At 59.1% G+C, this 57,671-nt stretch carries 46 protein-coding genes and 4 pseudogenes (1 of these 50 running past the window's edge); 28 read left to right on the top strand and 22 right to left on the bottom strand.

The window, feature by feature from the left end; translation table 11 throughout:
• Both OQZ28_RS04475 and OQZ28_RS04470 read right to left on the bottom strand, forming a co-directional pair.
• Positions 1-1,600, bottom strand: the 5' portion of a protein-coding gene (locus tag OQZ28_RS04475) for a TonB-dependent receptor (RefSeq protein ID WP_458135285.1). The gene continues 599 nt to the left of window position 1, outside the view; the window shows 1,600 of its 2,199 coding nt (coding positions 1-1,600); the start codon lies at positions 1,598-1,600; its stop codon lies beyond the left edge, outside the window.
• 609 nt (positions 1,601-2,209) lie between these two features.
• Positions 2,210-3,100: an ROK family protein gene (locus OQZ28_RS04470; protein ID WP_458135284.1), complete on the bottom strand. Its 891-nt coding sequence runs from the start codon at positions 3,098-3,100 to the stop codon at positions 2,210-2,212.
• Positions 3,101-3,194: 94 nt separating this feature from the next.
• Between OQZ28_RS04470 and OQZ28_RS04465 the strand changes: the two genes are divergently transcribed.
• On the top strand, positions 3,195-4,424 hold the full coding sequence (locus OQZ28_RS04465) for an ROK family protein (RefSeq protein ID WP_458135283.1): 1,230 nt from the start codon (positions 3,195-3,197) through the stop codon (positions 4,422-4,424).
• 237 nt (positions 4,425-4,661) lie between these two features.
• Here the strand turns inward: OQZ28_RS04465 and OQZ28_RS04460 are convergent, their stop codons facing one another.
• Positions 4,662-6,872, bottom strand: a complete 2,211-nt coding sequence (locus tag OQZ28_RS04460; protein ID WP_458135282.1) for a family 20 glycosylhydrolase — start codon at positions 6,870-6,872, stop codon at positions 4,662-4,664.
• A gap of 221 nt (positions 6,873-7,093) precedes the next feature.
• A complete protein-coding gene (locus tag OQZ28_RS04455; RefSeq protein WP_458135281.1) occupies positions 7,094-8,557 on the bottom strand; it encodes a sodium:solute symporter in 1,464 nt (487 codons plus the stop codon).
• Between the two features lie 284 nt (positions 8,558-8,841).
• On the opposite strand from OQZ28_RS04455, the gene OQZ28_RS04450 reads away from it, so the two are divergent.
• From OQZ28_RS04450 to OQZ28_RS04435, 4 genes are read left to right on the top strand one after another with little or no spacing between them, the layout of a single operon-like run.
• Positions 8,842-10,026 carry a serine hydrolase domain-containing protein gene (locus OQZ28_RS04450; RefSeq protein WP_458135280.1) on the top strand — a complete coding sequence of 395 codons (1,185 nt, stop codon included), beginning with the start codon at positions 8,842-8,844 and terminating at the stop codon, positions 10,024-10,026.
• A gap of 39 nt (positions 10,027-10,065) precedes the next feature.
• Entirely contained in the window at positions 10,066-10,995 is a 930-nt protein-coding gene (locus tag OQZ28_RS04445; RefSeq protein WP_458135279.1) for an N-acetylmuramic acid 6-phosphate etherase, read from the top strand.
• A 1-nt stretch (position 10,996) separates the two neighbouring features.
• Positions 10,997-11,752 (top strand): GntR family transcriptional regulator, encoded by a 756-nt coding sequence (locus OQZ28_RS04440; protein ID WP_458135278.1) that lies wholly within the window; start codon positions 10,997-10,999, stop codon positions 11,750-11,752.
• On the top strand, positions 11,749-12,873 hold the full coding sequence (locus OQZ28_RS04435) for an anhydro-N-acetylmuramic acid kinase (protein ID WP_458135277.1): 1,125 nt from the start codon (positions 11,749-11,751) through the stop codon (positions 12,871-12,873). Before OQZ28_RS04440 ends, OQZ28_RS04435 begins: the two co-directional genes overlap by 4 nt.
• A 39-nt stretch (positions 12,874-12,912) precedes the next feature.
• Here OQZ28_RS04435 and OQZ28_RS04430 read toward each other — a convergent pair whose 3' ends face one another.
• Genes OQZ28_RS04430 through OQZ28_RS04410 form a run of 5 tightly spaced genes read right to left on the bottom strand, consistent with a single transcriptional unit; the run spans position 12,913 to position 18,227 of the window.
• Positions 12,913-13,638 (bottom strand): copper homeostasis protein CutC, encoded by a 726-nt coding sequence (locus OQZ28_RS04430; RefSeq protein ID WP_458135276.1) that lies wholly within the window; start codon positions 13,636-13,638, stop codon positions 12,913-12,915.
• Positions 13,625-14,614 (bottom strand): ABC transporter ATP-binding protein, encoded by a 990-nt coding sequence (locus OQZ28_RS04425; RefSeq protein ID WP_458135275.1) that lies wholly within the window; start codon positions 14,612-14,614, stop codon positions 13,625-13,627. Before OQZ28_RS04425 ends, OQZ28_RS04430 begins: the two co-directional genes overlap by 14 nt.
• Positions 14,611-15,645 (bottom strand): ABC transporter ATP-binding protein, encoded by a 1,035-nt coding sequence (locus OQZ28_RS04420; RefSeq protein WP_458135274.1) that lies wholly within the window; start codon positions 15,643-15,645, stop codon positions 14,611-14,613. Before OQZ28_RS04420 ends, OQZ28_RS04425 begins: the two co-directional genes overlap by 4 nt.
• A 3-nt stretch (positions 15,646-15,648) precedes the next feature.
• Entirely contained in the window at positions 15,649-17,088 is a 1,440-nt protein-coding gene (locus OQZ28_RS04415) for a M81 family metallopeptidase (RefSeq protein WP_458135273.1), read from the bottom strand.
• 17 nt (positions 17,089-17,105) lie between these two features.
• A complete protein-coding gene (locus OQZ28_RS04410) occupies positions 17,106-18,227 on the bottom strand; it encodes an ROK family transcriptional regulator (RefSeq protein ID WP_130731492.1) in 1,122 nt (373 codons plus the stop codon).
• Between the two features lie 144 nt (positions 18,228-18,371).
• On the opposite strand from OQZ28_RS04410, the gene OQZ28_RS04405 reads away from it, so the two are divergent.
• From OQZ28_RS04405 to OQZ28_RS04395, 3 genes are read left to right on the top strand one after another with little or no spacing between them, the layout of a single operon-like run.
• A complete protein-coding gene (locus OQZ28_RS04405; RefSeq protein WP_458135272.1) occupies positions 18,372-19,904 on the top strand; it encodes an ABC transporter substrate-binding protein in 1,533 nt (510 codons plus the stop codon).
• Positions 19,901-20,821, top strand: coding sequence for an ABC transporter permease (locus tag OQZ28_RS04400; RefSeq protein WP_130731490.1), 921 nt, complete (start codon positions 19,901-19,903; stop codon positions 20,819-20,821). The genes OQZ28_RS04405 and OQZ28_RS04400 overlap by 4 nt, the downstream gene beginning before the upstream one ends.
• A 13-nt stretch (positions 20,822-20,834) precedes the next feature.
• Positions 20,835-21,659 (top strand): ABC transporter permease, encoded by an 825-nt coding sequence (locus OQZ28_RS04395; protein WP_458135271.1) that lies wholly within the window; start codon positions 20,835-20,837, stop codon positions 21,657-21,659.
• Between the two features lie 438 nt (positions 21,660-22,097).
• Here the strand turns inward: OQZ28_RS04395 and OQZ28_RS04390 are convergent.
• Positions 22,098-22,860, bottom strand: a pseudogene (locus tag OQZ28_RS04390) (IS5 family transposase).
• Between the two features lie 127 nt (positions 22,861-22,987).
• Here OQZ28_RS04390 and OQZ28_RS04385 point away from each other — a divergent pair.
• The 9 genes from OQZ28_RS04385 (at position 22,988) to OQZ28_RS04345 (ending at position 37,126) form a co-directional block, all read left to right on the top strand.
• Positions 22,988-23,503, top strand: a complete 516-nt coding sequence (locus tag OQZ28_RS04385; protein ID WP_458135270.1) for an O-methyltransferase — start codon at positions 22,988-22,990, stop codon at positions 23,501-23,503.
• A 659-nt stretch (positions 23,504-24,162) separates the two neighbouring features.
• Positions 24,163-24,861 carry a response regulator transcription factor gene (locus tag OQZ28_RS04380; RefSeq protein WP_458135269.1) on the top strand — a complete coding sequence of 233 codons (699 nt, stop codon included), beginning with the start codon at positions 24,163-24,165 and terminating at the stop codon, positions 24,859-24,861.
• Complete coding sequence (locus tag OQZ28_RS04375; RefSeq protein ID WP_458135268.1) at positions 24,861-25,751, top strand: HAMP domain-containing protein; 891 nt, start codon at positions 24,861-24,863, stop codon at positions 25,749-25,751. Before OQZ28_RS04380 ends, OQZ28_RS04375 begins: the two co-directional genes overlap by 1 nt.
• On the top strand, positions 25,702-26,238 hold the full coding sequence (locus OQZ28_RS04370) for a sensor histidine kinase (protein ID WP_458135267.1): 537 nt from the start codon (positions 25,702-25,704) through the stop codon (positions 26,236-26,238). Before OQZ28_RS04375 ends, OQZ28_RS04370 begins: the two co-directional genes overlap by 50 nt.
• Positions 26,239-26,270: 32 nt before the next feature.
• A complete protein-coding gene (locus tag OQZ28_RS04365; protein ID WP_458135266.1) occupies positions 26,271-27,500 on the top strand; it encodes an MdtA/MuxA family multidrug efflux RND transporter periplasmic adaptor subunit in 1,230 nt (409 codons plus the stop codon).
• Positions 27,500-30,670 (top strand): efflux RND transporter permease subunit, encoded by a 3,171-nt coding sequence (locus tag OQZ28_RS04360; protein ID WP_458135265.1) that lies wholly within the window; start codon positions 27,500-27,502, stop codon positions 30,668-30,670. The genes OQZ28_RS04365 and OQZ28_RS04360 overlap by 1 nt, the downstream gene beginning before the upstream one ends.
• 1 nt (position 30,671) lies before the next feature.
• Positions 30,672-33,974: an efflux RND transporter permease subunit gene (locus tag OQZ28_RS04355; RefSeq protein WP_458135264.1), complete on the top strand. Its 3,303-nt coding sequence runs from the start codon at positions 30,672-30,674 to the stop codon at positions 33,972-33,974.
• Positions 33,975-34,000: 26 nt separating this feature from the next.
• Complete coding sequence (locus OQZ28_RS04350) at positions 34,001-35,542, top strand: efflux transporter outer membrane subunit (protein ID WP_458135263.1); 1,542 nt, start codon at positions 34,001-34,003, stop codon at positions 35,540-35,542.
• A 96-nt stretch (positions 35,543-35,638) separates the two neighbouring features.
• Entirely contained in the window at positions 35,639-37,126 is a 1,488-nt protein-coding gene (locus OQZ28_RS04345) for a prolyl oligopeptidase family serine peptidase (RefSeq protein WP_458135262.1), read from the top strand.
• Between the two features lie 194 nt (positions 37,127-37,320).
• Here the strand turns inward: OQZ28_RS04345 and istB are convergent.
• A pseudogene (gene istB / locus OQZ28_RS04340) lies at positions 37,321-38,101 on the bottom strand (IS21-like element helper ATPase IstB).
• Positions 38,091-38,291 (bottom strand): annotated as a pseudogene (locus OQZ28_RS04335) (IS21 family transposase); the annotation flags it as partial. The pseudogenes istB and OQZ28_RS04335, both read right to left, overlap by 11 nt.
• Positions 38,292-38,440: 149 nt before the next feature.
• Here OQZ28_RS04335 and OQZ28_RS04330 point away from each other — a divergent pair.
• Both OQZ28_RS04330 and OQZ28_RS04325 read left to right on the top strand, forming a co-directional pair.
• A complete protein-coding gene (locus OQZ28_RS04330) occupies positions 38,441-39,319 on the top strand; it encodes an NmrA/HSCARG family protein (RefSeq protein WP_458135261.1) in 879 nt (292 codons plus the stop codon).
• Positions 39,320-39,354: 35 nt separating this feature from the next.
• Positions 39,355-39,513, top strand: a complete 159-nt coding sequence (locus tag OQZ28_RS04325; protein WP_458135260.1) for a hypothetical protein — start codon at positions 39,355-39,357, stop codon at positions 39,511-39,513.
• A 219-nt stretch (positions 39,514-39,732) separates the two neighbouring features.
• On the opposite strand, the gene OQZ28_RS04320 is transcribed toward OQZ28_RS04325, so the two are convergent.
• Positions 39,733-40,182, bottom strand: a complete 450-nt coding sequence (locus OQZ28_RS04320) for an SDR family oxidoreductase (protein WP_458135259.1) — start codon at positions 40,180-40,182, stop codon at positions 39,733-39,735.
• Between the two features lie 35 nt (positions 40,183-40,217).
• A complete protein-coding gene (locus OQZ28_RS04315; protein ID WP_458135258.1) occupies positions 40,218-40,619 on the bottom strand; it encodes a nuclear transport factor 2 family protein in 402 nt (133 codons plus the stop codon).
• A gap of 71 nt (positions 40,620-40,690) precedes the next feature.
• Here OQZ28_RS04315 and OQZ28_RS04310 point away from each other — a divergent pair, with 71 nt between their 5' ends.
• Positions 40,691-41,272: a TetR/AcrR family transcriptional regulator gene (locus OQZ28_RS04310; RefSeq protein ID WP_458135257.1), complete on the top strand. Its 582-nt coding sequence runs from the start codon at positions 40,691-40,693 to the stop codon at positions 41,270-41,272.
• Between the two features lie 368 nt (positions 41,273-41,640).
• Positions 41,641-42,057, top strand: coding sequence for a DUF6640 family protein (locus OQZ28_RS04305; protein WP_182356957.1), 417 nt, complete (start codon positions 41,641-41,643; stop codon positions 42,055-42,057).
• 338 nt (positions 42,058-42,395) lie between these two features.
• On the opposite strand, the gene OQZ28_RS04300 is transcribed toward OQZ28_RS04305, so the two are convergent.
• The gene (locus OQZ28_RS04300; protein ID WP_458135256.1) at positions 42,396-42,995 is read right to left on the bottom strand and encodes a TetR/AcrR family transcriptional regulator; all 600 of its coding nucleotides are present in this window, start codon (positions 42,993-42,995) and stop codon (positions 42,396-42,398) included.
• Between the two features lie 90 nt (positions 42,996-43,085).
• Between OQZ28_RS04300 and OQZ28_RS04295 the strand changes: the two genes are divergently transcribed.
• On the top strand, positions 43,086-44,312 hold the full coding sequence (locus OQZ28_RS04295) for an FAD-dependent monooxygenase (protein ID WP_458135255.1): 1,227 nt from the start codon (positions 43,086-43,088) through the stop codon (positions 44,310-44,312).
• Positions 44,313-44,536: 224 nt separating this feature from the next.
• Here OQZ28_RS04295 and OQZ28_RS04290 read toward each other — a convergent pair whose 3' ends face one another.
• The 3 genes from OQZ28_RS04290 to OQZ28_RS04280 are packed head-to-tail and all read right to left on the bottom strand — an operon-like array spanning position 44,537 to position 46,434.
• A complete protein-coding gene (locus OQZ28_RS04290) occupies positions 44,537-45,445 on the bottom strand; it encodes an NAD-dependent epimerase/dehydratase family protein (protein ID WP_458135254.1) in 909 nt (302 codons plus the stop codon).
• Positions 45,446-45,466: 21 nt separating this feature from the next.
• The gene (locus OQZ28_RS04285) at positions 45,467-45,856 is read right to left on the bottom strand and encodes a cupin domain-containing protein (RefSeq protein ID WP_458135253.1); all 390 of its coding nucleotides are present in this window, start codon (positions 45,854-45,856) and stop codon (positions 45,467-45,469) included.
• 35 nt (positions 45,857-45,891) lie between these two features.
• Positions 45,892-46,434 carry an RrF2 family transcriptional regulator gene (locus OQZ28_RS04280; RefSeq protein WP_458135252.1) on the bottom strand — a complete coding sequence of 181 codons (543 nt, stop codon included), beginning with the start codon at positions 46,432-46,434 and terminating at the stop codon, positions 45,892-45,894.
• A gap of 232 nt (positions 46,435-46,666) precedes the next feature.
• Between OQZ28_RS04280 and OQZ28_RS04275 the strand changes: the two genes are divergently transcribed.
• Positions 46,667-47,044, top strand: a complete 378-nt coding sequence (locus OQZ28_RS04275; protein ID WP_458135251.1) for a LysR substrate-binding domain-containing protein — start codon at positions 46,667-46,669, stop codon at positions 47,042-47,044.
• A gap of 340 nt (positions 47,045-47,384) precedes the next feature.
• Here OQZ28_RS04275 and OQZ28_RS04270 read toward each other — a convergent pair whose 3' ends face one another.
• On the bottom strand, positions 47,385-47,510 hold the full coding sequence (locus OQZ28_RS04270; protein WP_458135250.1) for a hypothetical protein: 126 nt from the start codon (positions 47,508-47,510) through the stop codon (positions 47,385-47,387).
• 107 nt (positions 47,511-47,617) lie between these two features.
• Between OQZ28_RS04270 and OQZ28_RS04265 the strand changes: the two genes are divergently transcribed.
• Both OQZ28_RS04265 and OQZ28_RS04260 read left to right on the top strand, forming a co-directional pair.
• Positions 47,618-48,838, top strand: a complete 1,221-nt coding sequence (locus OQZ28_RS04265) for an SIR2 family protein (RefSeq protein WP_458135249.1) — start codon at positions 47,618-47,620, stop codon at positions 48,836-48,838.
• A gap of 9 nt (positions 48,839-48,847) precedes the next feature.
• Complete coding sequence (locus OQZ28_RS04260; protein ID WP_458135248.1) at positions 48,848-51,376, top strand: hypothetical protein; 2,529 nt, start codon at positions 48,848-48,850, stop codon at positions 51,374-51,376.
• A gap of 309 nt (positions 51,377-51,685) precedes the next feature.
• Here OQZ28_RS04260 and OQZ28_RS04255 read toward each other — a convergent pair whose 3' ends face one another.
• Together OQZ28_RS04255 and OQZ28_RS04250 are read right to left on the bottom strand one after the other, a co-directional pair.
• Positions 51,686-52,018 carry a type II toxin-antitoxin system PemK/MazF family toxin gene (locus tag OQZ28_RS04255; protein ID WP_458135247.1) on the bottom strand — a complete coding sequence of 111 codons (333 nt, stop codon included), beginning with the start codon at positions 52,016-52,018 and terminating at the stop codon, positions 51,686-51,688.
• The gene (locus OQZ28_RS04250; protein ID WP_458135246.1) at positions 52,018-52,275 is read right to left on the bottom strand and encodes an AbrB/MazE/SpoVT family DNA-binding domain-containing protein; all 258 of its coding nucleotides are present in this window, start codon (positions 52,273-52,275) and stop codon (positions 52,018-52,020) included. The genes OQZ28_RS04255 and OQZ28_RS04250 overlap by 1 nt, the downstream gene beginning before the upstream one ends.
• 422 nt (positions 52,276-52,697) lie before the next feature.
• Here OQZ28_RS04250 and OQZ28_RS04245 point away from each other — a divergent pair, with 422 nt between their 5' ends.
• The 3 genes from OQZ28_RS04245 (at position 52,698) to OQZ28_RS04235 (ending at position 57,067) form a co-directional block, all read left to right on the top strand.
• The gene (locus OQZ28_RS04245; RefSeq protein WP_458135245.1) at positions 52,698-53,216 is read left to right on the top strand and encodes a sigma-70 family RNA polymerase sigma factor; all 519 of its coding nucleotides are present in this window, start codon (positions 52,698-52,700) and stop codon (positions 53,214-53,216) included.
• 99 nt (positions 53,217-53,315) lie between these two features.
• A complete protein-coding gene (locus tag OQZ28_RS04240) occupies positions 53,316-54,332 on the top strand; it encodes a FecR family protein (RefSeq protein WP_458135244.1) in 1,017 nt (338 codons plus the stop codon).
• Between the two features lie 143 nt (positions 54,333-54,475).
• Complete coding sequence (locus tag OQZ28_RS04235; RefSeq protein ID WP_458135243.1) at positions 54,476-57,067, top strand: TonB-dependent siderophore receptor; 2,592 nt, start codon at positions 54,476-54,478, stop codon at positions 57,065-57,067.
• A 361-nt stretch (positions 57,068-57,428) separates the two neighbouring features.
• Here OQZ28_RS04235 and OQZ28_RS04230 read toward each other — a convergent pair.
• A pseudogene (locus OQZ28_RS04230) lies at positions 57,429-57,554 on the bottom strand (efflux RND transporter permease subunit); the annotation flags it as partial.
• Between the last annotated feature and the right edge of the window lie 117 nt (positions 57,555-57,671).

Raw genomic sequence — 57,671 nt, 5'->3', positions numbered from 1 at the left:
TGGATGTTACCTGGTGGTTGGTCATGTTCAGGTTGAACAGGGACACCGCCACGTTGACAAAGCCGGAATGACGAAAGCCGATTTCCTCGCCAATGGAATATTCAGGCTTGAGCGACCCGGGCTGTTCGACTGCGTGTGAATTATTAGGGTCAAAGATCTGGCTGTACGCCTCCACCGAAGCCGGGGCACGGAAGGCGGTCGTGCCGTTGACAAAGATCTGGTCATGCGGCGTGATCTTGAAACTGGCGGCAAACTGCGGCAGGGGCTCAAAGTAATTGCCTGCCTTGTAGTAGGGGTCGGCCCCCGGCACGTTGTTCGTGCCCGTGCGGCTGACCATTGCAGCCCGGAAGCCCGCGCTCAGGGTCAACCTGTCGTGCAGCAGGTTCAGGGTATCGGCAATGAAAAGCGTATTGACCTGCTGCTTGAAATTCAGGTCATAGCCCGTCAGGATCCGCCCGTTCGTGGCATCGATAATGGGGCTGTTGGAATACGAGCCATTGGCGTAAACCTGCCGGAATGTGGAAAGTTCCTGATGGGACGTATAATTGTACCAATACCCGACCGACAGTTTGTTATGGCCTCTTGTCCAGTCGAGGGACATGTTAAGCGAGCCGCTTTTCTGGTCCCACGGATCCACGCCCTCGGTCAGGACCGATCCGTTGCCTGTCGGTATGCCGACCAGGCTGCCATAGCGCTGGGTGCCCATATAGCCGCCGGCTGTGGGAATGCTCTCCCCTGCGTTGGACGGGCCAAACTGATGTTCAAAGTAAGGGGTGACATGTAGCTTCAGATTTTTGGTCAATGTAAAATGGGACGGCAGGATAACCGTCTCGGCATTCATGTTCGTAATCTGCAGCCCGTAATATGTCGGGTCGCCCTGGGTGAATGATCCCGCATAATTGAAGCTGTCACCATATTTGTTCCATTGGCTGAGGGTCGGTGATCTCCAGGAGGTCTGCTGCTGCCGGTTAAAGGAGAATACGGCGGAAATGCTGTTGCCATCCCCCCATTCCTTTACAAATTTTGAATCGACATGGTAACGGAACAGTCCACCCGGTCCGCGCCAGTTGTTATAGCTGGTGTGGGAAAAGGAAACAAAGCCCCGGATACCTGTATTACCGATATCCCCGGTTTCATAACGGATGAATTCCTTGTTGCCACTATGCGTGCCGCCTGCCAGGTCCACAAATCCGCGCTGTTTATGCGATGGGTTGATCTCGGTCGCTGTGATCTGGCCACCCACCGCATTGTACAGCGGGGCGTCAAGGTCAGGTGATCCCTGTGAAACGGTAACCGATCCCAGGTTTTCCGAATCAACCATCATGCTGCTGTAGGGCTGGTAATTGATGGGGTCAGCCATTGGCGCCCCTTCGAACAGATACCCGATCTGGGCCTGTGTCATGCCGCGCATGGTCATGTTGTTTCCCGTCAGGCCAAACGGGTCCTGGCTGGAAAAATTCACACCCGGCAGGTCCGCCACGAGGGCGGCGATATTGGCCGTAGGCGCCTGTTTTGCAATAAAGTCACGCGTCAGACCACTTTGTGAGCGTGGCGCGGTCTGGGGCGGCATCAGGCCGCCACCCGGTGTCAGATTGGTCACGCCATTGGCCGTGGGCGGAAGATGCCGGCTTACGGTGATATGTTCAACTTTGGGTGTGGGCAGAGGCGCTGTTTTTGTCTGTGCAGCATTCGCCGGGGGTTTTGCACGGGCTTTTGCCGATGAAGTATTGACGGACCCGTTACGCGTCGCGGCTGAAACCTGTCCATACGCGGGAACGATCACCAGACTCGCCCAGATAGTACAACAGAGGGATAGATTACGGTACGAAACCTTCATGAGCATGATCCCTGCATTTGGAGTAAAAGCCGCGAAACAAATGTTTTGCTTCCTTAACGTATAATGCAGATCAGGCAGTATCCGTGCAATAGTTCGGAATCTGTCCTATGATAGTTTTATTATAAAAACAAAGTATACAATCACGCCTCCTTCCCTGATCCACGCCTCATCTCTTGTCATCAGGCAGATTTTATCAATGAAAAGCATAGGGTTTCATGAACGGGCCTTATTCATTCCCCCTTATGGCAGCATTCAGGCAGCGTGTTAATTCGGCAACATATATAAAGTGCCATACCGGGTGCAGGAGATGAGAATACCGGCATGGCGATTTATTATTTAAACGCAATGATGGCTCGGATCGTGCCACGGCCCTTACGATTTCAACCACGAAGCCCCTGCAAGCCCGGACTCTGCCGGCAGGGCCCCCGGCACGACCAGCGCTGCGGTATCCTGTCGCAGGATCCGGCTGCGCACTTTCTCATCCAGTGCGTGCAGCAGCCTGGCCTGATGGGCCAGCCCGCCCCCCACGGGCATGATGGAAGCCCCGGTTACATTGACCACCATGGCCAGCCCGGCGGACATCCGGTCAAGCCATATGTTTACGGTCTCGATGGCCCGGGGCTCCCCGTTTTCCCAATGCGTCAGGATCGGGCGGATGGCCAGTTCCTCCCCATGCAGGAAGGTATGCAGCCGTTCAATGCCACGCGCGCCGCCTATCGTATCAAGGCAGCCCTGCTGCCCACACTGGCATGGCAGCATGGGGGCGCGACCGGGCAGGGCGCTGTCGGTAATGAAGGGGCCGTGCCCCCACTCTCCCGCAAGGCCGCCCGGCCCGATAACCGGCCGGCCATGAACGATCAGGCCACCCCCCACCCCTGTGCCAAGGATAACCCCGAAGACGATGTCGTGCCCCTGCCCCACGCCCTGCATGGCTTCATTGAGGGCAAAACAGTGGGCATCGTTGGCGACCAGCACATCACGCTGCAGGCGCTGCATGAGGACCTGCCGCAACGGCACATCATAAATACAGGGAATATTGGCCGCGCGCGTCCGCCCGGTTACGGGGGCGCACACGCCTGCAATGGCGATATGCAGCGCAATGGCGCGGTCATACCCATCCGCCAGGCTGGCCAGTGCGGCAACAAAAAGATCCAGATCCTGCGTTGGTGTCGGCACGCGCTGCCGGTGTGTCAGCCTGTGACCGGCATCGGATTGCGCAAACTCGATGTAGGAGCCCCCTACATCCGCACATAATATTACCATACGCCATCCTCATGCCCAAGCGCGACGAATATGATCCAGCTGATGCCCTATATGGCTTCATGCCTGGCCTGGAAAGCCAGGCAGGATCATTAAAATGTTGAATAAGTTCCGGAATCATAATAACTTTACTTATATTGTTCACCAAATAAAATTAACAGTCCCCACCGGATTGAAGAGGCTGCGTATGTTCACATCAGGACAATACCGGGTACTCCGCACAATCAGTACGTTAGGCCCCGTCAGCAGAACCCAGCTTGTGGAAATCACGGGATTGAGCAAGGCGACCATGTCCGCCTTAACCCGCGAACTGCTGGATCGTAATATCCTGTGCGAGCGTGAACTGGTTTTCGGGCAGGGGCGCCCTTCCATCCTGCTGGGGCTGAATGCAGTTTCGGTCTGTTTTGCCGGCGTATCGATGCAATCCGACCCCAGCATCATCCTGCTGACGGATCTGCTGGGTGAAATCATTGCACACAAAGAGTTTGTGCGGGCATCTGATCCTGAAACGTGCATTGAAAATATTGAACGCGGCATCCGCGAACTGGTGGCGCAGGCAGGAGACCGGGCGGGCCCGCTAGGTGGCGTGGGGATTGCCATCCCCGGCTTTGTCGCGCGTGACCGGCGCCTGTGCTATCGATCCGTCGTGCTGGAATGGCGCAATGTTGATATTGTCACGCCACTGGAAAAACGTCTCGGCGTGCCGGTATTTGCTGAAAATGATGCCAATGCCCTCATACAGGGGGAGCACCTGTTCGGCATCATGCGCGACTGCCCCGATTTCAGCATGATTATTGTCGGTGATGGCGGCATAGGCTGCGCGCATATCGTTGATGGAAAACTGCATCGTGGCTTTCAGGGCGGGGCAGGAGAAATTTCCCATACGACAGTCGTCTGGCCAGATGGGCGCGAGACCAACCACCCGTGCAGTTGCGGCAAGCGCGGGTGCCTGGACACGGTCTCCTCCCTCAGGGCCATACGGTCCATGGCCCAGCAGAAGGGGCTGCCAACCACGCCACTGGAACTGGAACGCCAGGCACGGGAGGGCAATGCGGATGCCCTCCACATCCTTCATACGGCAGGCGGCGCGATGGGGATGGCGGTTGCACAGCTTGTGCAGCTGTTTGACCCCAGCCAGGTTGTCGTGCTGCTGGACCAGCCGTTCCGCGAAGGGGTATTCGGGGCGGTCCTGCGCCAGACCATGGAAACCCACATCATGCCCCGCCCTGACTGGGAAATGACACTGGACCTGCGTGAAACCCTTGGCACCGGCTGGGCAACTGGTGCAGCGGGCATTGCCACAAGGCAATTCCTGTTCAGTGAATGAACGCCCCTGCCCCTTCTGCGGGCAGGCAGGCTGCCAGAGCGCATGCCCGTCACGGTTCCTGCTGGTTTATAAAATTACGCCAGCACCACCCTGCCATGGCGGCAGGCGTGCAGGCCATCGGCTTCATGTTCAGGCACATACGTCGCCAGGCCCCGCCGGTAGCGGGGCCCGGCTTCCTGCGGTTCAGGCGTGCGCGCCTGTCACCCGGCGCATAGGGTGCCTGCTATCCCGATGAGGTTAATGGGCATGATCGACCAGCATGTGCAGGCCGGGCAGGATGTCAATCAGCAGACCTGACGCTGGCAAGGGCATGGTATGGGCCGCCACTGCATCTGCGCATGCTGCAAAAGCCGCATCCTGGCTGGCCAGAATGGCATTGACCCGTTTATGCCAGTGATGGCCATGACTTCTCTTTTTCATGGCTTCAAGCCCGACTTGCGCCAGTTGTGCCAGTTGTTGCGATGTTGGTCCTGCCTCCTGCAGCGCGGGTGTGGTCGCAATCTGCGCATAGGCGGCATCATTGGCCCTGTATGTTCTCAGCATCGCCAGCAGATCGGATGCGCGTGCGCGGTCACCCTTTATGTAGCGTTCTGCCAGCGCGTTGAATTTCATGGCATCAAAGCTGTCGGGGCTGGCGATCGCGGCCGGGGCGGTCAGCATGGCGTCCCCGCCATGCGCGGCAAGGCGGTTCATCGCATAGTTCCTGACCGGGCTGGTGACGGATGTCAGGACTTTCAGGGGCGTGGTGTTCTGCGGCGCCAGGCGGGCGATCATGTCGTTCTGATGGTTTTCCGACTGTAATCCCATCATGTTCAGTTCATGCAGCACCACCGGCAGGCGGCGTTCCATATCCGCTACGTCACGCACGGATGCATCCGACCAGAACCGCTCGGCAATAGCGGCGGAACGTGGCCACAGCCGCGCATCGACCATCTCATCCGAGACGATCTCGCTCCACAATGGCGCTTCCCCGCCAAGAACCAGCCGGCTCTGCGCTGCGTCAAGGGCTGGCGCGTTGGGGTCCAGAGCAAAGGCATCGATCATTGACCCCTGCTTTGCACGGGCCTTTTCAACCTCGGCGGGGGACAGGCCGACCGCCTTGGGATCAAGGGGATCAACCTGATAATGCGTTGCGGATGGATTGAGGAGGTCCAGATAATACCCTGATGAAACCACAACCGGATGACCCGCCCTGGTGGCGGAGCCAATCCATTTTGATCCACGCCATGCCTCAACCACCACATCGCGCGGGATAGGGGCCTCGCTGACTTCATCCCACCCCATCATGATCTTTCCCTGCCGGGCCAGCGCCTGCTCAACCTGCGCCGTAAAGGCGGCCTGGAGCGCTGGCGCATCACGATAGCCATGCACCTTCATATACCGGGTAATGGCGGGATTGTTCATCCACTGCTGTGGCGCGACTTCATCGCCGCCCGAATGGAAATAACGGTCGGGGAAAAGACGCCCCATTTCGGCATAGAGCGCGGTTGCAAAACGCAGTGTCTGCGGCTGGGTCGGGTCAAGGGCGGGGTTGTTCTGGTTATAGACCCTGTTACAGCTTGTCTGGGTCTTTTGCGTATCTACCGTAATCGAGCAGACGGGGTGAATTTCCTGTTCCGTGGGCACGGGCTGTGCCGCAAGGTCCGGATAGGCCTGCAGGATGGAAAGCGTATGACCCGGCACATCGAATTCCGGCACGATACGGATCCCGCGGTCAGCAGCGTAAGCCACGATGCCGCGCACCTGTGCCTGCGTATAATACTGGTTGTGGCCACCCACTTCCTGCAGGCGCGGGAAACGCCTGCTTTCCACCCTGAACCCCGTACCGTCACTCAGGTGCCAGTGCAGCACGTTCAGCTTGGTCAGTTCCATCGCATCAAGCTGCCGCTCGATGGTATCAACCGACATGAAATGCCGCGACACATCAATCATGAGCCCCCGCCAGGCAAAGCGGGGGGAATCGTGTATGTCGACATGCGGGATCACCGGGCCCTGCGGCGTAAGCGCGACAAGCTGCAGCAGCGTTGCCAGACCGTGCAGAACCCCTGCTGGCCCCAAAGCCGTGAGGTGAATCCCGTCCGCTGCGGATGTTGAAAGGGTATATCCCTCCTTCTCGTCAACACTCAGGTAAGCGGGATCATACCCGGTCGTGATATGCAGTATCAGCGGGGCGCCTCCGGTCTCCTGCCCCGCCATGCTGCGCAGGCGCGCCACAAAGCGCTGCCCGGCGCGGCGAAGCAATGGAGAAGGCGCGTGCACCCAGTCAATGCGGATGCCGCCTGCAATACTCCGGGTTGCGGGGTCCATGACTGTCACCGACTGCGGCTGCGGCATCAGCGGAAGGGCGGACGTACCGGCAATGGCAGGCGTGGCACATGCCAGCAGAACACCAAGCACGGGGCATGATTTCCTAACAAGACGGGAAGCACGATGCGCAATCGAAACCATGGGGCTCAATTCTTTCAGGGTTGGCATCCATCCACCAGGGAATACCGGATTGTAAAAACTGATATTCCTTTCTCTGGCATGCCCTGTTTTGTTCGGAAATAAAAATAAACGGCCAATGTTCTTTCAATAACCTGAAAAAACAGGGAGACCCGGCTGCATGTTCCGGGCAGCCATTTGAAACAGAACAGAAAACAAAGAGACGGAATAGGCGGAAAGCGCCATTATTGCCGGAGTTTTCCAATGGCCCTCAAACCCAGGCCACAGATGAACATCACGATGACACCCAGCGGAACCAGCCATGTAAAGGCGATGGGCGCACCATAAGGGTGCCAGAACATCATGATGCCACAGACCGCAACGACCGTCATGACGAAAGCAGGCAGGACCTCCCGCGTGCGCGCGTGCCTGCTGAACATGGCAAACACAAAGGCCCCCAGCATCGCCCCGTATGAACACGACGCCACCGACAGCCCGAATACAACCGCAGGGCCATGCCCATGGGCGAATGCCAGCGCGGCAAGAACAAGCACCACAGCCCACAGCAGGGTCACCAGGCGGGCAAATGCCAGCGCCGACAGGCCGATTTGGCGTGCCAGTGCCCGGCAGGGCGTGACAAAATCCAGTAATGCCGCGCTGGTCATGGAATTGAGCGTGGCGGACAGGGAACCCATGGTCGCACTCAGCAGGCCAGCAATCAGCAACCCGGCAAGCCCCTGCGGCAGATCATGCACGATAAAGGCGGGGAACAGCGCATCCGATGTCTGCAAGCCCATTGCAGCCAGCGGTTTTTCATCGTTGCGCGCCCAGAGCAGCATCCCCACGAGCGACAGCATGGCAAACAGGCACCCGACCATGAATCCACTGCCGATCAACGCCTTTCTGGCATCCGTCAGATTGCGGGCGGCCAGAACGCGCTGGACCATCAGCTGGTCCGTGCCATGCGATGCCATGGCCATGATCGCCCCCCCGATCATGGCCGCGCAGGGCGTATAGGGATCAAGGAAAAAGTGGGGGGATTTGTGGAACAGGTGAAACCTGTTGGAGTGCCGCAGCGCATGGATCTGCATGCCTGTCGCATGATGGTACAGCAGCCCCATGCAGGCCGCCGTTCCCGCTACATAGACAGCAAGCTGTATGGCATCGGACCACACCACGGCCCGCAGGCCGCCAAACATCGTGTAAAACAGCGTGAGCCCCACGATGGCCAGCATGATCACCCATTGCGGCAGGGGAAAGTGCATGGATGCCAGGATGGCCGCGACCGGCAGCATGCCCGCAAACAGCCTGATCCCTTCCGCCAGCACGCGCATGACCAGAAACGTGGCGGATACGCTACGCTCCATCACCGGCCCGAACCGGTGGCCCAGATACTGGTAGACACTGCTGACCTGCCCGGAAAAATAACGGGGCAGGAACAGCCATGCAACAAGCGCGCGGCCAATGACATACCCCACCGCCAGCCCCACGAACACCATGCCGCTGCCATAGGCGATGCCGGGTATGCTGATGATGGTAAGGGTCGAGGTTTCCGTTGCGACAAGTGACAGGCAGATAACCCACCATGGCAGGTTGTGGCCGCCGCCTACATAGGTGGAAACCGAATCCTGCCGCCCCGACAGGGCGAATGCGATGAACGGCAGGGTCAGGCAATAGATGCAGATAATCGCGATATCAATTGCGGACATACCGGTTCCATCATGTCAGAAAGGCAGATCATATGACCGAATCAATACCATATGAAAGCCAGAAAACTATCCGATATCGAAACATAATTCCATGTTAACGCAACCAGAAGCTGCGATATGAAATTGTTTTTCATTGAATTAAAAAGATATTTTCCATTTACCCTCCCCCGCACGCACCGCCATGCTGGCCTGGATCAAACGGATCGTTGTCATTGCAAGGGGAGAATGGTATTATTCCTGTATCAGGCATCTGGCATGCCGTCTTTTAACGGACTCTTTAGCACATGCATGTTTTCCCGGCCGCCCCCCGGCTGAAGCGCCGCCATGTCCTGATGCTGGCCGGTGCCGCAACCCTTGCGGCCTGCGCGCCCCATGCGCGCGGCGCCCGCAATGCCCGCCCCGACATGCGCGACGTGGACCGCAGGCTGCGGCAGGCCGTGACACAGGGCGAAGCGCCGGGGGTTGTCTGCGCCATCGGCCATAACCAGCAGGTCGTGCACAGGGCCGTATATGGCAGGCGCAGCGTCACCCCCAGGCCCGAAGCCATGACATGGGATACGGCATTCGACATGGCATCCCTGACCAAGCCGGTCATAACCGCGCCCTGCGTCATGCAGTTGTGGGAACAGGGGCTGTTCGGGCTTGATGATCCTGTCTCGCGTTATCTGCCGCAATTCGCGGCGGCCGGTAAATCCGCCATTACCATCCGGCATCTGCTGACCCATTATTCCGGCCTGCCGCCCGACCTGGATCTCGCGCAGCCATGGCAGGGGCGCGAGGCCGCATTTCACCTGGCCATGGGGGTCGCGCCATCACAGCCGCCCGGCAGTGGCTTTATCTATAGCGACATCAATTTCATCACGCTGGGTTTCCTGGTTGAAAAACTCTCGGGCATGACGCTTGATGCCTACGCCACGCGTTTCATCCTGACCCCGCTGGGCATGCGCCAGTCATGTTTCCTGCCGCCGGAAGCATGGCGGCCACGCATTGCCCCCACCCAGCCGGATGAAAACGGTCATATGCTGCGCGGGCAGGTGCATGATCCCTCCGCCCGGCGCATGGGGGGCGTGGCCGGGCATGCGGGCCTGTTTTCCAATGCGGATGACATGTGCCTCTATGCGCAGGCGCTGCTCGACCGGCGTGCAGGCAGGCCGTCGGCCTACCCGCTGCAACCCCGGACCCTCATGCTCATGTCAACCGCGCAGCAGCCGGGGGGCAAATCCGACCTGCGCGGACTGGGATGGGATATTGCCACGCATTATTCCTCCGTCCGGGGAGACAGGTTTCCCGTAGGCTCCTTCGGGCATACCGGCTTTACCGGCACGTCGCTGTGGCTTGACCCCGACAGTGACAGCTATGTCCTGATCCTGACAAGCCGCCTGCACCCCGCGGGCCATGGCAATGTCGTGCGCCTGCGCCACGATGTGGCCACCGCCGCGGCCCTTGCCCTCATCGGGCCGCAGGGCTGACCCCCTTCATTCCCCCTTCTCTCCCGGAGTTTATGGTACATGACCCCACACAGCAGTGCGCCCGTGTTGCCCATCGCGACGGAAGGGCAGGACCCACGTTATGCGGATGTAGATGTCTGGCCCGTTGCGTCCGTGCTGGATGCGCTGGTGGAATCACAGATGAGCGCCATTGCCGCCGTGCGGGCCGCGACACCGGAGCTCGAGCGCGCCGTCAACGCCGCCCTGCCGCGCCTGCTGGCGGGGGGGCGGCTGTTCTATGTCGGCGCGGGCACATCGGGGCGGATCGGCATGCAGGACGGGGTGGAACTGCTCCCCACCTTCGGCTGGGCGCCAGAACGGCTCGTGCTGTTGCTGGCAGGTGGGCATGATGCCGTCTATCAGGCGGCGGAAGGGGCTGAAGACCGCGAAGACGTGGCGCGGACAGACATCCTTGCCCACCATCCCGGCCCTGATGACGTGGTGCTGGGCATCGCCGCAAGCGGTTCTACCCCCTATACCTGCGCTGCGCTTGCGGCCGCGCGCGGCGCAGGCAGCCTGAGCATTGGCATCGCGTGCAATCGGAGCGGCAGGCTCATGGATGTTGCGGAGCTGGGCATTGCCGTGGTGACCGGGCCGGAAGTCATTTCCGGCTCCACCCGGCTCAAGGCGGGTACGGCGCAGAAAGCAACCCTCAATCTGATTTCCACCACGCTCATGATCCGCATGGGCCATGCCTATCGTGGGCAGATGGTGGATATGCGGGTGGTCAACGCCAAGCTGCGCCAGCGCGCCTGCCGCATGGTCCGTAACCTGAGCGGCAGCAGCGAGCAGCAGGCCCTGAGCGCGCTCGAGGCCACGCGGTTCAATGTCAAACGCGCGGTCATGATCTGTTCCGGCATTCCCGCCGACCGGATCGAAGCGCTGCTTGTGGCGCATGATGGCAACCTGCGTTCGATCCTTGGGCAGGTTCATACGCCCCAAAAAGGGTAACATGACACCCGAACAGCTTTTTACGGCCCTAACCCCCAGCCCGCATGACAGAAAGCCCCTTTACCTGCAGGTAGGCGACCGGTTGCGTGACCTCATTGCCACCGGCGCGCTCAGGCGCGGCGATGCCATGCCCCCCGAGCGCGAACTGGCAGAGCGGATCGGGGTATCGCGCGTGACCATCCGCAAGGCATTCGAGGAACTGGTCGGCGCGGGCATCCTGAGCCAGAAGCCGGGGGCGGGCACGTTCGTGTCGGGCCGGATCGAACAGCCGCTCTCCATCCTCCAGAGTTTTTCGGAAGATATGCGCGCGCGCGGCCATGAGCCCGGCTCGATATGGCTGGACAAGCATGTGGCGCGCACAAGCCCCGACGAGGCCATGGCGCTTGGCATAGCGCCTACGGCCCGTGTCATGCGCCTCAAACGGATCCGCACGGCCAATGGCCAGCCCATGGCGGTAGAAACAGCCGTTATTTCAACACAGTACCTGGATGACCCCGACAGTGTGGGCAACTCTTTTTACGCGGCCCTCAGGGACCATGACCTTCTGCCGGTCAGGGCGCTGCAACGCATCCGTTCGCGCCTGGCTTTCGTTCATGAGGCCGAACTGCTGCATCTCGATACCCCGAGCGCCATACTGGATATCGAAAGACGCTCCTTTCTGCCTGATGGCCGGGTGCTTGAAGTCACATTCTCATCCTATCGTGCCGACCTTTATGACTTCGTGGTGGAACTCAGGGCTGCCGGACTGCAGGAATGAAACATATGTTCACTGTCATTGGCCTGATGAGCGGCACGTCACTCGACGGGGTGGATGCTGCTGTCATCCGCACCGATGGCGAGCGGATTGAAGGATTGGGGCCGGATCTGAGCCTGCCCTACCCGGCCGCACTACGCCACCGTGCCCGAAAAATTCTCGACGAGGCCACTGCCCTCCCCCCCGACAGCCCGGAACTGAAGGCCGTAGAACACGAGATAACCCGCTACCATGTTGACGCGACCCGGCAGTTGCAGGCGCTTGTGCCCGATGTCGATCTGATCGGTTTCCATGGCCAGACCATCCTCCATGCCCCTGCCCGCCACCACACATGGCAGATCGGGGATGCGCAGTACCTGTCACGCGCAACGGGGCTTGCTGTCATCCATGATTTCCGCAGTGCCGATGTCGCAGCCGGTGGCGAAGGCGCGCCGCTGGTGCCATGGTTCCACGCTGCCCTGTTGCACGGTGCGCCCGGACCGGTCGCGGTGCTGAATATCGGGGGGGTCGCGAATATCACGCTGGTTGATGCGGATGGCACGATCCATGCCTGTGATACCGGGCCGGGCAATGCCCTGCTCGATGACTGGGCCCTGCGCCATACCGGCACGGCATGTGACGTGGACGGGAAACTGGCGGCGATGGGCACGGTCAACCGAACACTTCTGGAAGATCTGCTGGCCGACCCCTATTTTGCCCGCCCTGCCCCGAAATCACTGGACCGGCAGGCATTTGCCACGGCACTCGACCGGGTATCAGGCTGCACGCCAGCGGATGGCGCGGCAACACTGGCCGCCTTTACCGTCGAAGCCATTCGCCGCACCCCCCTGCCCGCGCGCCCGGCGCACTGGTATGTGTGTGGTGGCGGGCGGCATAATCCCGTGCTCATGCGCGCAATGCAGGCGGCACTCGGGGCGCCGGTCGAACCCGTGGACCGCCTTGGATGGAACGGGGATGCGCTGGAGGCGCAATGTTTCGGTTTCCTCGCCGCACGCAGCGTGCGCGGCCTGCCGATCTCCGCACCCAACATTACGGGCGGGCCGGATAACCTGACTGGCGGTCGCCTGACCTGTGCGGGCCTGATGCCCATGCCCGCATGGATACGCAAAACCGGCGCAGCGTAAACCGCCCCCATCGACCAACGGGGGCGACCAGCACAGGGTCTATGCCCTACTCTGCGCCCCGCGTGCAGCGGCCACAAGGGCACGGATGGCATCAGGATCGGTCAGGCCCGGCATCGGACCAAAGCCAAACCCGGCATCATCCGCCGCAAGCTGCACGCTCCGCCGGCAGGAGGCATGGACTTCGCTCACGCCTGTTGCCCGGATCAGCGCACCAGCATTGCCCGCATTCACGCCACTGCCTGCCAGAATGACAATACGGCCCGCCGCCTGTGCGTTCAGGCGCGCCAGACACGCCTGCCCCTGCACTGCGGTGGGGCACTGCCCCGAGGTAAGAATGCGGGTAAACCCTGCCTCTATTGCAAACTCCAGCGCCTCGGCCGGGTCACGCACCAGATCGAACACGCGGTGCAGGGTCCGCTCCATGCCCGCGCACTGACCGGACAGGCGCAGCAGGAGATCACGATCAAGATGCCCATCAGGCGTGATCGCGCCCAGCACCACCCCTTTCAGCCCCGCTTCCCGTGCGGCATGTATGTCATCGATCATGACGGCAGCCTCATCACCGTCGAATATGAACGACCCGGCACGGGGGCGGATCATGGCCAGGGTCGGCACATGGCCCCGTGCTGCGCAACGCATCAGCCCGGCACTCGGCGTAAGCCCCCCGACGCCAAGCGAGGCGCACAATTCAATCCGGTCAGCGCCGGCCGCATTGGCCGCGGCAATGCCCTGCGGGGTTTCCACGCAGATTTCAACACGCGTCATGAAATATCTCCGGTCTCAGGCAGGCAACCCACCGCTGGGGCATGACCTGCTGCAAGGGGGGCACCACGGTGGCGCATGCCGCCATGGCGTGGGGGCAGCGGTTACGGAACGCGCACCCGTGGTGCAGGTCCGGCGCTGCCGTGGCATGGTCAGGCGTTGGGGGAATACGCCCTTCCCCGCCGTGCCGCAGCCCTGGAGCCAGGGCCAGCAGGGTGCGTGAATACGGGTGAAAGGGCTGCGTGCGGAACGCCCCTGTCGGGGCAATTTCCATCACACGGCCCAGATACATGATGACGACACGGTCACACAGGAACATGACCGCAGGCAGGTCGTGCGAGATGAACGCCATCGCCAGGCCCAGCCGTTCGCGCAGGCCACGCAGCAGGTTGATGACTTTCGCCTGCACCGAAACATCCAGCGCCGAGACAGGCTCATCGGCCACGATCAGCCGTGGGCCAACCGCCAGTGCCCGGGCAATGCCGATGCGCTGGCGCTGCCCGCCGGAAAACTCATGCGCGAACCGCATCAGCGCATCCGCGCCAAGGCCGACCGAGGCCAGCAGGTCGATGACGGCCTCGCGGCGGCTTTCACGCGTGCCGATGCGGTGGATATCCAGTCCCTCCGCCACGATGTCGCGCACCCGCAGCCGCGGGTTCAGGCTGGCGGCGGGGTCCTGGAAAATCATCTGCACCTGGCGGCAGTACCACCCCGGATCCGCCCCTGACAGGGCCTGAATGTCGCGTCCCTCAAAACTGACATGCCCTGTCGTAGGCCGTTGCAGGCGGACCATGCACCGCCCGACCGTAGTCTTGCCGGAGCCGGATTCACCAAGGATTCCGACTATCTCGCCCGCATAGATATCGAACGATACCTTGTCCAGTGCCTGAACATTTCTGGCGCGGCGGCCCAGCAGGGTGCGTGGCGCATGGAATGTCACCCCCAGATCACGAACCGACAGCAAGGGGGAAGCACTCATGCTCCCGCCGCCACGCTCATCTCGCGCCAGGCGATGCAGCGGGTGGCATGGCCGTGCGCGGCATCGGCCATCTGCAGGTCGGGATGTCCGGTGCGGCAGGCGTCATGCGTCCTGTCGCACCGCATGGCATAAGCGCAGCCCGCCGGGCGATGGGCCAGATCTGGCGGATGGCCCGGTATCGTGGGCAGTTCGGGCGGTGCGCCATCCCCCGGCCTGCCAAGATGGCGGACCGGCAGACAGTCCAGCAATGCCTTGGTATAGGGGTGGCGTGGGGCCGTCATCACATCGCGCGCGTTCCCGCATTCGACCACCTGCCCGGCATACATGACCATGATGCGGTCAGCGAATGCCTCCACCAGCGACAGGTTGTGCGTGATGAACAGGATCGCCATGCCGGTATCACGACGCAGCCGCTGCAGGATTTCGAGTATCTGCGCCTGTGTCGTGACATCAAGGGCCGTGGTCGGCTCATCGGCAATCAGCAGCGCGGGACGGCAGGCAATGGCGATGGCAATCATGACGCGCTGGCGCATGCCGCCCGACATCTGGTGCGGATAACTGCCCACCCGCTCCCGCGGCCTGGCAATCCCCACCGCCGCCAGCAGGTCGGCCGCTCGCGTCAGGGCAGCCCGCCTGTCTGCCTGATGGTGCAGGACCAGGGCCTCGGCAATCTGTTCGCCCACCGTCATGGCAGGGTTGAGCGAGGTCATGGGCTCCTGGAAGATCATTCCGATCCCGCCGCCGCGTATCTTGCGCAGTACCTTCTCCGGTGCGGTTGCAAGGTCAACGGGGGCATGGCCTGCAGGCTGGAACACAAGCCGCCCGCCAGCAATATGGCCAATACGCGGCAAAAGCCCCATGATCGACAGGCTGGTCACGCTTTTGCCCGAACCTGATTCGCCTACCAGCGCCACGATCTCACCGGGGGCGATATCGAACGTCACGTCATCCACCGCATGCACGACGCCACGCCGCGTATGGAAATGGATGTGCAGCCCTTCGACCACAAGGGCAGGACATGACGCTGCCATCTGTCAGCGCCCTTTTCGTGCCGAGGGACAGACGCGCGGCGACCATGTAAAGGCCGTGTCGAACGGAAAGGTCGGCCGCGCCTTGTGCACCCGCGCCAGCCGGGTCACGTGCTGGTCCACCGCCCCGGGAGAAAGCGCCATCAGCGCGGGACTGGCGATCGGGGCGAGCTGTGGGGAAAGGTAGCCGGACTTCACCACCACCATCCGCGCCCGGTGCGGATCAAGCCCCAGCACCGTGAAATCGGCAATGTTATGGTAGGGCCTGCGCCGCGCGGCCACGACGACATGAATTCCCCCCACGTCGATAACCGCCTGGCGTTCGCGCTCGTGCGGATCATCAAGGATGAACCGGACCTCTCCCGTTACGCTGATCGGGGTCGTATCCGCCGCATCAAGCGCACCGCCCACCGGCAGCGTGACCCGTGCGCCCACGCCGGCGGCACAGGCCGCGCGGGTTGCCTGCGGGTCGGCGATGCCCGCCACGATCACATCCTGTGCGCCACGTTCGATCAGCGCGCGCAGCACGTCGATCCTGTCCCCAACGCCACCACCTGTCGGATTATCGCCTGAATCCGCAACGATCACGGGCCTGCCCGTAGCCTGCAGCGCCCGCTCAAGCGTTTGTCCGATACTGCCAGTCCAGCAGCCGAACCGGAACTGCGTGCGTGCCTCCCAGTAAGCCGTGGCCATTTCCACCGCCGCCGCGTGCAATGCCGCCGCATCCGTTCCCGTCATGACCGCAGCCGCGGTCGCGCGCGGCTCGTCCGCCCATACATACCCCACCATGAGCGAGGCATCCCAGATCCCCGCGCGCCGGTCCACTTCCGGCAGGCGGGCATACAGGCTGCGTGCAGGTTCGTCCTCGGTGCTGGTCTTCTCCCCGGGCAGCACGACCGGCACCGGCGCCCACACGACATGGGGCCGTATGCCCTGCGTCAGGCAGCGCACCAGCATCGTAACCGCCCGGCGCATCGTTTCCTCCACATCGATATGCGGTGCGGTGCGATAGGTCGAAAACATGTCGATGGCATCGATGATGCGCTGCGTCACGTTGCCATGCAGGTCATAGCTGACGGAAATGGGCACATCCTCCCCCACGACGGCGCGGGTGGCGCAGATCCAGTCGCCTTCGGCGTCTTCCATGCCCTGCACATACATCGCGCCATGCATGGACAGATACACGCCATCAAGCGGCCCCGCCGCGCGCAGCCGGTCAAGGAACGCATCACGCAATGCGCGATAGGTTTCCGCCGTGACAGGGCCGCCGGGAATGGCGCGGGCATGCAGGGTCGGGATGAACTGCGCCGGATAGTCGGACAGGAACGCAAAATAGGGCGCCTGTAGCAGGGCTTCACCCCGCAGGACCCGGAAATCCTCCATCCGGGTCGGCACCGGATTATAAGTACTGCATTCGATATGAATGCCACCTACGGCAATACGCATATCCTGTTTCCCTCATATCAGAATTGGCGGAACAGCGAGCGGTCGGCCGCAACACTGGCGGCGCCAAATGCCCATGAATCGGCCGTGACATCGTGGGTCATGATTTGGGGGCGCGGTGCAAGCTGCGGCAGGATGTTACCCTCCGCCGCCTGCCGCATCGCGCGCGCGAACAGCCCCTCCAGCCCCCCGCCCTGGCGCACGACAAGCACGTGCTGCGGGTCCATGACCTGCACCATCTGCGCGATCATCAGGCCCAGGGCACTGCCCGCGCGGTGCAGCAGTTCCACCGCGCCAAGATTGCCCTGGGCCGCAAGCTGCTCCAGCGGCTCCAGTTCCCCCGGCAGCCCTGCCCTTGTGGCCAGATGGGAGATGGCCGCCATGGAGGCCACGGTATCCAGGCAGCCGGTCTTGCCGCACAGGCACGGCAGGCCGCCCGGCTCTGCGGTAGCGTGGGCGATCTCCCCCGCGCCACCGCGAAACCCGCGAAACAGTTCGCCGCCGAACATGTGCCCGCACCCGATTCCCTGCCCGACGGAAATGAGGCTGAAGGAGGCCGCCTCCCGCATGGGGCCAAACCTGTATTGCGCGACTGTCAGGGCATTGGCGTCATTCTCGACATACGCTGGCAGCCCGCAGGCCTGCGTAACCAGCGGGCCGACCGGCGCATTTTCCCACCCCGTCAGGGTGGAGCGCACGCATATGCCGCCCTGTTCATCCACCAACCCCGATACGGCAAGGCCAATGCCGCGCAGGCGCTGCGCCTGGCGCGAGCCTTCGGGTGCGATCCTGGCAATCAGGCGGTGCACATGGGCCCCGATTTCCATCACCTGGTCGGGCAGTTCCATATCGTAACGGTCCAGTATCATGCCGTGCAGGTCTCCCAGCACCATGACCGGACGGTCCGCCAGCGAAATACCGACAAAGAACGCGCTGTCGGCGGCAATGCCCAGCCGTATTGACGGCCGTCCGCCGCCATACACGGTATCGCGTGTCTCGATCAGGCCGTGGGCGAGCAGGTCTGCCGTCACCATGGAGACGGCCCCCTTGCTCAGCCCGGACATACGGATGAGTTCCGCGCGGCTGAGGGGACCGCACTGGTTAAGCAGGCGTAGCAACTGCACATGCGACCGGCAGGACACGCGCGCCTCCGTTACGTGTAAAGATCAATTTATATCATTGATTGACCTTTTGGTCGTCAAGAAAGTTTTTTATGTGATATAAGTAAAAACAGATCGAAACAATATGGTGATCGTGCCCCCATGCACTGCCATTGCCGCCTCCCTGTGCTGCTGACTGCGCTCATCGCCTGTACCGGCGCGATGGCGGCCCCGGCCCATGCAGGCGCCGGGGCCGCAGCGGCGTTGACCATCATGCAGCCCGAGCCCCCGCGCAGCATGGACCCCGCGGACCAGATGGCGACCGATACCTCTTCCATCCTGAGCGCGATGTATGAAGGACTGGTGCGCGCCGATGCGGATCGCACGATCCATCCCCTGCTGGCGGTCTCGTGGCGCCATGACCCGCAGGGCACGACGTGGGACTTTGTCCTGCGCCGCAATGTCAAATTCCATGACGGCCACACCATGACGGCAGCAGGCGTCGTGCACAGTTTCCGCCGCCTGCTGGACATGAACGCCCCATTGGCGGGCAGCAGCCGCTTCAGGGCCGTGGTCGATACGGTCACGACCACGGATGATGACATGACGGTGCGTTTTTCCCTGCGCCGCCCCTACCCTGATTTCCTGCTGCTGCTTTCCTTCAGCCAGGCCTGCGTGACATCGCCCTACGCGGGCGCTTCCCTGGCGCGGCATGCGGACGGAACCGGGCCGTTCCGGTTTGATGAATGGAAAAGCTCGGAATATGTCAGGCAGGCGCGCAACCCGGATTACTGGGGCACGCCACCGGACCTGGCCAGCGTGCGCTGGATATGGTCGGCGGAGCCATCGGTCATGGACATGGCGCTGCATACAGGTGACACCGATATCGTAGGTGACCTGCCAGCGCTTTATGCCCGGCGGATGGAAAGCGATCCACGCTTCGTGATCCATGATGACCCCAATGGGCCACTGTACTGGATCGCCATCAACATGGACCGGCACGCAGGGGCAGACAGGCGCATCAGGCAGGCGCTGAATTACGCGACCGACCGGCAGGCACTGGTCCATGCCCTGCTGCGCGACAGGGGGCAACCCGCCCGATCCCCGCTGCAGCCGGTTTCCCCCTATTTCGTCAGTTATGCGCCCGATCCGCAATACGACCCGCAGCGTGCGCGCGCCCTGCTGGCCGAAGCCGGATCGCCATCGGGCATCACGTTCAGCCTTGCCGTGCAGGACATGGACGAACCCCTTGCCGAGGCCTTGCAGGACATGTGGAAGAAATCCGGCATCACCCTGCAGATTTCACGGCTGGAGGGCGGCGTCTATGCATCCGAGGCATTCGCCGATCCCGCACAGAAGGCAGCGCTGCAACTCGATGGCGTGCTGGCGTCATGGTCATCGGGGTTCATACCGGACATGCAGCTTCGCCCCCTGTTCCATGGGGCATCCGCCGCACCTGCGGGGGCAAATCTCGGCTTTTTCCATGATCCGGGCGTGGATGCGCTGATCAATGCCGGGGCCGTGGAACCATCCGAGGACAAACGAAAAGCCATCTATGCACAGCTACAGGAGATGATCATGCACGATGCGCCTGCGGTGCTGATCTATACCCGTGATACGCTGGTTGGCATGCGTGCAGACATATCCGGGCTGGTGGTGCGGCCGGATGGGGCGCTGGACATCACGCATGTCACCCGTAACCGGCAGCCGCATCCATGAACGCGCGCCTCATCAACAGGGTGCTGATGCTGCCGGTCGTGATGGTGGTGGTCTCGTTCGCGGTTTTTGTCGCGGTCCGCCACCTGCCGGGCGATCCGGCGCGCATGCTGGCCGGAACCGCCGCAACGCAGGACACGGTTGATGCCGTGCATCACAGCCTTGGGCTCGACCGCCCGGCTCTGCGGCAATATGGCACGTTCATGCGGGGTGCGCTGGTTGGTGATCTTGGCATTTCCATTGAATCGCGGCAGCCCGTGGGGCAGGAAATTGCCCATCATTTTCCCTATACGCTGCTGCTGGGGCTGAGCGCCTATGCCCTTGCCCTGTGTTTTGGCATTCCCGGTGGTCTGGCCGCCGCGATGTTCGAGGATGGCATATGGGACAGGATATTCATGGGCATGACGATTGTGCTGGCATCGGTGCCCAATTTCTGGTTCGCGCTGCTGTTGATGGAGCTGTTTTCCGTCCGCCTCGGGTTATTGCCCCTTATGGGCGCGCATTCATGGTCCAGCCTGCTCATGCCATCGCTGACCCTGGCGCTGATGCCCATGGCCCTGATCGGCCGCATGACACGTGCCAGCATGCTTGCCGTACTGTCACGTGATTACATCCGCACCGCCCGCGCCAGGGGTGTGGGCCTCATGCGCCTGTGCCTGCGTCATGCCCTGCCCAATGCCCTGCCCCCGGTCGTGACCGTGATTGGCATGAACCTTGGCAGTGTCATTGGCGGGGCGGTGGTGACCGAGACGGTCTTTGGCTGGCCCGGCCTTGGCCACCTGATGATCGAGGCCGTGCGCTGGCGCGATTATCCCGTGATTGAGGGCGTGACACTGGTTGCGGTGCTGTCGGTCATACTGGTCAACCTTGTGGCCGACATCGTCATTTCCCGGATCGATCCCCAGGCACGGCATAGCTGAAGGACAAGCTGCCATGACCGGTTCATTTCGCACCCTGATCGCGCGCCTGCCGCTTTCGTTGCTGGCGGGGATGGTGCTGATTACATTTATGGTGCTTGGCGCACTCCTTGCCCCGCTCATCAGCCCGGCTGACCCGCTGGCACAGGATCTGTATGCCACGTTTCAGCCCATGTCAGCAGCGCACCCGTTCGGCACGGATGCGTTCGGGCGTGATATTTTCAGCCGGATCGTCTATGGCACGCGCTATTCCCTGGCCGAGGTCTGCATCTGCATCCTTGTTTCGTGTGCCATGGGCACGCTGGCGGGCATGCTGGCTGCACTGGTGGGGGGATATGTGGAGCAGGCGATCATGTGGGTTGTCGATATCATCTTCGCCTTTCCCGGTATCGTGCTGGCGCTGCTGATCCTGAGCCTGCTGGGGCCGGGTTTTTTAAACATGCTGCTGGCGATCTCCGTATTTTCCATACCCGTTTATGTCCGTCTGGCGCATAACCTGACGCAGGCCCTGCAACGCGCGGAATATGTGGAAGCCGCCCGCACGCTGGGGGCTGGAACATGGCGGATCCTGTACGTGCATGTCATGCGCAACGCCCTGGGACCGATACTTATGCAATCCACGCTTACAGCCGGATCGGTGATCCTGGCGGCATCGAGCCTGTCTTTCCTTGGGCTGGGCGTTGCGCCCGCCACACCAGAATGGGGTGCCATGATGAGCGACGGCCGCAGCTATCTGGGCATAGACATCCTGCCCTCTCTCTTTCCTGGCCTTACGATCACGCTTGCGGTTCTGGGTTTTAACCTGTTGGGGGAAGGTGTGCGCAAGGTTATCGATAAATAATATCCGCAGGACATATTTGCATATGAGACCTATGCCAGCCCCAGAACTTATCCCTGCAGCATAGAACTCACGGCTTTGCACCGTAACGCGTTACTGCATGATCTCCGATATTCAGCAGATTGGCGAAGCGGACCAGATCTGTCAGATGTGCCCATACATTCATGTCCGCAATCCAGATCGCAGCAATGAAAGATCGATGCGCTGACCACCGCGCCATACGATGGCTATGCCGTGACGAACCAGACTCTATTCCCTTATCTGGTGCAGCGTGCATTGGATGATTTGAATGCCGGGCGTAAGTATTATCATGGCGGGGCTGTCGACAGCCTAACTGGGCGTGCGGTTGGCCGACACCGATTTGCGGGAGAACACAATCGGCGTATTGGGCGCTGTGTGACAGCGACACCTCATCCGGGCACGGCAACCTAGGCTCAGGACTCATTCTTTAAGATAGAAGATGAAGCTTGCTGCGATGTGGATTGCAGACATGAATGTATGAGCACAGCGGTCGTATCTGGTCGCAACACGTCGCCAGTCTTTCAGCCTTGCGAACATGTTTTCGATCAGATGGCGCTTTTTATATAGATGCCAGTTGTAAGGCGGCTTTGATTGCCGGTTCTTTTTCGGGGGAATACAGGCAGTGATATTGCGTTCTGCAAGCGATAACCTGATCCGGTTGCTGTCATAGCCTCTGTCCCCGATGACTTCTTCTGTCTCGTCGGAGAGATCTGCCAGCAGCACGTCTGCGCCCTTGACGTCACTGACCTGACCTGCTGTCAGATGCAGGCGAACAGGCCGACCCTGACCATCGCACACGGCATGGAGTTTCGAGTTCAGCCCACCTTTTGTCCGCCCGATATGGCGGGGAAAAGCCCTTTTTTGAGTAGGGACGCCGATGTCCGGTGCGCCTTGAGATGTGTCGCATCGATCATCAGGCGCTTCGAACGCCCAGCCTGTCCTGTCAGGGCGACGAAGATCCGGTCAAAGACACCCAGGCGGCTTCACCGGATGAAGCGATTATACAAAGTCTTGTGCGGACCATACGCTCTCGGGGCGTCTTTCCACTGAAGGCCGTTGCGGATCACATAAACGATCCCGCTCAGGACCCGCCGGTCATCCACGCGTGGTACTCCGTGTGCCAGAGGAAAAATGGCTCAATCCGCTCCATCTGGCTCTCAGATAGCAAAAATACCTCACTCACAGCCTCAATCTCCATCGGTAAGCCTGTGAAACACAACGTCCCGCTCAGTTCAATAAATTAATAGGTCCTGAGCCTAGCAACGCTGCACAGAAACGCCGAGACGTCTGATCATGAGCTGATAGAAGCGATGACGGCGCTTCTCAACACGCCGGAGACATCGGTCGATCAGGTCATGACTGACATGCTCGACCGGGAGCGCGCGGATTACCGGAGCGTCTATCATCAATATGCAGGCAATTTCCTGGCCGTGTCGCCACGCTATGGTCAGTTTCTCTACATGATGGCGCGGGCGTGCAAGGCCCGTCGGATTGTTGAATTCGGAACGTCAATGGGGATTTCGACCATTTATCTGGCAGCTGCCTTGCGCGACAATGGTGGCGGACAACTGATCGGCAGCGAGATTGAAAGCACCAAGGCTTTACAGGCGCGGGCAAATCTCGGCGCAGCAGGCCTGACGGATCTGGTCGATATCCGGGAAGGAGATGCCCTTGAAACACTCCGCGACATTGATGGCCCGGTTGATCTCCTTCTGCTCGACGGCGCATTCTCACTCTATCTGCCGGTTCTGAAACTGATCGAACCCCGGCTGGTGCCAGGGGCGGCGATCCTGGGAGAAAATGCATTCGCTGTCAGGGTCGGATGACGCGAAGCAGCATCGGGCATGTGCGCGGCATGCGCGTTCGTGCCCGTTCCGACATGGAATAAGAAATTGAACGACGTGGTAAGGTATTTTCCATGTACCTTGGCACTACCTGGACTACATCTTCTCCGTCCGGAAGAATCTGTTCAGGGGCATCAGCCTGCGGGAAGACGTGATGTCCCTGCCCGTTCCAGAGAACTCGGTCAGTCAGAAGCTTCTGCACGACTGAACTTTCGGACATAGCCAGGTACCTGCACATGCAGGGGTAAATCTTTTTTGTAACGGATATGATCGTTCCTGTTACAATAATATGCCACAGGATATCAATTATTCCCGATACATACGGAAACATTCCGGAAGATCGAAGTCTGTTTAACGTATACAGCGCGTGGCATTACACCGGCCAAGCGGGCGATGAATTTTATTTTAATATCACAATCGCTTTTTATCATTTTTGAAATAAACACCCCGCTGCCTTTTTATTTTCTAGGCTGGAATCAGGGCTTTATTATACTTCACGGCATCGAATGAACGCGAATGTAGCCGTGCGGAGTTTCAGATTGATAACGGGGCGGTCAGGCCATGATTTTCCGGACAGGCAGGGAACGGATGGTGCCCCTGTCGGCAAAGGACAGAATTTCGTTCTTGTTGTGGAAGACGACATGGATATCCGCAACCTGCTGACACGTTTCCTGTCACAGCAGGGTTATGAGGTCGCGTCCGCCATGACGGCGGCGGAGGTGCTGGCCATCCTCGCGGGGCGCACGCCTGATATTGTCCTGCTTGATCTCATGCTGCCGCAAGAAAGTGGCCATGCCATCTGCCGCTTGATCCGTAAGCGGAGTGTCATCCCCATTATCATGGTTACGGCGCTTGCCGATGTCCGTGAGCGTATTGCGGGTCTTGACCTGGGCGCGGATGACTACATCAGCAAACCCTTTGATCTCGGTGAACTGGCAGCCCGCATTCGGGCCGTGCTGCGTCGTCCATCCAGCCCTCCTGCTTATCCCACGTCGGGTTTACAGCCGGGCTGCAGGTTCGGAAACTGGATCTTTATGCCGGAAAAACGCGCACTCTATAGCACCGAGGGCGTGCGCATGACGCTGACCGGCGCTGAAACCGATCTTCTGCTGCTGTTATGGAACCATGCGGGAGAACTCCTGAGCAGGCAGCGAATCATTGAACTGCTCTATAATGCACCGGGAGCGGTTGAAGAACGCACCATCGACCTGCTGGTCAGCCGCCTGCGGCGCAAGCTGGCCCATGGTGGCCGCCAGCTTGAGATGCTGCGGACGGTGCGCGGCGATGGTTATGTGTTCGACCCCGGTCCGGCCGTTCCGCATGAGGGGGCAGCCGACTGATGAAAACCCGGTTTTCCCTGCTGCCCCGCACCGTTTACGGGCAGATGGCCGCAATCGTGATTTCCAGCATGATGGTCACCGTTTTTTTTGTCGCCTTTCTGGTGTTTGCGTTACGTCCGACCGTGCCGCCGCTACCTGAAGGGCCATGGCCAAACGCACTGGCCTTTGAAACCGCGATTGATGCGTTACGTGCAAGTCCGCCCGAAATACGCGAGGCCATTGCGCAGGGTATGTCAACACCGGACGTTTCGTTTCGTACCACCGCTCCCTTCGCTTGTACGCATATCCCGACCGAACATTTCTCGATCCTGCTGCGTCGTATCCTTCAGGCACGGGCGGGCAACCAGAACGTCGTCATGATTGCCTCAACCTGCGCTGCGGATTCCAGCGGCATGACGTCCACCCATATCGATATGCCCCGTGAAGGGATTTTCATTACCGCCCATAACGGGATCAATCATCATCTGCCCCAACTCATGCGCGCGACGCTGCCGCTGATCGTATCGTTCCTGTCGATGCTGGTCATCATGGGCACCCTGTCGCTATGGAGCCTGTGGCGCATCAACCGCCCGCTGAAGGTGCTGGCGGACAAGGCCGAAACCTTTGGCTACGACATTACGCCCGAACCCCTGATCGAACAGGGACCGGTGGAACTGCGCCGCGTCGCGCGTGCCTTCAACCGCATGCAGGCCCGCATTGCCGCCGCGGCCGAGGAGCGTACTCGCATGCTCATGGCAATCGGTCATGACCTGCGCACGCCACTGACGCGCCTGTCCATGCGGATTGAAATGGGGGGGGGCCGACGCCTCCCCTTCGGCCCTGCACAACGACCTGTGGCTCATGAACCGCATGCTGAACGGGGCGCTGTCCTTCCTGAAGGGCCAGGGTGACACGGAACCGGCCGAACGGGTCGATATCGGCGCGTTGGTGGAAAGTGTCTGCGCGGAATTCGAGGCGATCGGCCGGAACGTGATCTGTCAGGGCGACCTGGGCCTGACCTGTCTGTGCCAACCCGTGGCCGTGGCCCGCATGGTCAATAACCTGATCGACAATGCCTGCAAATTCGGCAGCGAAGTGCGCGTCGATACACGACGGAGCGGTCATGAAGCCATTATCGAGGTTGCCGATAACGGTCCCGGCATTCCGCCTGAAATGCACGATGTCGTGCTGCTGCCCTTCGCCCGTCTGGACCCTGCCCGCAGCCCGGACGGCGGCCTGGGGCTGGGCCTGTCGATCATCCATGACATCGTGCAGCGCCATCGTGGCAGCCTGACCTTCCATTCAAACCAGCCACACGGGTTGCTGGTACGCATTGCCCTGCCGCTTGACCTGCACACGGCGGCGCAGGCGCACGGCAATACGCAGGCAACCCATTGAGGCCCCGCCAGTACAGAGACGGACCGTAGAAAATGCAGCCTGTTCACGATTTTCCCTTTCCTGCAACCATGCCTGGCGGCCTCTCGTGCCATGTGGTGCAGGATGCCGTTTCAGCGCGCTGGAACCAGGCACGGACCAGGCATTGCGGCCTGCGCCGCGCAAGCCTGCTGACAGCACTGTTCCTGACCGGCCTGCATCCGCTGTATGGCGCGCAGGCGGCCACGAAAACGGTGGATGCGGGTATTCCGGTATCCGTGGCAACCATCAGGACGGGCGATATGCCGGTCGTGCTGAGCGAACTGGGTACGGTCATCCCCGTCACCAACGTAACCGTGCAGAACCGCGTGGAAGGCTATCTGACGCAGGTGCTCTTTACCGAAGGGCAGGAAGTGCATGAGGGTGACCTGCTGGCGGTAATCGACCCGCGCCCCTACGAGGCGGAACTGAAGCAGTATTCCGGGCAGCTAGCGGCCGATCAGGCCCAGCTTGACGAGGCGCGGATGGATAATGTCCGGTACCAGAAGCTGCTTAGACGCGACAGTATCGATACCCAGACGGCACAGGACCAGCAGTACAAGGTCAAGCAGCTTGAAGGCACGGTGGAAGCCGATCAGGGGCTGGTCGATACCTACAGGCTGGACATTGAATACTGCCACATAACCGCACCGGTCAGCGGCCGTGTCGGCATCCGTGCGGTGGACCGGGGCAATTATGTGACCGCGGCACAGTCCGGCGGCCTTGCGGTCCTGACGCAGATGCAGCCGATTTCAGTTATCTTTACTCTGCCACAGGACAAGCTGGGCATGGTCTGGAAACGGCTGCGTACTGCAAAGACGCTACCGGTCGAGGCATGGGACAGCACGGACACCACAAAACTGACCGATGGCGCGGTCAGCAGCCTGGACAGCCAGATCGATACATCGACCGGCACGGTCCGGCTGCGTGCCCTGTTCCCCAACAGGGACGAGGACCTGTTCCCCAACCAGTTCGTCAATGCCCACCTGCTGGTTGATACCGAACATGACGTGCTGCTTGCCCCCACCAGCGCCATCCAGTCCGGTCCCAATGGTTCATTTGTGTATGTGGTGCAGCCTGACAGCACCGTGGCCGTGCGGCTGGTCAAAACCGGTGTCAGCCAGGGGGATACGGTCGTTGTCACATCCGGCCTGAAGGCGGATGACCAGGTGGTGACATCGGGCATCGACCGCCTGCACGCAGGGACAAAAGTCACCATCCCCGCCATCACGACGCAGGGGGGATAATGAATCTCTCCCGTCTTTTCATACAGCGGCCCGTCGCCACAACGCTGCTCATGTTCGCGTTGATGCTGGCGGGTCTGATCGGTTATCGGTTCCTGCCGATTTCCGCCCTGCCGGAAGTGGATTATCCCACCATCGTGGTTCGCACCTTCTACCCCGGCGCCAGCGCGGATGTGATGATGACCTCCGTCACCGCGCCGCTGGAAGGGCAGATGGGCGAAATGGCGGGGCTGGACCAGATGACATCCCAGTCCTCGGCCGGGGCGTCGGTCATCACGCTGCGCTTCGGGCTGACCACGTCGCTGGACGTGGCCGAGCAGGAGGTGCAGGAGGCCATCAACGCCGCCAATTCCCTGCTGCCAACCGCCCTGCCCGCGCCGCCCATCTATTCCAAGGTCAATCCGGCTGATACGCCCATCATGATCCTGGGGGTCACATCCACCACCCTGCCCCTGCCTGAAGTGCAGGATTACGTGACGACACGCCTGCAGCAGAAAATCAGCGAGATTTCGGGCGTGGGTGAAGTTTCCCTGTCCGGTGGCAACAAGAAGGCTTACCGCGTCCGTGTGAACGTGCCCAAGGCCACCGCGCTGGGCATAGATCTTGATACGCTGCGCACCACAATCGGCAACGTGAACGTCAATTCCCCCACCGGCAGCTTCAATGGCAAGAAGCTGAACCGCACCATCCATATCGACAGCCAGATTTCCAGCACCGACCAGTTGCTCAATCAGGTCGTGGGCTGGTCCGACACCAGTCAGGGGCCGGTCCGGCTGCGCGATATCGCAACAGTAGTGGAAGGCGCGGAAGACACCCAGCTTGCCGGCTGGTCGAACCAGACCCCGGCCATCATCCTGAACATCCGCCGCCAGCCTTCGGCCAACATCATCAACACCGTCAACGCCATCAAGGCCACGCTGCCATCACTGCAGCAGGACATGCCCGGTGGCGTCACCATCACGCCGCTGACTGACCGGACCACCACCATCCGGGCCTCGGTGGCGGATGTGGAATTCGAACTGGGTCTGGCGCTGGCGCTGGTTGTGGGCGTGATCTTCGTGTTCCTGCATGATCCGTCGGCCACCGTCATCCCGGCGCTGTCCGTGCCGCTGTCCATTATCGGCACGCTGGCTGTGATGGATATGATGGGGTTCTCGCTCGACAACCTCTCGCTCATGTCGCTCACCATCTCCACCGGCTTCGTGGTGGATGATGCGATTGTCATGATCGAGAACATCGCCCGTTATATCGAAATGGGCCGCGACCGGATGACCGCGGCGCTGGAGGGCGCGGGCGAGATTGGCTTTACCATCGTCTCGCTCACCATCTCGCTCATCGCCGTGCTGATCCCGCTCCTGTTCATGGGCGACGTGATCGGGCGGCTGTTCTATGAATTTGCCGTGACACTGGCGGTGACCATCATCCTGTCCGCCGTGGTGTCGCTCACGCTGGTGCCGATGATGTGCGCGCGCCTGCTCAAGGACAAGGCGCATGCCACCACCAAGCCGCGCTGGGCACAGGCGACCGACCGGCTGATTGTCCGGGTTATCGATGCCTATGACCGGGGGCTTACGCGCGTGCTGCGCCACCAGCGCGCAACTCTTGCCGTGTTCATGGCAACGCTGGCGCTGACCGGACTGCTTGTTGTTGTCATTCCCAAGGGGCTGTTTCCCGAGCAGGATACCGGCGTCATCCAGGGCGTATCGGTCATGGATGCCTCCATCTCGTTTGACGCAATGCACGACCTTCAGCAGCAACTGGGGGCAGCGATTGCGAAGGATGCGGATGTTGTCAGCCTGTCCTCCTATATCGGGGTGGATGGGGATAACACCACGCTTAACCGCGGGCGTTTTGAAATCAACCTGACGCCGCATGACAAACGCAGCCTTTCGGCGGCAAAGGTGGCCCAGCGCATCCAGCGCGAGACAGCCGCCATAGCCGGGGCCCAGCTTTACCTGCAGCCGGTGCAGGACCTGACATTGAACACCAACGTATCGGCCACCCAGTATCAGTTTCTGGTGGCGGATTCCGACAGCAGCCGCCTGTCCACATGGGTGCCGCGCCTGATCGATGCCCTGCGCAGGGAACCGGCCCTGGCCGATGTCACATCCGACCTGCAGGCGCAGGGGCTGGCCGCGACCGTGACACTGGACCGGGCCACGGGGGCGCGTTTTTCCATCACGCCGGAAACGGTGGACAACCTGCTCTATGATTCCTTCGGCCAGCGCCAGATTTCCACCATCTATACCCAGTCCAACCAGTATCGCGTGATCCTGGAAGCCGACCCCACGCTGCAGACCACGCCCGAGGCACTGGACAGGTTGTACCTGGCCGCCAGCGGCAGCGGGGCCACAAGTACGTCCGGCCCGACCCGTGATCCCTCCTCCGGCCTTGTGCCGATGAGCATGGTCACCCGCATGACGGCATCCACCGCGCCGCTGCTGATTACCCATGTGGCGCAGTTTCCTGCATCGACCATTTCATTCAACGTCGCACCTGGGTATTCGCTCGGTGCTGCGACGGATGCCATCACGCGGGTGGAGCAGTCGCTGCATCTGCCCGCCACCATGCAGACATCCTTTCAGGGCACGGCCGCCGTGTTTGCGGGCAGCATGAGCAACGAGGCCTGGCTGATACTGGCGGCCCTTGTTGCGGTCTATATCGTGCTGGGGGTCCTGTATGAGAGCTTCATCCACCCGCTGACCATCCTGTCCACCCTGCCCTCGGCCGCCATTGGCGCGCTGCTGGTGCTGTGGGTATCGGGGTCCGGGCTGGATGTGATGGGGGTGATCGGCATCGTGCTGCTGATCGGCATCGTGAAGAAAAACGCCATCATGATGATCGATTTCGCGCTGGAGGCGGAGCGTGTGGAAGGGCTGGATTCCGTACAGTCCATAACCCGTGCGGCCCGGCTGCGCTTCCGCCCGATCCTGATGACCACGCTGGCCGCCATGCTGGGCGCCATTCCCATGGTGATCGGCACCGGAACCGGCTCGGAACTGCGCCGCCCGCTGGGTTACGCGATTGTGGGTGGTCTGGCCGTAAGCCAGTTGCTGACCCTGTTCACTACGCCGGTCATCTACCTGTTCATGGAGCGGGTGCGCCTGCGGTTTGCTGCCTTCCGCGCCCGCCATACGTCCGCGCCACCCACGCCGTCAGGGGAGGCACGCTGAGATGTCGATCGTCGCCCTGTGCATAAAGCGTCCGATCGGCACCACGCTTATCGTGATCGGCATGATGATTGCCGGCGCCATCGGCTACTGGCTGCTGCCCGTATCCGATCTGCCCAATGTCGACCTGCCGGTCATTCAGGTGCAGGCCCAGCAGACCGGTGGCACGCCCGAGCAGATTGCCAGCACGATTGCCGAACCGCTGGAGCGGCATCTGGGCACGATTGCCGGGCTGAGCGAGATGACATCGCAATCCGTGACCGGGCAGGTCAGCATTGCCCTGCAGTTCGATACCTCCCGCGACATCAACAGCGCCGCGCGTGACGTGCAGGCGGCAATCGTGGCAGCCCGCGCGGACCTGCCCGCCACCCTGCGGCAGAATCCGACCTATGTCGAAGCCAATACCGCCGGCATGCCGGTCATGGTCCTTGCACTCACATCGGACACCAGAACGCCAGCGCAGGTCTATGACGTGGCAACCAATGTGCTTGAACAGCATCTGTCCCAGATCAGTGGCGTGGGGCAGCTCCTGCTGGGGGGGGCGGCGCTGCCTGCCGTGCGGGTGGAACTCAATCCTCTCGCCCTGTTCAAATACGGCATCGGGTTCGAGGATATCCGTGCCGCGCTGTCCTCCGCCAATGCCAATACGCCCAAGGGGTTCCTCAATCGCGGCAGGCAGCGCCTGATCCTGCAGACCAACGATCAGGTTCATGGCGCAAAGGACCTCAAGGGTCTGATCGTGGCCTATCGCAGCATGCGTCCCGTGCGGCTGGAGGACGTGGCACAGGTGACTGACGGGGTGGAAAATGTTGAAAATGGTGGCTTCTTCAACCGCAAGCCTGCCGTTCTGGCCATTGTCTTCCCGCGTGCGGGGGCCAACGTGGTCCAGACCATCAACCAGATCAAGGCGCAGTTCCCGACCCTGAAAGCCGCCCTGCCCGCCGATGTGGAGCTGCATGTCGGCATGGACCGCTCCGCCACCATCCAGGCCGCCCTGACCGATACCAAGAGCACGCTGGTCCTGTCGGTGCTGCTGGTGGTGGGCGTGGTGCTGGTGTTCCTGCGTTCGCCGCGCACGACCATCGTGCCGGCCCTGGTCATTCCCGCATCGCTGGTCACGACGTTTGGCGTGATGAAGCTCATGAACTATTCGCTCGACAGTCTCTCGCTCATGGCGCTGACCATTGCGACGGGCTTCGTGGTGGATGACGCCATTGTGGTGATCGAAAACATCAGCCGCCATATGGAACAGGGGGCGAGCCGCGCCGATGCGGTGCTGCAGGGCGCGCAGGAAGTAGCCTTTACCGTGCTGTCGGTTTCCATCTCGCTGGTGGCGGTGTTCCTGCCCATTCTCATGCTGGGGGGGCTGATGGGCAGCCTGTTGCATGAATTCGCCGTGACCATTTCGGTGACGGTACTCGTCTCCATGGTGCTCTCGCTCACGCTTACACCCATGATGTGCGCGCGGATCCTGCCATCGGGGGAAGCGCGGGCTGACAGAAAGCCCAATTTCTGGTCCCGCCTTTCCGTCCGGATGGAACGCGGCTTTGCTTATGTGGAAAATGCCTATGGCCGCTCACTGGCCACGGCACTGCGCCATCGCAGGCTGGTGCTGCTTTCGCTGCCTGTAACCATCGGGATGATGGGCGTGCTGTTCGTGTTCATGCCCAAGGGCCTGTTCCCGACCGAGGACACCGGCATGATGATGGCGCATCTCGTAGCCGATCAGGCCACCTCCTTTGATGAGATGCTAGCGAAGGTCGATCAGGTGGAAAAGAACATTCTGGAGAACGGTCAGGTCTCCGGCGTGACCGGCTTTGTCGGTGGCCGCAATTCCAGCAACCAGGCCAATATCTTCATTGACCTGATCGACAAGGCAAAGCGCAGGACCACCATCAGCCAGACACTGGCCGACCTGACCCACCGCACGCATGATCTGGTGGGCGGGCAGTTCATTGCCATGCTGCCCAGCCTCCTGCCCTCAGGCGGGCGGCAGGCCAACGGGGCCTATCAGTACACATTGCAAAGCGATGACGCGGCGACACTATACCACTGGATTCCCCGCCTGCAGGCGGCACTGCAGAAGCATGCTGAACTGCGCGATGTCTCATCGGATGTACAGCAGGGCGGCCTTTCCACCAATGTCATGATCAACCGTGACGTATCGGGGCGGACGAACCTGACCCCGCAGCTGATCTCCAACACGATTTACGATGCCTTTGGCCAGCGCGCGGCCTCGGTCATCTACAACCCGCTGAACCAGTACCGCGTCGTGATGAACGTCCTGCCGAAATACTGGGACAATGCCGACATCCTGCAGCAGGTATGGGTCAGCACATCAGGGGGCACCGCCAGCGGCAGCACGCAGAGCAATACGATCAAGGTGACGTCCGCCTCCACCACGTCCACCACCTCATCCTCGCTCAGCAGCCAGTCCTTTGCCAACCAGATCCAGAACAGCCTTGCCGGCGGCAGCGGGGCCTCCAGCGGGTCGGCCGTGTCTTCCACGGCAGAGACGATGGTGCCGCTTTCGGTCGTGTCCAGCATGCAGTCCGCCACCATGCCGCTCAGTGTGAACCATCAGGGGCAGTCGCTGGCGGCCACGCTGTCGTTCAACCTGGCGTCCGGTGCCTCCATGTCCGATGCCACGCGGATCATCAATGAGGAAACTGCCCGGCTGCAGGTGCCGGCAAGCGTGCACGGGCATTTTGCAGGCACCGCCGCCCAGTTCCAGAGTTCGGCGAGCAACGAACCGCTGCTGATCGTGGCGGCACTGGGTGCTGTGTATCTGGTGCTTGGCATCCTGTATGAAAGCTATGTCCATCCGCTGACCATTCTCTCCACCTTGCCCTCGGCCGGGGTGGGGGCACTGCTGGCGCTTTACCTGCTGGGGCAGGAGTTTGACCTGATTGCGCTGATCGGACTGATCCTGCTGATCGGGATCGTGAAGAAGAACGCCATCATGCTGGTGGATTTCGCCATTACCGAGGAACGCAACCACAACCGCCCTGCACAGGACGCCATCCATACCGCCTGCCTGCTGCGCTTCCGCCCGATCATGATGACGACCATTGCCGCCGCCATGGGCGCGCTGCCGCTTGTTGTGGGCAACGGCTACGGAGCCGAACTGCGCCGCCCGCTGGGTATCGCGATCATGGGGGGGCTGCTGTTCAGCCAGATCCTGACGCTTTACACGACACCGGTCGTGTATCTGTATCTCGACCGTCTGGGCCAGTGGGGGCGCCGTCGCCTTCCCGCCTTTTTCCATGCCATTGCGCGCGCCGTGCGCCCTGCCCGCTCCTCATGAGCATGATGACGTATCAGGACAGTTCCATGTCGTATCGTTCTTCCCTTTCCGCCCGTCTGCACACGGCCCTGCGCGGCACGACGGCCCTGCTGGCGGCGCTCACGCTGTCAGGCTGCCTTATGGTTGGCCCGCGCTATAAACATCCCGCGCCCGTCATCTCGGCCCGGTTCAAGGAACTGCAGCCCGCCCCCGGCTGGACCGTCAGCCAGCCAGATATGGCGGCAATACCAAAGGGCAAATGGTGGCTGGTCTATAATGACCCCACCCTGAACGCGCTTGAAGACCAGGTGGCGTTGTCCAACCAGAACCTGAAGGAATACGAAGCCCAGTACCGCAAGGCGCGCGCCCTGGTGAACGCGGCAAAAGCCAGCCTTTACCCAACGCTTTCCGGCGACCTGAGCTTTGCGCGCAATAGTCAGGGCAGTACTGCGACGTCAACCAGCGGCACCACCTACAGCACTGGTTCCACGCGCAATACCTATGCGGCCCAACTCAGTGCCGACTGGGATCTGGATCTGTGGGGCAAGATCCGCCGCCAGATACAGGAACAGGTGACCGCCGCACAGGCCAGTGCCGCCGATATTGCCAATGCCCGCCTGTCGTACCAGTCGCAGCTGGCGCAGGACTATTTTGAAATGCGCTATGAGGAATCCCTCAAGTCGCTGCTGGACCGCTCGGCAGCGCTGTATGCGCATAATCTTGAAATCATCCGCAACCAGCACGAAGGCGGTACACTGAACGCAGGCGACGAACTGCAGGCCGAAACCGAACTGGACCAGACCCGCGCCAGTGCGACCGCAACGGATGTGGCGCGGTCGGAATATGAGCATGCAATTGCGGTGCTGGTGGGCCGCGCGCCCGCCGATCTGACCATTGCGCGCGCCGCCATGCCTGCGGCCATTCCGGCCGTGCCGGTCGGCCTTCCGGCGACGCTGCTGCAACGTCGCCCCGATATTGCCGCGGCCGAGCGCGCGATGGAGGAATATAATGCGGAAATCGGAGCCGCGATTGCTGCCTTTTATCCCGATGTCACCCTGTCCGCTGCCTATGGCTATAGCGGCAATCCCGTCCAATCGCTGATTCAGGTTGCCAACCGGATCTGGTCACTGGGGGCAGCGGGAAGCGAGACCCTGTTTGAAGGCGGCGCACGGACAGCAGCGGTGCAGGAAGCCAATGCCGATTATGACAACGCGGTTGCCACCTATCGCCAGACCGTGCTGACCGCCCTGCAGGATACGGAAGACCAGCTTTCCAGCCTGCGTATTCTTGAACACCAGGCCAGCCAGCAGGATGCCGCCGTGCGTGCGGCAGTCAAGGCGGTTGATGTGGCGATGAATGAATACCGTTTTGGCACCGCCATCTACACCACGGTCATCACCACCCAGCAGACCGCGCTGGGGGATCAGGAAAGTGCCTTGCAGATTCAGGAAAACCGTCTGCTGGCCAGCGTGAAGCTGATTGCCGACCTTGGTGGCGGATGGGACGTGTCGCAACTGCCCAGCAAGAATTCCCTCCAGCGCGATAACCCGTTGGTTCCCTCTTTCCTTGAAAAACATGCGCGGGAATAGGGAAGGCAATATGCGTGCGCCGTGATTTATCAAGTCATTTTATAATGCTGACGGTATTTTCATAATCATATCAGCCCCTGGCCGGAGAACAGACCCATGACCGATGTATCAAGACGCAATTTCGTGGCGAGCGGCGCCATGTTTGCAGGTGTTGCCGCCGCCATGGGCGCCGGTGCCCGGCAGGCCCATGCCGCAGGGGGCGGGCACGGTTTCATGGCGGCATCGTCCGGTGGGCCGGATGGTCAGGATGGCCCTGGTCCCCACAAGCCTGCCAATCCGGGCCTTCAGGGTATCTGCGCCCTGTGCGAGGTCACCGGTGGAGGGGAGAAGGTTTATGGCATCGCAGTGGAATACGATGTTGCGATTGACCCGGCCAGTCTGGCGCCGGATACCTACACGGCGGCTGTTTTTCCTGCCGCCAGCGGGTTCTTTGCCGGCATGCCGCAGGAACCCGACAAGAATGACACGACGGCGAAAGCAAGACCGCGCCCTGTCGCGGCCATTTATACCAATGACGCCCCGGCGCTTCGCCCTGACCGCAAAAATGTTCCCGGTCGGTATGCCATCGCCGAGTTCGCACATGACCCGGACCTCAGCCTGCCCACCACCGATAGCGACCGGGTTACGCTGACACAGGACAAGGGCGTCAGAACCATGGGCGGCGTGGTCTATGCCGCCAGCAAGACCGTATGGAGCAACACGGGGCATCACGGCAACCGGGTCGCGATCCGCGGGGTTGATGCGTGGGAGCAGAATCACTGGTGGTGGGACGATACGCGTTCCGCATGGCTGGAATACAGCATATACCTGCCGAAATCCTTTCTGGCCGAAGGCGGCGAAAACCGGGCCTATCCCCTCGTTCTGGCCGTTACCCATTCCGGCACCAGCCCCGATGGCACCTGCGCCCAGACGCTGACCGAACAGTGTATTGCCAGTATCTGGAGCCTGCCCGAAGAACAGGACCGACATGAATGCGTGATCATTACCCCGCGCTACGAGCGCACGACCATGAACGATTACTGGGAACATACATCAGACGTGGAGAACACCTACCGGCTGGTTGAATCCCTGCTTGGCAACACATGGAATTATGGCAACCCCAACCGGGCAGACCGACGTGACAAGGTCCTGAAAATCGACCCGAAACGGGTTTACTGCACCGGCTGGTCCATGGGCGCGATGACATCGCTGTGGCTGATGGCCAGACATCCGGAAACCTTTGCCGCCGGGCTGATCATCGCGGGCCAGCAGCGGCCGGCCGATGTCGTGCCTCTTGCCAGACAGAAGATCCTGATCATTACCGGTTCGGAAGATGACAAGGCCACGCCATGGAACGAGAAATGCGTGCCGGTATGGGAAAAGGCGGGAGGCACGGTCGTGCGCCCGAAAGAACAGCTTGACCCTGCCCTCATCTTCCCTGTTGATCATCAGCAGAAGCTGACGGATCAGGTCAATGGCTACCTTGCAAAAGACGCCAATGTCACGTTCCTGACATTTGATGGAGTTGACCACATGGGCTCGGCGCGCAAGTTCTTCTACATCCGGGCCGCACGCGACTGGATGTTCAGGCAGTCAAAGGCATGAATCTGGCCCGTGCAGCCTCTTGCGGACCAATGGCGGTATAATTCCCCCGACCGCATCTGAACCGTATCGTATCAGTCCTGCCCCGTAATATCCTGCAGGACATCAAAATGTTGATTTTCAGTGAGAACTGACCCGGGTTTTTCATCAGGAATTGACCCAGCCAGATGCTATTTCAGGCATAGTCGGGCGGGCGGTCAGGAAGGGGGTCTATCCTTTCTGTTTTTTGACGCGGCGGTGCTGGCGCGGAACCTGTAGCTGTCATTTCCTGTGTCGAGGATATGACAGTGATGGGTCAGCCGATCGAGAAGCGCCGTTGTCATCTTCGGGTCACCAAAGACGTCTCCCCATTCACTGAAGCTCAGATTGGTTGTGATGATGACACTGGTGCGCTCGTAGAGGCGGCTGAGCAGATGGAACAGCAGGGCGCCCCCAGACGCGCTGAAGGGGAGATAACCGAGTTCATCAAGGATCACGAGATCCAGGCGGAGCAGCCTGTCGGCAATCTGCCCGGCCCGGTTGGCGGTCTTTTCCTGTTCGAGCGCATTGACCAGGTCGACCGTTGGCCAGAAGCGCGCCTTCTTGCGGTGATGGGTGATCGCCTGGATGGCCAGCGCGGTCGCTAGGTGGGTTTTTCCCGGTTCCCGGGCCACCGATCAGCACGACATTCTCAGCACGCTCGATGAAGTCCCCGCTATGGAACTGGCGGATCATGGGCTCGTTGACCTGCGTATTGGCAAAGGAGAACCCGGACAGGTCTTTATAGGCGGGGAACCGGGCGGTCTTTGTCTGGTAGGCGATGGAGCGCACTTCGCGTTCGGCCAGTTCCGCCTTCAGAAGCTGCGAGAGGATGGGGATGGCCGCCTCGAAGGCGGGTGCGCCCTGCTCGATGAGATCAGCCGTGGCCTGGGACATGCCATACATCCGCAATCCACGGAGCATGACGACAAGTGAAGCAGCGGCAGGATCATGACGCATGGCGGCTGTCCCTTCGCAGGATGTCATATCGCCCTGTATCGGCGCACGGTTCGTGTTCGAGCACCAGGGCCTGTGGGGCATCAAGCCGGGGAACCACGGTTCTCTTGGCATCGATCAGGCGATGAAGCGTATTGAGAACATGGGTCTTGGTCGCCACGCCGTCTTCAAGTGCCAGTTCAACCGCGCATGGGCAGCGACCAGATTGAAGTTGGAGAGGGCTTCGAGGTTCATCGCGCTGTTCCGATATTGAGACACGTCGTCTCAAAAATGCCGTCTCATATTCTCGATTGGAACGGATATCTTTCTCTTCGAGACGCAATATTTTCAGGAGTGTTCACAATGACTATTCTGGTGACTGGCAGCACGGGGACCATCGGGTCCCAGGTCCTGGCTCATCTACAGGGGCGGAATCTCGAGGTCCGCGCTCTGACCCGCTCGCCCGAGAAAGCTCAGCTTCCCTCCGGCGTGATACCGGTCCGCGGCGATCTCGCCGATGTCGACTCGGTCCGGGCCGCGCTCGAAGGCGTCAGCACATTGTTCCTGTTGGCCCCGAACGTCGCCGATGAACTGACCCAGGCCATGCTGGCCCTGACGGTCGCGCGCGAGGCGGGCGTCAAGGGCATCGTCTATCTGTCGGTGTTCATGGGCGAGGCCTACGCCGACGTGCCGCATTTCGCCGGCAAGCACACGGTCGAGCGGATGATCGAGGCGCTCGACCTGCCTGCGACTATCCTGCGCCCGGCCTATTTCATCCAGAATGACCTGCGCCAGAAGGATCCGCTGCTGAAATTCGGTGCGTACGGCGCGCCGATCGGCGCCAGGGGCGTTTCGATGGTCGATATCCGCGACATCGGCGAGGCCGCCGCGATCGAACTGGTTCGCCGGGAGCAGGCCGTGGCACCGCTCGGCCGCGAGACCTATGCGCTGGTCGGTCCGGATGGCCTGACCGGCGAAGGCATCGCCGCCATCTGGAGCGCGGCGCTCGGCCGCTCCATCCGCTACGGCGGCGATGATCTCGGTGTGATGGAACAACGCACAAAGACCATGCTGCCGGCCTGGCACGCCCTCGATCTGCGCCTGATGTTCGCCCGCTACCAGACCGATGGGGCGGTCGCGACGGCAGGCGACATCGCGCACCTGACGAAGTTGCTCGGTCACGCCCCGCGCTCTTATGCCGCGTTCGTAAAGGACGCCACCACCCAGTGGGCGAACGGCTGAACGCCGACCCCACGCACCAGTCAGGGAGATGGTTCATGACGATCATCCAGCCTCTTCTGCCCCAGGACGTTGCCGCTGTCGCCGCGATGCGACAGGCCACCTTGGCCCACAAAGGCGAGAAAACCGGCCCCGAGGCACAGCCGATGTTCGACGTCCTGCTGGCCGCCACACCCCTGCTGCGGATGTGCGGATAGAACCCGGGACGCTCGGCGGTATTGCGGGTTTCTAGCTCCGACTACCAACCTGTTTAGTCCTGGCATTTGATGGGGTGATATTTTTACGTGAGTGGAAGGAGGCATTATGGGACAGAGACGTCATGGCAGCGCCACAACCATCGCTCGTTCACAGCCCGTTCCGCAAGGCAGACATAGCCATGACGAGCAAAAATAGGACCGGAAGTGAAAATGATCTGATCAGGCAGGAAGGATTACGCTTTTCCCACCATCTGCCATTGCGATCGACCCGACCATGAAGCTGGCCTCGTCGGATGCGAGAAAGGCAATCACCCTGGCGATCTCCTCTGGTTGAGCAGCCCATCCGATAGGAGCGTGTTTGCCATAGTCCGCAAGGGCTGATGGGCCGTCTACATGAATATGATTGAGAATATTGGTTACGGTATCTCCCGCGCCCACTGCATTCACACGGATCCCATGACCAATGGCTTCCACTGCGAGTGTCCGGGTGAACTGGGCAAGGGCACCCTTCGATGCGGCATACGCTGCGATCGATGGAAATGTCTGAAAGCATGCGTAGGATCCGACATTAACGATAGCTCCACTACCGTTCAGGATCATCGCACGCATTAACGATCCGAGATGAATGTCCGGCCCCAGTCCAGATTGGCCGGGAAAGCGGAAGGGCATCTATCTGAGTGTTTACCTTCATAACTGTGTGTGCGTCAGGACGCCGCGATACGCTGTAGCTGGATCGGGTTCATGTAATCCCGGATCAACGTCACCTTGCCGTTACGTCGTGTGATGAACCATACATAGGTAATCTCGCAGGGGGCCCCGTCAGAAATCCGGTTATGGTGGCCTACCGCTTCTACGATTAGTTCTTCGCCGATTTCACGTACGCGCACATCGCTCAGTGAACCGAAGCGAATGAATGACGGCAGACGCCGCATGTATGCGGCAATATTATCCCGTCCCGTCAGGCTGGTCGGCATGCCTTCAGGCGCAAATGGAAACTCATGGACGGCATCCGTGGCATAAATCGACATCCAGCCATCGATATCGCCCTTCCTGAGCGCTTCGAGTGCTGTCTCAAGCCAGTGGGGAAGGATAGATGTTGGCGCCATGCACCGCTCTCCGATATGAATTAAGGACCATGAGTCCAGAAATTCCATCCTTAACGGACCGACGGTCCGTAATGCAACGTAAAAATCGGGGACGGCCGCCTGCGTCACCTGACGATATGCTGGCGGCCGCAGACAGGCTTTTTGCCCAAAGCGAGATTCCGGGTGCCGTGACAATGGATGCGATCGCTCTGGCCGCCAATGTCGGCAAAGGCACCCTGTTTCGGGCATTCGGCAACCGGGACGGCCTGCTGGATGCGCTTTGGGCTGCCAAAATCGCCACATTGAAAGCTAGTGTTGAAAGCAGTGCGCCCCCATTTGATGCCAGCACTGCACCGCCAGATCGTCTTGTTGCGTTTCTTGATGCCATCCTGATGTTCAAGATTGCGAACAGACATCTGATCCGCGCCCGGGAACTCAGCGGGGGACTACTGCAATCTCCGCATTATCGATGGATGCATGCAGAAGCGAGACGCTGCATTATGGATGCGGCAGATACTGCCGATACGGCTTATGCCACCTATAATGCCCATTCTCTGTTAGCGGGACTGCATATCGACCTGATTGATGAGATGCTGGTACAGGACCTGTCTCTCGAGACGATCCGGAAATTTCAGGCGACCCGAGCGAGAAATGCTCTCACCCTTGATAAGTGATTTTTGCTTTAGAGAGAGTGACCGACTGGCAGCTTTGCGGCTTTTTACCAGTCAGATTTCGAGCATAAAAAGCGATAAGTTGACAGCCGGAATAGGTATCTGAGCGAGCACATGACCTGATGATTATTCAAAAAAACTCTCATAACTGACCAGAAAGCGACCAGTTCACACGGGCGAACTGGGACCACACATGAACCCAATGGGCGGGGTTGAAACTCCGCGCCGGGTCACATACTGTGCCTGTGGACGTGTAAAAGTCACAGCCCGGTTGGTAGTCCGGGTGGCATTTACGTTCGTGCAAGCTTCTCCGCCTGATCAGGAAGAAGCCACCCGCACGTCCTTTTCTGTGAACAGGAAAGGTGTGTCCTATGTTTATTGCTAAATGGATGATCGCTTTTGTCGCAATTTATGGCGGCCTGGGCGGCTTGATCTTTGACGCGGTGATACCATCAACCGCATGCCAGCACATACGAAATCCGAAGTGGCCACCCCATGCCAAATTCCATAACGGACAGACGATGCTTTTGGGATTTTGCAACGCTGCCATCGCCATTGCACTGCTATTCGCCTTGCCTTTGAGCCTTGGCAGTTTCTTGCTCGCGGCCGCACTTGCGGAAGCCTACTTCCTCTGCATGCTGATGGCGCCTGTCTTCCCAGGTACCGCCTGGAGTGACCCTGAGTTCGTGGCTATAAACCCGAAGCCATTCGGCATTCCAGTGCAGAAATTTCTAAGCCTGCTTGCATCCGCTGTTGTTCTGATAGCTGTGCTGATCGTCATCGTATAGCCAATCTGCCGCCATGCCGCCGGGTAGGGTAACGTCTCGTGGGATTACACCCCGTGCGGCACCCGAATTAGCTAGCGGTATGACAGTGGCGTTTACATGCATCATTCCTGATGGAATGCTCTCGGGACGAAAAAACAGGGCTACTTGAATGGCTGTTGTCCGATTATGGGCAGTAATATCCTTGCCGCTGATGTCTTAGATAAGGCGAATACCGTCGGTCTACACAATGCACTGAGCAGACTGACAGCTATTAGCCTATTCATTCCCACTGACTATCGCCAGGACCATCCCGATGCCCCCCCTCAAGGGGGATGGAGCCGCCAACGCGTGACGACACGTCACATCTGAGAAGAAGGCTCATCCCGTCGAACCAGTGGCAGGAAGATATTGTCGACAATCTCGCGGATGGCGTCATCAGACAAGGGCTGAAATGTCATCATCATCTCATGCCGGGCAAGATCCAGCGGAAGTGATGTGATCCGCGGCGTGAGACGGGCTGGATCGATTTCGCCCCGTTCGATTGCACGTCCAATGACGGCATGGAACTGGCTGCCGTCTACAATACGCGCCCGTATGTCGGCAAAGCTTGATCGTTCGGCCACGAGATCCTGCTGCATGTCGAAGAACAGTTGCAAGTCGCGGGATCCGGCGCGATCCGACATGCAGCGGAGAAGATGACAGAGTTCTTCTCGTAGGCTACCCATATCTGAAATGACGATATTCGCCCGCGCGAATTGCTGCGCGAGCGCCGCCGTCGCGAGTGCCGTGCGGCTGGGCCAGCGCCGATGCAGCACCGGGCGGCTGGTTTCCGCACGACGCGCGACGTTTTCCATCGTCAGGCCCGCATAACCATGTTCTGTCAGTTCCGCCCAGGTCGCTTCCAGAATCGCCTCTTCCAGCGCTGCACCGCGTCTTCGTGTCTGTCTTTGAACTCTCATGACTCTCCAGTAAGATACATAATGAATCTTATTGCCCCTTCATTATGCGCCCTATAAGGTACTCAGCGAATCTTATTCCGAGTAAATATCATGAACACACCAATGGTTCCAGCACAGCGCCGCTCCGTCCTCATCTCCGGTGCCAGCATCGCGGGGCCGACGCTCGCCTTCTGGCTCGACCGTTATGGGTTCGACGTGACGGTGGTCGAGCGGGCGCCGACGATCCGGACCGGTGGATACCCGATCGACGTTCGCGGCACGGCGATCGACGTGGTCGAGCGTATGGGCCTACTGCCCCAGATCCGCGCGGCCCATATCGCCTCTCGCGCGATGACTTTCGTGGACAGGGCCGGCAAGATCATTGGCAGCGTGCCGATCTATGAGGCAATCGGCAGCGATGCCGAACGCGATGTCGAACTGCCGCGCGGCACGCTGACGACGCTGCTCCATGACGCGACACGTAACGGCAACGTCGATTACTGTTTCAACGAATCAATCGACACACTTCGTGACGACGGTAAAGGCGTCGATATCGGGTTCGCCAGCGGCCGGCAGGCACGATACGATATCGTCATCGGCGCGGACGGTCTGCACTCACGCACCCGCCGTCTGGTCTTCGGTCCCGAGGCGCCGTTCAACCATTCCCTCGGTTTCTGCTTCAATCTTTTTTCCATGCCAAATGACAAAGGCCTGTCGCATGGCGGGATCGTTCATGCCGAGCCGGGACGCACGGCCGCCATATGGGCGGTTCAGGACAGCCCGAAGGTCTTCGGCTTTCTTGCTTTTGCAACGGACGAAGCGCCGGTTTCCGCTAGTCGTGACGCGGAGGAGCAGATCCGGCGTACGAGGGCCTCCTTCGCCGGCATGGGCTGGGAGGTTCCGCGTCTTCTCGACGGGATGGCGCAGGCCGATGATCTGTATTTCGATTCCGTCAGCCAGATCCGCATGCCGCACTGGTCGAAAGGGCGCGTGGCACTGGTGGGCGATGCCGCATTCGCGCCGTCTTTCCGCTCTGGACAAGGCACCAGCCTGGCACTGGTTGGCGCCTATGTGCTGGCAGGCGAGTTGGCGACCCATGACGACCCGCAAGACGCGTTCGCAGCCTATGAGCGCATTGCACGCCCCTTTGTCGAGGCGAACCAGGCACTGGCAACCGATGACAACGGGGCCTTCTTCCTGCCAAAGACGCAGAAGGATATCGAGACACGCGACCACATCCTTGTCGAAATCACACGGAACGGCACGGCTGGCATCTTCGATAATACCAAGGCGAGGGTGCATAATGCGTTACGATTGTTAGACTACGCGTCTGTATAACGAGAACACAGGCATTGGCGATGGAGGTGGATATTTTCCATGTCCACTACCAGATGTTCCAGCTTGCCATCTCTAATGGCTCGAATGCGACGGAAGTGGTTGGTCCTCTTAGCGCGAGCCAAGCAGACAGACCGCGCCCGCCTCATGTCGGTCATATAAGGATGCAAAACTTTATCCCGTAAGCGGACGTCTTATGTCCGTTATGAAAAGAATTAAGTCCGGATTTATTTTTTGAGCCATGAAGGCCGTTGTGGACTGAGACCCATTACCCGAAGGGCTTTCCGATTACATGCGCCTGTCAGGCTGTTCTGGAAATAGACACTTTCCTCACCTGAGAGTTGAAGAGCCTCCCGCTCATCGAGGTAGGGAGGAGCATCAGCTCCGACCCAGTTTGCGTATGCCGGTAGCCAGTCAGACATTTTCGTCGGTTGGTTATCTACAATATTGTAAATGCCGCTTGGCGCTGTAAGGGCCGCCACCGTTGCCTGTGCGGCATCCTCTACATGGATGAAGGAAAATGTGCTGCTTCCCTTGCCGATCAGAGAAACTTCCCCCTTGAGAAGATGGCGACTGAATGCACCGTCGGACCAGTACCATGTCCCGGGACCGTAGAAGAACCCATAGCGCAGCCCGATACCTTCCATTTCCTGTGCGTTTGAAACCCTCTGTTCCAACGCGGCATACATACGGGCACTGTCACCGATCGTCCCTGGAGCGTTGATCCTCAAGGGCGAAGCTTCCGTTGCAAGTCCATTTCCACCATCCAGATAAAACCCGGATAACTGCTGGACATAACGTTTTACTTGAAAAGTCTTGGCTGCCTCGAAAATATTACCACCGCCGTCCAGCCGCAGTCGGCAATCAGCGGGCAGGCGCTGTGGCAGATCGAAAGGACTGGACGGCAGGGAAGTCAGCTGATCGATCACCACGTCCGGGCGGATCTTCTCAATGAGTTCGAAAATATTGGTCCGATTAAGTGCGTCACCATTCACAGGATGAGCACCGAGCCTTTCGATCGCTTTCAGACTCTCGGGACGATGGGCCAGCCCCCAGACCTCATGCTCAGAATCCCGCAGAATCCTGATCAGCGGACGGCCTAATGCACCGCTGGCTCCAGCCACTAAAACCTTCATGATAATTCGATATCCTTTTGATCACTTCGCGGGAAAGACAAACGGAGCGGTTTTATCTTTGACGAAAAACGCAAGGAAACGCGCTGGCTCCGTCTGACTGGCATTACGCCCAACGAGATGGACCTCGTCTGGTCCCTCAAAGAAGCTCTGTCCTTCTTTCAGCGTTACGGGCGCGTCACCTTTGACCTGCATGGTGATGCTTCCCTTGAGGACATAGACAAAAACGGAAGCATTATGTCTGTGGATTGGATCCGAGCCTCCGGGTGCGTAATCGACCGTCAGCATGGCCCCTTCTTTGCCGGGAATACCCGAAAGATCATGGGCCAGCAGAGGCGTGACTTTGGGCTCAGCATGAAGAGACTGGGGCCAGAAACCTGTAACCATAGCAGCAAGAGCAATAAACTTGCGCATTTTCAATATTCCAATTGGTAAAAGCTTTGTGGTGGTCAGGATATATTCAACCGTTTCCGTTGCCTGACTTTGCTGGTACGGCGGGTCTGGATACGCTCATCGAACCACGATTGCGCCTCTCCGAGAAAGGGAGAAGGAGCCTTATCCCGCACGGAACGTGCTAGATCGGCCAGGGAAATCTGCGCCAGTTCCCGACGCATGGCCTGCTCAGCTCGCAGCATGACACCATGAATTTCGCAAACACCCTGAGTTGCCCACTCGGGCGGCCGCTGATCGAAGAGAGCGCAGCGACCGCGGATTTCCTGACAGTTGAAAAGGTCCTTTGGACCCTCAACTGCATCCACTACCGCCAGAACGCTGATCTCCTCAGCTGTTCTGCCCAGTTTGTACCCTCCTCTCAAGCCCTCCACCGCGGTGAGCAAGCCTGCCTTTTCAAGCTTGGGAAGCAGCTTGGCGATAAACGCCGCTGGAATTTTCTGCAGTTCTGCCAAATCGAGACTGCTGACAGGTTCGGGATTATCGACCAGCCAGAGCAGGCTGTGCAGGATATATTCGGTTCTTGCGCCATAAAGTGCCATACGCGGACCTTAGAGGTCTGCGTTTTGAATCGCAAGACGCTGTACTGGTCATTCTGACTCTGCAGCCACATCGAATGTAAATGCTGAAATGTCCCTTTCTGAAAGAAGCGGCGACTAAGCCGACATTCCGCTTCCCCCCCACAGTCGTCCCAAAGAATGCGGTAGTCCAATATGAACCAATAGTTTACCCAGCAAGGATCGCTGCAGTCGGAGAACCTCTGACAGCCTCCGAGTGCAGATCCCAGTTCTCTATCTGGAGCGCCATGGCACACCTTTCAAACTGGCTGATCTGGCGCATCATGCCTGCCTGCGCCACAGATATCCCACCACCGGAAAACTGGAAGCATGGCCCCTGCGGCAGGATCGCCTGGCTGGGACTATTGAGCCACCGGCAATCGTCGTTGCCTCGGCGCTGGAGCCGCTGATCAGCATGGCCGAAGCCGGGCTGGGTATCGTCAGCCTGCCGGATTTTGTGCTTCACGAGCATCTCAGGACAGGACACCTCGTTCCTGTGCTGTCCAACCATACCGAACATTCGGGGGTCTTCCGTCTTCTGTGGCCGTCCAGCCCTATCTCTCCCCGAAGCTCAGGGTGTTTATCAAGTTCATGACGGCGAATCTATTCCCGTCCAAATGACCGCGCTCCAGCGTTCACGTACACGTGAAATCAGCCCAAACTACGCTGGAGTTTCACTCCCGATTGCATCCTATACGCATCCTGCGCCCATTCCTGGAACGCAAAAAGCCACCCTTTTGGGGTGGCTTTTTGTTTGTCTTATCAGACGGATACATTTGGTTGCGGGGGCACGCAAGCACCGATGCCCACATTCACTTCAGGCAGCAATATAATTCCGGTATATCAGAAGTTTAGAACCTTAAATCAAGACCGAGGCTCGGCTTAGCACCGCTGAAACGGTACCGCTCGGTCGAGGGGAACGGCCGCTCACAGGCCTACACGTCCTCTGCATTTGGGTCGCTCATCCAGAGCGAAATATCGTTGAGCGCATGCAGCACGCGCCGGACGTAAATGCGATCCTCACGCTCAAGATAGAACACGAGGTAAAGATAATCTTTCACACGATGAGGCTGATCGCATTTTTTCGCTGTCCCCAGTTGCAACGGTTCGCACCATCGCGCACGATATCTGATGTGAGACTTATGACAGCACTCTGCCGAGCCCGGCCATGCGCTTCCTAGAGGACGGACCCGACATCCCGGAATCGCTTCTCGAAGCGCGCGACCTCGGCGAAGTCGTGTTCTTCTGCGGTGCCGGGATCTCCTCGCCAGCCGGACTACCCGATTTCAGCAAGCTAGCCGACAAACTGCTTGATCGTCTTATGGCCCAGACCTCCCGCATAGCACGCGAAGAGAAAGAGAGCCTTGATCGGGTGTTCATGGCCATGGTCAAGGAATTTGGCGAAGCCGCTGTGGGCCGGGAGATGACGCGGGCACTGCGCACGCCCCGTAATGTAGACCTGCGCTACCATCGCGCCGCGATCGACTTGTCCCGGGGCAATGATGGCGTAGCCAAGATTGTGACCACAAACTTCGACCTGCTCTTCGAACGCGCAGATCGAAACCTGCGACGCTACATTCCCCCAAATCTTCCCAACCTCACCCAGCCCCAACCTGTCGACGGCATCGTCTACCTCCATGGACGCCTGAACAATACGGTCAACGCCCGAGCAGGCTATGTCATCACTAGCGCAGACTTCGGTCGAGCCTATCTCGCCGAAGGCTGGGCAGCGCGGTTCGTGCGCGGGCTGAGCGAGCGCTACACCATCGTATTGCTCGGCTATTCAGCGAACGATCCACCAATGCGCTACCTGCTGGAAGGCCTCAACAGCCGCGATGATCCCAGTCGGCGTTCGCTGATCTACGCTTTCGTTCCTGAAGGCTCTGCCGCAGCAGAGGAAGCTTGGCGCGACAAGGGAGTGACATCGATTGGCTACGCCCCATGCAATGATGCACACAGCGGTCTCTGGGACACCCTCTTCGTCTGGGCGGAAGCCGCTCGAGATTCGGAGAGATGGCGTGAGAAGCAGGTTGCGCTCGCGCAGCGCCAACCCGCTGCCTTGCGGCCTTTCGAGCGCGGGCAGGTCGCAAATCTGGTAAGCACGGCCACAGGAGCGCAGGCATTCACATCTGCACCCCCCCCTCCCCCGGCGGAATGGCTCTGCGTGTTCGACGCAAACAGCCGCTACGCCCAGCCCGGTAAGCTAGGCTGGGATGACGAGACCGAAATCGACCCATTGGACGTGTTCGGTTTAGACAACGATCCACCAAGACCCGAGCCAGGTCCAGGCGGCAGGATCCTCGCTCCGGGTGAGGACCTGCTCGGCTGGCGTCGCGGTGACCAGCATTGCCCGGAACGGCAGCGTCTCATGGGACACTCGTGCGAATAGACCAATCAATTGCCGAAACGCCTCTTCCAGTTGGCACGTTGGTTCGGCTCCGTGCTGGACCAGCCTGCCGCCATTTGGTGGGCCGCTGGCAAAGCGCTCCCCCATCCCAGTATGGTGCGAGAGATTGATTGCCGGCTGGACCACAGCGACGATCTTTCGCCGCCCGCGAGGCACTTCTGGCAGTGCTACCTCGACGCTGCTGACGCTCAGGCCAACGACACACATAACCTTCGTCAATACGAGGTGGTCAAGCGCATCAAAAAAGAGGGTTGGACCAAGGGAGTGCTTCGTGAGCTCGAACACGCCTTCGCCCCCAGCTTTGGCATCAGCAGGGCGCGGCCCGGACTACCGATTCCCCCTGCGGGCAGTTGGGAAAACCTGAACCTCATAAACCTGGCTGAGATCAAGGTAAACGTCTCGCGTTGGGCAGACGGCATCAATCCTCCGCCCGCGATGCTTCCGCGAGTTATTGCTCTTGTCCGGCACTCATTAGAGCGTATGGCTGAACTCCTCGAGGAAAGCACCACAGTCCTGTGGAGGACACCTACGCTACATCCGACCGGCGATCGAGGAGAGTCCTTCGCCGCCGAACGCCAAGAAAGCTATTTCTTAAGGTTCAAAGACTTGTTCGATGGACTCGTCGCGCACGATGTCATGGCTGCACGCCACGAGGTAGAAAACTGGGACAGCAACGATCCGGTCTTCTTCGCCAAGCTTTACCTATACGCTGCCACCCGTCCCGGGGTGATCGAACCGAACAAGTTTGCACAATGCATCCTCGCCATGCCCGACGACGTCTGGTGGTCGAACGACATGACACGTGAACTCCTTTTCGCATTGCGCTCTCAATGGAAGGGCATGTCCAGCAGGAAACGCTCCGTCATCGAGGACCGGATCATCCGGGGGCATCCAATATATGACGAAGAAAGCGACGCTGACCACAACCGCGTTCGCGCAACCCAGGCGGCTAGTTGGCTGCGCTGGCTGGAACTAAACAACTGCAATCTATCGCGCGTGACACTGAAGAAGCTGCCAGCATTAAAATCGGCAGATCCGCGATGGTCCGACTCTTGGGCTCTATGCGCCGACGATAGCCCTGACCCGCGCAGCGACTTCATCGAACGCGTGACGGAGAGTCAAAGCCTCGAGAATGCGCCCATATCCGACGTCATGGCGCTCGCCACCGAGTTAAGCAAGGACGATATCCGCCAATTCCGCGAATACCGTCCGTTCGACGGACTGGTCGCGAAGAATCCCTTCGTGGCACTGTCCGCGCTTCGCCTCGTGGCCCGGGGCGATGATTACCCGATGCGCTTCTGGCACAGCCTAGTCGACAACTGGCCCAAGGAAGTGGACGATCGGCTCGTCCTCCTACTTGCGCAAACGCTAGCGCGCCTACCCAATCAAGCGTTCGTCGATCTTCGCTACGGGATCGCACGCTGGACACAGAAGTTCATGGCCGTCGTCATCTGCCGTCGCCGCAAGGCCGGTCTAGCCGCCTTCGACGTGATCGCGGCGCGGTATCTAGCCTCTGACCCGACAACCCTGAAAAGCGCGGTCGGTACCGTGCGGGCCTGGGGCATCGAACAGGAGAAGTCAGAATTCTCCGTGATGAAGTCAATCAATACGCCCGGCGGAAACCTCGCGCGCCTGATGCTGGGCCAACTGGGCAAGCGTTCCCGTCAAAGCTCAATGCCCAACTGGATCGGTTCGCGGCTGGAACGTCTGCTCCTCCTTCCTGGCGACGGCTCTGGCCATGTCGCCTGTGTGATCGCCCAGAAATTCGGTTGGCTCAACTACTGGTTTCCGGATTGGACCACCAAGCTGATCCCTCTGTTCTCGCCCGAACATCCGCTCGCCGAAGCCATGTGGCATGGCATAGCCGCTGCTCCCAACTTCATTGGCAACATAGCCGGTCGGAGGATCAGCGGCTTCCTAGCCACCATCCTCGCCGGCGAGGCGCAATGGGATATTGACTCAGATGCCCGGCGCGGACTCGTGGCGCTGATGGTCAATCTCACAGTTGCGCGCGAAAAGGAGCCTGCTGCCTTCAGCTTCGCCGATGTCCGTCGGATCCTAATCGGCGCAAGCGACAAGGAGCGCGTGGAAGCGCTTGGGGTACTTGCACGAAGCAATCAGGATAACAAGCTTTGGTCACACCTCATACGCCCGTTTCTAACCAACGCGTGGCCTCAGCAACTCAAGTACCAGACTGAGGAAAGTTCCCGCCAGTTGGCGCTCATCACAGAAAACGCAGGCACTCACTTCCCTGAGGCAGTAGCGCTCGTACTACCACATATACGCCCAGTGGCACATCTCAACACCTTCGCATATCGACTAAAGCAACAAGGAGAAGAAGGGATCGGGTACGCCGCCGACTTCCCCATCGAGACGCTTCAGTTGCTCAACGCGCTCGTCGGCGATGACCCGCAAACAGCGCCCTGGAACCTGCTTGAACTTCTGGAGGACATCGCCACGAGCAATCCTGCGCTCAGGCAGAGCGATCCTTGGCGGCGCCTCAAGGCCATCGCCCAATAACGGAAGCATCTTAAATCATGAACCGTAATTCAGCGCCCGACACCCGAGGAGCCACCAAAAGTGTGAACTCAATGTGTTCCGTTGCGGGTATTGAACCTCGATTTGAACCTATTTATGTTAAACGGTTGAAATCATACGATTTCTCTAGCGAGGCTTGGATGCACCCTTAAAGGGTAACCCACAACACGCTGGTTTAATGGATAATTTTTTATGTGCATAGTTGCGGGGCATGCAGACATCGATGTCCACATAAATTATGCGCATAAATTTAGTATTTAATATCAGAAGATTAGACAGATTTCTCCGCCGTTATTCCAAAATCGTGGATAACTTAGCCAGCACCTCATCAATGATGTGCGTCGAAACGCTCTCCAGCTTCCGACCACTACGCGATCCGATATCAAGGGCATGGGGCTGATCACAGCGAACCACGCCCGTTGTTTTGGTCCCTGCCCCCATAAGCGACACGGCAAACCCAGCGGTCCGCGCAAAATTACCTCCGCTGGTGATCGGCAGCACAATCGGAGTTTTCGTCATCCGATTGAACGCGGCGGGCGACACAACCATTACTGGGCGCGTTCCCTGCTGCTCGTGACCTGACGTGGGATCGAGCGAGACGAGGTAGATATCCCCCCGCTCCATCAGATGATCTCGCTCCCGACCGGTTTGGCATCAATCCACGCCCGATCCTCAGCACTGATCTCCGCAGTTTCATCACATTGGGCAAGAAGCTCTTCGAGCGTATAGCGTGGCGGAGCCGCAGGCTCGATCACAAGCCGACCGTTATCAACCGAGATACCGACTTTTGCACCTGCTGTGAGATGCAGCACATCCAGGATCGCCGGCGGAACAGCCAGCATGACGGAGCCACCGACTTTACGGAGATTGGTTGTGTGCATGGCTACCTCCAAAAGTTATATTTTTATATAACACGGCAGCCACCAGCGCTTCAATTAGAAAACAGGAACGTCGTTCCCACTCTCCTTGCCAGAACTCACGCGGCTTCATTCGATACGATCGAACTGCCCCCCCTGCGCCCCTGCGCCCCTTAAGGGCACGATTCGTGGGGCAATAAGGATCGGCGGACGGACCCTGCAAGGTTCCTACTTTAGTGACGTATGAAAGACCTGTTTTTATAGCCATCCACCACGTTTTTTTATCAAGCGCACCCGTTCAAGGCGAGAAAAGCTCCACGCTGTGGCACGCAGGTCAGACTCAGCATAATAGCTGTTGCAGTTAAGAACCTGTCGCAATACATCCAATGTTCTCAGGCTAGCAGGCACGACACTTAACCCTTATCCACGACAGGAACCACAGCGCGGTGAAGGACTCAGAGCAGATTCTGAACGTCTATCTCAGCCATCGCCTGCACCTCGTGGACGTAGCGGCGGGTATCATCGGGTGTCGTGCCCGTGCTGAAGATATCGTCCAGGATGCTTTCATCAAGGCCACCCTTGTCCAGAAGAAGGGCACCGAGATCCAGCGGCCGGTGTCCTACCTAATTCAGGTCGTCCGGCGGCTTGCAATTGACTTCCTTCGGTTTGGGCGCATTCGCAACGAAATCGATGTGGCCGACATCGCCGTGCAGAACCTGCTATGCGATCCCCGCTCCCCGGAGACGTATGTCGGTAACCGTGAGGAACTGGCCATTATCGAAGGGGTGTTGGCTTCGCTACCAGATCGCACGCGCCTCGCGTTTGAAATGAAACGGTTCGGTGATTATAAATTACGTGAAATTGCGGTTGTTCTCGACCTCTCGATTGGTCGAACGGCGCAACTGATTACGGACGCAATGGCAGCCTGTCAGGCGGCTCTTGATAACGCCGCGCCCAGAAACTGAACTGACACGCTTTAAAAATGCGCTCCCGCTCCGTCTCTCTCATAAGATGGCTTTTCTTATGCCGCCCGTCCGTTGAGCGTGGAGCGCCATGTGGTCCGTATGACAGATAACTCTTCCGCTTCAGCCGACCCGCTCACCGCCGAGGCCAATCTTTGGGTCATCCGTCTGACCGAGGAACCGGACGACCGTGATCTCCGAAAAGAGTTCTCCGCCTGGTATGCCCAGTCGCCCGCCCATGCAGATGCCTGGTCAAGAGCCTTACGTGTCTGGGGGCTTACAGGGGCCGTCGGGCCAGTTCTGTTGTCCCTTCCGGATAAACCAAAGAGGACAGAGACGTTCGTTCCACCCAAACCTTCATCATCCCTAAGCGCCATAGCAGGACGGCATGCTGTAGCCCTTTCGCTGGCCACGGTACTATGCGGACTAGGCCTGTTCTTTTTACCTGACATTCGCATTGCGTTGCAGGCCGACTACCAGACCTCGACAGGCAAGGATCAGACCGTAACACTTGCGGACGGCAGCGTCGTCACCCTTGGCGCGCGCTCGGCCATTGCAGTCCGCTATCGCCCCGGTACGCGCGACGTTACCCTACTGGCAGGTGAGGCCTTTTTTCAGGTCAAGCATGACGCAACGCGTCCCTTCCTGGTGACTGCAGGATCTATACAGGCCCGCGATATCGGCACCCGTTTTGATATCCGTCTGGATCCGGCCGAGATACAAGTTGGTGTTCAGGACGGTCGTGTCGACGTATCCAGCCCGACACAGACGCAGGAAGTGGTTTTGGACGCAGGAGACGAAATTAGCGTCGATCGATCTGACAACCATGTGACCCGGAAAACTGTCTCTCCCGACACCATTGGATCCTGGCAAACAGGCACCCTCGTCGTTGATAGCGATACGGTCGGGCACGTTACCGATACCCTTAAACGCTACTATCCGGGCTTTATCGTTAACTGGAGCGCCAAACTTCGGTCGCGTCAGGTCGGCGGCATCTACGACCTGCACAACATCCCGGCAGCCCTCAGAGCCGCAGTTATCCCGTCAGGCGGACAAGTTCGGGAGGTTGCTGGGCATATGCTCATTGCGACTGATGCCCCGGCGTCCCACGAGCAGTAAATTCCCACACAAAAAAAACATCTTAATCTTCAGCAGTTTGGCGGCTCTGAAAAATAATTTGAGACGCTGCCCTATAAAAAGCCCACACGAACCCGTCCATATTTCAAATGCGATGCATTCTCACTTTTGATGGGACGACACATATGGAACCTGAAATTGCACCGCGCCTTGTCGGTCGCACAAAAAAGTCTGGCCTGCGCCATGCATGGCTCAACCGGCCTGTCATGCTGGCAGTTCCCTCCGCGCTTCTTTTTGCGCTAGCGAGCATGGATGCCCGCGCTGCATCTTCAAACGTCAGCCAGACTGCAGCGCCCCTCGCCCGCTCCTATAATATTCCCTCTCTACCCCTCGGGCAGGCATTGGCGACTTACGGCAAGCAGACTGGTGTTCAGGTAACATATGACCCAGCCCTGCTCACGGGGAAAACGTCTGCTGCCGTGTCCGGATCAATGGCCCCGCAAGACGCTCTTCAGAAGCTCTTATCCAGTTCAAATCTTTCCTACCGTTATGCTGGCAGCAATACGATCGTTATTCAGAAGGTAGCCGCCAACATCACGCTTGGTCCTGTCCGTGTAGGCGGTACTGTTACCCATCAGGATCCGACTGGCCCAGGGGCAGGATACGTCGCGACAACCACGATGGCGGGCACCAAAACTGATACGCCTCTTATGGAAATTCCGAATTCTATTTCGGTCGTTACGAAGCAGCAAATGGTGGATCAACAGCCTCAGAGTGTCGCACAAGCTCTTCGATACTCTCCAGGAATAATGTCCGAGAGTGAAGGGACATATGGCAATGGCTCTCCGAAAGGAGCTGATACAGGCATTATGCAGCGCGGTTTCAGTACTTCGCAGTTTGTTGATGGTCTTATGACGAATTCTACAAGTTCCGGGGAAACGGCTTTTTTAGAACGCATTGAAGTTGTAAATGGACCTGCATCTGTGATGTATGGACAAACAACACCAGGTGGCATGATAGGAATGAGCCTGAAGAAGCCAACTGATACACCTTTGCATCAGGTTTCACTTGGATTCGGCAACTGGGGCCGTTACGAAGCGACCTTCGATATCAGTGATAAAGTTACGAAGTCAGGAAATATTCGTTATAGAATTGCTGGCATCGGCGTTACTCAAGGAACCCAAACCAATTATGTTGATTATCATCGGGTAGGGGTACTCCCGTCTTTAACGTGGGATATAGATAATAAAACGTCTTTAACTTTGACTGGTATGTATATGTACACTCCGGGTGAAGGTACTGCCAGTCAATATCCCCGCATAGGCACATTATCCCCAAACCCAAACGGTCAGATTTCACGGAGTACATTTTTAGGAGAACCTAGTTGGAATAATAACGGAAACAAAGACGCTATGTTTGAATATCAGTTTAAGCACAAATTTAACAAGTATATCAATTTCAGTCAGGTATTCCGATGGGAAAATAGTAATTGGAATCAACAGGATACTTACTTAAAGACGGGCACGTTAACTGATACGACTGCGCCGCTCCAACCAATGGACTATCATACAAATACAAACACCGTAGGGATGGACGCGAGGTTTTTTGGAAAATTTAACACGTGGTCCTTAAACCATACATGGGTTGTCGGTTCCGATTTCCGCCAATACAACTACAATTCACAATATTCCTATGATTATACTTCAAATCCATCTGTAAATTTATATAGACCCAATTATAGTTATTCGCCTTGCTTTACGTGGAACCATGCAGGGTGCCAATTAACAGGGGCTGTATACAACAGCATTTACTTTCAGGAGGGCATATATTTTCAGGATCAAATAAAATGGAAGAGGCTATCCATCCTTCTTGGCGGCAGACAAGATTGGGTCAATATGAAATACAAAGCAGATTCCACATCTACAAATGAAAATACAGAAAATGTTAAGGTAAGCCAAGACTACCTAAGTACTGACAAACCCCAACCCCAGTCTGCATTTACATGGCGATCTGGCTTAATATACAATTTCAATTTCGGATTAGCACCATATTTTAGCTACTCGACGTCGTTCGTGCCGCAAATCGGATCGACCAACTATCAGGGCCATCCATTTTCACCACTAACAGGGAAGCAACTCGAAGCTGGATTGAAATATAAAGTTCCTAATAAGGATATTTTATTGACCGCAGCAGCTTTCCACATTAACGAAGATCATTATCTTATAAGCGATTTGGAACACACAAATTATAGTACGGATGCTGGCCGAGTTAAATCTCAAGGGTTTGAGATTGCGGCCAATGCAAATATTACGAATGATTTAAAAATTATAGTTTCCTACAGCTATACCGATATCCGGTATGCGAAGTCCAATCTTACCGCCAAGAGATATAACCCCATTACGTCAGAATCATATGGAAATGCACTTTCTCAAGAAGGGATGACAGTGCCATATGTTCCGCGAAATATGTTTTCGTTTTTTTCAGACTATATGCTGCCAAATAATTTCATTAAAGGGTTAGAGGTGAATTTTGGTGCTAGATACACTGGGTTCACGTATACGGATAACGTCGAGTCTTTTAAGACACGACCCTATATTTTATTTGATGCCGGTGTTCATTATGATTTTGGACAGACAATTCCTTTTTTGAGAGGATTAACGGCACAAGTGGCAATGTCTAATCTTGCCAACACATATTATGAAACGAGATGTTCAAAAACTGTATGCTACCTTGGTCAGGGTAGACGAATTTACGGGAACTTAACGTATAATTGGTGAAATTTTTCCGCCGAAAACTGCACCGACTTTCCTTATTTAAAATCAATGTGTTGCCCCTCATCTCGATGCCAGAGTCGTGGGGCAACATCGCTGCAAGTTCCGAGGGGCATCCCATGCAACAATCATGGGTTATCCCCGGCAATATCCATGGGGCCATCCATGCCAAACTCGGGGGACGCTCCTGTGCACTATCCGTGAAGTTACACGGCAACAGGCGTGGAATGCGCTCCCCGCCCCAAAAACTTTCGCGAAACTGGAGAAACCTGTTCGGAGATATATCCAGTGGGATCACACCAGAATGATGCGCAGAACGACCGGAACATGCTCTTCCGCCTGATCGTCAGCGGCCAGATATCCCTTACCGTTCCAGCGGGGCGGCCACGGTACGGGCCACGATTTCGGGCGAACCGCCGGCATTTGACGCCGAGACCGAGATCACCGGCAGGTCAATATCGGGCAGGTCCGAGACCGGCAGGAGTGAACTGCCCCGGGTTTACCGGAGAGGGATTTGTTCAGTAATCAGGCTGCGATATCAAGTCTGCTCTGATCTGCATAGAAGGCGCGTTCGGCTTCGGCGGGAGGCCTGTAGCCGATTGGCGCCAGC

Source organism: Komagataeibacter sp. NFXK3, from assembly GCF_054182245.1.
Note: the sequence above shows the minus strand (reverse complement) of the source record. Positions and strands in the feature narration are given on the sequence as shown.

Coding starts and splice junctions, on each gene's coding strand:
- OQZ28_RS04320 (WP_458135259.1), bottom strand. CDS start 40,182: ATGCCCTTCCGCTTTCCCGGCCAATCTGGACTGGGGCCGGACATTCAT.
- OQZ28_RS04280 (WP_458135252.1), bottom strand. CDS start 46,434: ATGGCACTTTATGGCGCAAGAACCGAATATATCCTGCACAGCCTGCTC.
- OQZ28_RS04250 (WP_458135246.1), bottom strand. CDS start 52,275: ATGCACACAACCAATCTCCGTAAAGTCGGTGGCTCCGTCATGCTGGCT.
- OQZ28_RS04370 (WP_458135267.1), top strand. CDS start 25,702: ATGAACCGCATGCTGAACGGGGCGCTGTCCTTCCTGAAGGGCCAGGGT.
- OQZ28_RS04380 (WP_458135269.1), top strand. CDS start 24,163: ATGGATATCCGCAACCTGCTGACACGTTTCCTGTCACAGCAGGGTTAT.
- OQZ28_RS04300 (WP_458135256.1), bottom strand. CDS start 42,995: ATGAGAGTTCAAAGACAGACACGAAGACGCGGTGCAGCGCTGGAAGAG.
- OQZ28_RS04465 (WP_458135283.1), top strand. CDS start 3,195: ATGTTGAATAAGTTCCGGAATCATAATAACTTTACTTATATTGTTCAC.
- OQZ28_RS04305 (WP_182356957.1), top strand. CDS start 41,641: ATGTTTATTGCTAAATGGATGATCGCTTTTGTCGCAATTTATGGCGGC.
- OQZ28_RS04420 (WP_458135274.1), bottom strand. CDS start 15,645: ATGGCAGCGTCATGTCCTGCCCTTGTGGTCGAAGGGCTGCACATCCAT.
- OQZ28_RS04460 (WP_458135282.1), bottom strand. CDS start 6,872: ATGGTTTCGATTGCGCATCGTGCTTCCCGTCTTGTTAGGAAATCATGC.
- OQZ28_RS04330 (WP_458135261.1), top strand. CDS start 38,441: ATGACTATTCTGGTGACTGGCAGCACGGGGACCATCGGGTCCCAGGTC.
- OQZ28_RS04450 (WP_458135280.1), top strand. CDS start 8,842: ATGCATGTTTTCCCGGCCGCCCCCCGGCTGAAGCGCCGCCATGTCCTG.
- OQZ28_RS04400 (WP_130731490.1), top strand. CDS start 19,901: ATGAACGCGCGCCTCATCAACAGGGTGCTGATGCTGCCGGTCGTGATG.
- OQZ28_RS04325 (WP_458135260.1), top strand. CDS start 39,355: ATGACGATCATCCAGCCTCTTCTGCCCCAGGACGTTGCCGCTGTCGCC.
- OQZ28_RS04310 (WP_458135257.1), top strand. CDS start 40,691: ATGCAACGTAAAAATCGGGGACGGCCGCCTGCGTCACCTGACGATATG.
- OQZ28_RS04355 (WP_458135264.1), top strand. CDS start 30,672: ATGTCGATCGTCGCCCTGTGCATAAAGCGTCCGATCGGCACCACGCTT.
- OQZ28_RS04435 (WP_458135277.1), top strand. CDS start 11,749: ATGAAACATATGTTCACTGTCATTGGCCTGATGAGCGGCACGTCACTC.
- OQZ28_RS04395 (WP_458135271.1), top strand. CDS start 20,835: ATGACCGGTTCATTTCGCACCCTGATCGCGCGCCTGCCGCTTTCGTTG.
- OQZ28_RS04470 (WP_458135284.1), bottom strand. CDS start 3,100: ATGGTAATATTATGTGCGGATGTAGGGGGCTCCTACATCGAGTTTGCG.
- OQZ28_RS04315 (WP_458135258.1), bottom strand. CDS start 40,619: ATGGCGCCAACATCTATCCTTCCCCACTGGCTTGAGACAGCACTCGAA.
- OQZ28_RS04295 (WP_458135255.1), top strand. CDS start 43,086: ATGAACACACCAATGGTTCCAGCACAGCGCCGCTCCGTCCTCATCTCC.
- OQZ28_RS04290 (WP_458135254.1), bottom strand. CDS start 45,445: ATGAAGGTTTTAGTGGCTGGAGCCAGCGGTGCATTAGGCCGTCCGCTG.
- OQZ28_RS04445 (WP_458135279.1), top strand. CDS start 10,066: ATGACCCCACACAGCAGTGCGCCCGTGTTGCCCATCGCGACGGAAGGG.
- OQZ28_RS04385 (WP_458135270.1), top strand. CDS start 22,988: ATGACGGCGCTTCTCAACACGCCGGAGACATCGGTCGATCAGGTCATG.
- OQZ28_RS04265 (WP_458135249.1), top strand. CDS start 47,618: ATGCGCTTCCTAGAGGACGGACCCGACATCCCGGAATCGCTTCTCGAA.
- OQZ28_RS04415 (WP_458135273.1), bottom strand. CDS start 17,088: ATGCGTATTGCCGTAGGTGGCATTCATATCGAATGCAGTACTTATAAT.
- OQZ28_RS04360 (WP_458135265.1), top strand. CDS start 27,500: ATGAATCTCTCCCGTCTTTTCATACAGCGGCCCGTCGCCACAACGCTG.
- OQZ28_RS04350 (WP_458135263.1), top strand. CDS start 34,001: ATGTCGTATCGTTCTTCCCTTTCCGCCCGTCTGCACACGGCCCTGCGC.
- OQZ28_RS04345 (WP_458135262.1), top strand. CDS start 35,639: ATGACCGATGTATCAAGACGCAATTTCGTGGCGAGCGGCGCCATGTTT.
- OQZ28_RS04285 (WP_458135253.1), bottom strand. CDS start 45,856: ATGCGCAAGTTTATTGCTCTTGCTGCTATGGTTACAGGTTTCTGGCCC.
- OQZ28_RS04430 (WP_458135276.1), bottom strand. CDS start 13,638: ATGACGCGTGTTGAAATCTGCGTGGAAACCCCGCAGGGCATTGCCGCG.
- OQZ28_RS04425 (WP_458135275.1), bottom strand. CDS start 14,614: ATGAGTGCTTCCCCCTTGCTGTCGGTTCGTGATCTGGGGGTGACATTC.
- OQZ28_RS04255 (WP_458135247.1), bottom strand. CDS start 52,018: ATGGAGCGGGGGGATATCTACCTCGTCTCGCTCGATCCCACGTCAGGT.
- OQZ28_RS04375 (WP_458135268.1), top strand. CDS start 24,861: ATGAAAACCCGGTTTTCCCTGCTGCCCCGCACCGTTTACGGGCAGATG.
- OQZ28_RS04440 (WP_458135278.1), top strand. CDS start 10,997: ATGACACCCGAACAGCTTTTTACGGCCCTAACCCCCAGCCCGCATGAC.
- OQZ28_RS04240 (WP_458135244.1), top strand. CDS start 53,316: ATGACAGATAACTCTTCCGCTTCAGCCGACCCGCTCACCGCCGAGGCC.
- OQZ28_RS04455 (WP_458135281.1), bottom strand. CDS start 8,557: ATGTCCGCAATTGATATCGCGATTATCTGCATCTATTGCCTGACCCTG.
- OQZ28_RS04235 (WP_458135243.1), top strand. CDS start 54,476: ATGGAACCTGAAATTGCACCGCGCCTTGTCGGTCGCACAAAAAAGTCT.
- OQZ28_RS04365 (WP_458135266.1), top strand. CDS start 26,271: ATGCAGCCTGTTCACGATTTTCCCTTTCCTGCAACCATGCCTGGCGGC.